We start from the raw sequence: 57,671 nt of genomic DNA, 5'->3' as shown, positions 1-57,671 counted from the left end.
CGCGCCGACAGCGCCTATTTTCTCGGTGCTTCGCTGCTCGGCGAACGCGTAGTTTTAGTGTTAATCGATATGCATGGTCATACGCTGGCAGCCACCGAAATGGCGCTCCATCTCGCGCCCGCCCAGTTAGTGGCGGCGATAGCAGCGGCCATCCCAGCGCTGATTGCGCAGAAATCCATTTCACTGGATCAGGTCATTGGCCTTGGCGTCACGCTTTCCGGCTTTATTGATGAACATCAGGCAGTTTGTGTGCAATCGGCTCTGCTCGGTTGGAAAAATGTCCCGCTGGCTGAAATGCTGAAGCAGCAAACCGGCCTGGACGTCTCACTGGAGAACGATGCCAAAGCGCTGGCGGTGAGCGAGAAGATGTTTGGCGTGGCAAAAAAGGCGCGCAATTTCACCCTGATTTCCCATGGCGACGGCATCGGCTCAGCGCACTTCTTTCAGGGGCAATTGCACCGTGGCGCACACGGTGGCGCCGGAGAGATTGCCCATTGCACCATTGAACCCGGCGGTCGCCCCTGCCGCTGCGGCAAGCGAGGTTGCCTCGATACCCTCGCCTCGCTAACGGCAATCCGCGAAAGCACGCGCGATAAAGCGCTGGAGAGCGAATCGATTGGCGAGCTGGAGGCACTGGCGGTGAAAGGCAACAGCGCTGCGATTGCCATTCTGCACCAGGCCGGACATGCGCTGGGTTTATCGATCGCGAATATCATTCAGATGAACGATCCCGAATTGATTGTCATTGCGCATCAGCCCGATGCCTTTGATGGCCTACTCAAAACCGTGGTCATGCAGGCCATCGATAGCAATGTTTTGCCCGCAATGATGGGCAAAACACCCATTGCCAATATTGCCATCAACGAACAGAGCTGGGCCAGAGCCGCAGCCAGCGTGGCGGCATATCGTTTTATCATTCACTTACCCGACTAGCGGAGGCTGCTATGCGCATTGCTTTTGGTGGAATTCATACTGAGTGCAGTACTTACAATCCGGTGCTGAATTACGCCGATGACTTCCGCATCGTGCGTGGTGATGAACTGACGACCAATCCTTACTTTGCCTTTCTGCAGGATTATCCCGCTGAGTTCCTGCCCACATTCCACGCGCGGGCCATTGCCGGCGGCCCCGTCGCACGTATGACCTACGAGGATTTTAAGCAGGATTTTCTGACACGCCTTGCGGCTTACCTGCCGGTCGACGGTGTCTACCTGGCCATGCACGGCGCGGTCTACGTTGAAGGTATGGAAGACGCTGAAGGCGACTGGATCAGCGCCACCCGCGAGTTGGTGGGGCCTGATTGCCCTATTACGGTAAGTTACGATCTACACGGCAACGTCACGCAGCGCATCATCGATGCAATTGATATGTTCTCAACCTACCGCACCGCGCCGCACATTGATGTGGAAGAGACCATGCGCCGCTCGGTGACGATGCTGGTTAAAAGCCTGCAAACCGGCATAAAACCGGGCGTGGTATGGGCGCCGATCCCTGTCGTTTTGCCCGGTGAACGTACCAGCACTGAAGATGAACCGGCTAAAAGTTTGTATGCCCGCTTGCCTGCCATCAATGAGATAGAGGGAATCTGGGATGCTTCGCTGATGGTCGGCTACGTGTGGGCCGATGAACCGCGCGCGACGGCTGCGGCGATCGTGACGGGCACCGATGCCGATGTGCTGGCTGAGCAGGCTGCAAACCTGGCACTGGCCTACTGGCAGGCGCGCGATGAATTTCGCTTTGGCTGCGTCACCGGCAGCATTACAGAATGTGTCTCCATGGCTATCGCCAGCGAAACCGCACCGGTGATTTTGGCCGATTCTGGGGATAACCCCACCGGCGGCGGCGTAGGGGATCGTGCGGATGTGTTAGCCGAACTGATTCGTCAAAATGCGCAGGATGTCATCGTGGCCGGAATTACGGATAAACCGGCTACCGAAGCCGCATTTGCCGCTGGCGAGGGCGCTACGCTGCATCTCACCGTGGGCGCCTCACTCGATCCGGCGGGAGGTAAAGTGCAGGCCGAATTTGTGGTGAAGCATCTCAGCGACGACGCCCGCTCCCTGGCAAAACAAGCATTGCTGCAAACCGGCGGTATTACGCTGGTCGTGGCCGATCGGCGTCGTCCTTATCACAATCTGGCGGATTTTGCTCTGCTTGGCCTCGATCCGGCAGCAGCCAAAATCGTCGTGGTGAAATCAGGTTATCTGTCGCCGGAACTCGCGCCGCTGGCCAATCCCAATCTGATGGCGCTGTCGGAAGGCGTGGTCGATCAATATGTGGAACGTTTAGCTCGCAAGCGCAAATTGAAGCCTGCTTACCCCTTTGATACCGACTTTTCTTTCCTGCCGGTAAGCCGCCTGTCAGCGCGCTTTTTGGCGGCAAAATGAGCGAGCCAATAACCGTGGTTGAACCGGTTCTGCGTATTGAAAATCTGACGGTGGCTTTTCGTGGCGACGATGGGTGGCGCGAGGTTGTCAAAAACCTGTCGTTAACCGTCCATGCAGGTGAGACGCTCGCGATTGTTGGAGAATCAGGCTCGGGTAAAAGCGTCACCTCAATGGCGATTATGCGTTTGCTCAACCTGCGGCACGCGCGAGTCAGCGGCAAAGTGATGTTAAACGGCATCGATCTGCTGAAATTAAGCGAATCCGCCATGCGCGATATTCGCGGCAATGCGGTGGCAATGATTTTTCAGGAGCCGATGACCAGCCTCAATCCTTCCTTTACCATTGGCGATCAAATTGCAGAGGCGCTGATCAATCATCGCAAAATCAGTAAACGTGCCGCACGTGAGGAGACAATACGGCTATTGGAAAAAGTACGTATACCCAATGCCAGTAAACGCTTCAATGATTATCCCCACCATTTTTCCGGTGGAATGCGTCAACGTGTGATGATCGCCATGGCTCTGGCACTGCGGCCCAAACTGTTGATTGCCGACGAACCCACCACGGCGCTAGATGTGACGATTCAGGGGCAAATTCTTGATCTGATTAAGACATTGCAGGAAGAGGAAGGCACCGCAGTTTTGTTCATCACCCATGATATGGGCGTGGTGGCGGAAGTCGCCGATCGCACGTTAGTCATGTATCAAGGTGACGTTGTAGAAACCGGCACGACCACAGCGATTTTCGCCGCGCCTGCCGCCGATTATACGCGCACGCTCATTGCCACCGTGCCGCAGCTTGGTGCGATGCGCGGCAGTCGTGGGCCGCGCAAGTTCGCCTTAAACTCCGAAAAGGAACCCGATGAATCGGTAACCAGGTCTGCGCCGGTTAAGCCGCTGCTGTCGGTGAAGCAGCTCAGCACGCGCTTTACTATCCATGAAGGCGTGTTTAGCCGCAAAACCGGGGCGGTTCACGCGGTGGAAAATATCTCGTTTGATTTGATGCCGGGTGAAACCTTATCGCTGGTGGGTGAGTCTGGCTGTGGAAAATCAACCACCGGACGTTCGCTGACACGCCTGGTCACGCCCACGGCCGGTGAAATTGCCTTTGATGGGTACGATGTGCTGAATCTTTCTGCCAATGAGTTGCGTAATTTGCGTCGCGTCATGCAGATGATTTTTCAGGATCCGTTCGCCAGCCTCAATCCGCGTATGTCGGTGCAGGGAGCGCTAACCGAACCGTTTTTACAGCATCGGCTCGGGTCTAAAACCGAAGCGCGCGAGAAAGCTGCATCGCTGATGGAGCGAGTCGGCTTATCTGCCAGCATGTTAACGCGCTATCCGCACGAATTTTCCGGCGGCCAGCGTCAGCGCATCTGCATCGCGCGCGCGTTGATGCTCGACCCCAAAATGATTATTGCGGATGAATCCGTGTCCGCGCTGGATGTCACCGTAAAAGCGCAAATCATCAATCTGCTGCTGGATCTGCAGCAAAGTCTGGGCTTGTCGTACCTGTTTATTTCCCATGATATGGCAGTAGTCGAACGTATTAGCCATCGGGTGGCGGTGATGTTATTAGGGGAAATCGTCGAAATAGGCCCGCGGGCAGCCATCTTCGAAAACCCTCAGCATGAGTACACGCGCAAGCTGTTGTCTTCAGTGCCGATCCCCGATCCGACGCGGCGTCATTTGAAGCGGCAGGTGGAGATCGGTGAGTTAAAAAGCCCAGTGCGGGCAGTGGGATTTGTTCCTGAAACGCGTCGCTATCGTGAAGTCAGTGCCGGGCACTGGGTGATGGAATGAAGGTGATTGATATCCCAGCATTAGCATGTATATAGCCGCCCAATTTCAGGTATAGTTCTGTCTCTGTTTTTTTAGGTACAGACGGTGATGAAACAGCAGCGGCAGTGCGCAATTCTGGATATTATCGCTGGCCAGCACTCATTGGCCACCAACGACTTAGCCGCGATGCTAGACGTTAGCATCGAAACGGTACGACGCGATATTCGTGAACTGCACCAGCAGGGCAAAATCATTCGTCAGCATGGCAAGATTAAAGCCTTAGCGGATGATAACAGTGATAACGGACTCTCCTTCGTTGATCGTTTCCGCCGTCACGCCCGAAATAAGAAAGACGTGGTTTCACAAGTGCTATCGCAAATTAAGCCCAACATGTGTATTGCACTGGATGCCAGCAGCACCTGTTGGTATTTATCTAAGCAGCTCCCCAATATTCCGCTTACCGTCATTACAAATAGTTTTAGAATTTGTTGCGAACTCGAAAAGAAAGACCATGTTACCATTATCTCCACGGGCGGAACGTTGATCAGGAAGTATTCGAGCTTTTTTATGAGCAGCGATGCCCTGCCCGCGATTAAATCGAAGAAAATCGATCTGTTTATTTTTTCCTGCGACAGCATTGATAAGATGGGAAACATCTGGGATACCAATAATGGCAACGCTAAGTTTAAAAAATTCGCTTTCAACCTGGCTAGCAATAAGATTTTGCTCATCGATAAGAGCAAAATAGGTTCGCGTGGTGAGTTGAATCTCTTCAACCTCAGCCAGGTCACATCCGTTTTTTACAGTTAACCCCGATATAACGCTAACACCCAACTAATCCCCTCCCCATTATTTCACTTTTTATATGCAGTACTTCTACCTTCATAAATGCCCGTTTGATTAAGAAATTTATCAAAAGGGCAAAGAGAAATGTGAGCGCGCCCAGAAAAATTCGCGCATTGTACGCCGAATATATGATTGCCATCACAAGCTGATTTCAATCCTGTGTTGGTGCTCAATGCTGACATTTATAAAAATGAGGAAATTTACCTAAGGAGAAGAAGATGAGCAGAGCACAGATAAGTCAGGACATTATTAATACCTGTCTAAAGATGAGTGCTATGGGCCTGAATCAGGGAACCTCTGGGAATATCAGCGTGCGTTTTGAAAATGGTATGCTGATTACCCCGACCAGCGTGCCATATGAAGATCTGCGCCTGGACGATATCGTTTATGTCGATATGAACGGCGCGGCAGAACCCGGTAAAAATCCCTCTTCCGAGTGGCGCTTTCACCTGGATATCCTCAAGTCAAAACCGGAAGAAAATGTCGTGCTGCATAACCACGCCATTTCTGCCACGGCGGTTGCCGTGATGAATAAAGAAATCCCCGCCATTCACTACATGGTGGCAGCCGCCGGCGGCAATGTCATTCCCTGTGCGCCTTATGCCACCTATGGTACCCAGCAATTATCGGAATATGCGGTTAACGCCTTACAGGGTTATAAAGCCACGCTATTACAGCATCACGGTATGATCACCACGGCGAAGACGCTGGAAAAAGCGCTGTGGCTGGCACAGGAAGTCGAAGTATTGGCAAAACTGTATTTGACTATTTTACCCATTATGGATCCCGCCCCAATATTGTCCGATGCACAGATTGACGAGGTGTTGATCAAATTCCACGGCTATGGATTAAGCGATACGCATTAACTCTTTTTCAATCCAACTTAATATTAGGATGAATGATGAAATTAGCTGCTAAAATTGTCGCGGATAATTTATTCGTTACACAGCATGTCGCTACTGATTGGCAAGACGCAGTTCAGGTCGGTTGCGCATTACTCGAAGAGCAAGGTTACATCACCGCAGATTATTATCAGGGCATTTTAAATAGCGTGGCAGAGCATGGCCCTTACTTTGTAATTCTACCCGGTATTGCTATGCCACACGCCAGACCTGAGGCAGGTGCGATCAAAACCGGCTGTAGCCTGGTTATTCTCAAAGAACCGGTTGTCTTTGGTCATGAGGATCATGACCCGGTCAGCATTCTTTTCACCATGGCAGCTAAAAATACCGAAGAACTCAATGAAGGCATCCTCATGGAAATTATGATGCTGCTGGATGATGACCACCTTATTGAGCAATTGAAGCATGCTACAGATGGGGAACAGGTACGTGACCTACTTTCCTGATAATAACGTGGCTAAAGGAGAGAGCGATGAAATCAATTGAAATCGTGATCACGAACCCGACAGGACTGCATACCCGACCCGGCGCGAGTTTTGTCAAAGAAGCAAAACGTTTCCAATCAGAAATCCTGGTAAAAAAAGATGATAAAATTGCCAATGGAAAAAGCTTAATGAAACTCCTGCAGGTAGGGATTTCTTATCAGGATAAAATATCTATTAGCGCTGAGGGCCCTGATGAAGAGGCGGCACTTAGCGCACTGAGCACCTTTATTTCTTCATTAGAAGATTGAGTCGTCAACACCAGGGTCTTCGGTCGTCATAATCGGCGGCTTAACAATAAGCCAGGCATATCTTAGGGTGCGTAGTTATGCGCACCTGCACGATTAACCTTCACGCTTTATAATAATAGAGGTTGCAATATGGTTGCTCTTATAATGCGTTACATTGATAACTTTCTCTCTTATGGCGCAACCATCGTTGTGCCGATATTAATCTTGTTTGTGGCATTATTTTTCCGGGTAAAATTACTGGACGCCATCAAAAGCGCCATTGCCATCTCAGTGGGTTTTATTGGTATCAATCTGATGATTGGTTTTATGGTGACCAATCTGGGTGCGGCGACCAAATTGATGACCGAACGTTTTGATATCCATTTAACCGTGTTGGATACCGGATGGTCGGTCGGCGCGGCGATTTCTTATGCCACACCGCTGGTACTTTGGGTATTTGTACTGCACTTTTTGATTAATGGCATCATGCTTTGGCGTAACTGGACCAACGTGCTGAACGTTGATTTGTGGAATTACTGGCACTTCATCTTCACCGGCGCGCTGGTGTATTACTCAACCGGTTCAATCTTCTTAAGCATATTGGCTATAGCCATCAGTATTATCGTGGTGCTGAAATTAGCGGACTGGGGTGCACCGATTGTCGAGAAGTATTTCCAGATGCCTGGCGTCACTTTCGCCCATCTGGAAACCATCAACTGGCTGCCTGTGGGTTACGGTTTGAATAAGCTGTGGAGCATCATTCCGGGCATTAATAAAATTGGCGAACGGAGCAGCGATTCTGCTGACGTGGCTCTGCATCAAACGACAGCTAAATGTTTGGTATGCTGCCCTTCCGGGGTCGCCACATCTTCAATGATCATTAAAAAGGTACAAAAGCATTTCGATGACCTGAATATTCAGCTTGAGATTTCGCAATGCAAGCTGGCGGAAGTCGAACAGTACGCTCAATCAGTTAAGCCCGACTTTGTGATCCACTCAGCCGCTTTACCGCCGGGAACGCATCTGGATTGTCCGTCGTTTTTGGGCGTGAAAATTCTCGCCGGCGCTGCAGGCAACGAAATTTACGACCAGATTATGGAAACCGTCTTTCACGCGCATCAGCCGGATGACACATCCCGGAGCACGAATGATAATAGGATTGGTGTGCTCTATAAAATCATTGGCGACCCCGGAATTCTTGGCTTACTGATCGGATTAGGCATTGGCTTATTAGCCGGCTATGACATCAAAGGCACCTTAATTCTGATGACTCAGCTGGCAGCCGTGATGATTCTTTTGCCGATGATGACGCGAAAACTCATGGAAGGCTTATCGGCTATTTCGATTGGTGCTCAGAGCTATATGTCGAAGAAGTTCCCGGGACGAAAAGTCTATATTGGACTCGACGGCGCAATTGCGCTGGGCCATCCCAAAATACTTTCCGTGGGTATTTTAATGGTGCCGTTAACGCTGTTTATTGCTGCAATACTGCCTGGCAATAAGATTCTGCCCTTCGCTGATTTACCCGTTATCCCGATCTTCCTCACTTGGGTAATTATTCCCTGTGCCGGCAATTTGTTCCGCTCGCTGCTCTCATCCATTGTGGTGGTCTGCTGCATTCTTTGGATTGGTACAGCCATGGCACCGTTAATTACTCAGGTAGCACATAATATCGGCTTTAATATTCCACCCGGCGCCAGCGAGATTTCGTCGCTGGATCAGGGATCGCATGTTCTTTCGTTCTTGCTCTGGAAGTTCTTTAGCCTGTTCCATTAATCGTCATGATGCCAGGTGTGCAAGAGTGCGCACCTGGCTGGTCAGTAAAATCAGGCGCGCTTCTGCCGATGACTGATTCCCATGCGGCACGCGAGGTCAAAGGCATTGGCCATCGCCGTGGTTTTTGCCACGCCTTTGCCGACAATTTCATAGGCTGTGCCGTGTGCTGGCGTGGTCACTGGAATCGGCAACCCGCCCTGTACGGTAACGCCAATATCAAAGCCCATCATCTTGGTGGCGATTTGTCCCTGGTCGTGATACATCGAAACAATTCCATCAAACTGACCGTCTCTGGCGCGCAGGAAAATCGTGTCTGCCGGGAATGGACCTTCGGCGGGATAGCCCTGAGATGCAGCCAGTTCAATGCCTGGCGTGATGATTCTGCCCTCTTCATCACCGTAATTGCCGTTATCACCATTATGGGGATTTAAGCCACAGACCCCGATTTTTGGCTGCGCGACACCAGCGTCTTTTAGCGCCTGCGTCAGCATGCCAATTGCTCTGGCAACTTTTTCTGCAGTTAGCTGGCTCGAAACCGCCGACAACGGGATATGTGAGGTGACGCGCGCGGTCCAGAGCTTATCCAGAACGTTGAATTCACCGCAAACGCCTTGGTAATTGAGCTCATTTGCCAGCCAACGCATTTCATCCTCTTGCTGCATTCCGCCCAGGCGCATGGCGCCTTTGTTCAGAGGACCAAAGCACAGTGCATCGGACTGCCCAGATGCAACCATCTCAACGCCTATTTTCAGCGATTCGAGGATAAATACGCCGTTATCTTCACTCACTTGCGCTGGCGCAATGTGGCGGTGTAAGCCTGGCCACTGCGGAATTGATAGCCAATCAGTGGCGGTGGGTAATGCAACGCCTTTACTGCGAGCCGCCGCTTCAAGCGCGGGCATATTCGCGATCAACGTTACATTCGCTTTGCGTGCCGTTTGCGGATCCGCTAGCAGTGTGACAATAACCTCGGGACCAATGCCCGCGGCATCGCCTACAGCGAGCACAATATGGGGTTTATCGGTTTCGGCGAAGGTTTGACGCAAAGTTTCATTTGTCATGGCAAATTGCTCCTCAATTTTATAACGGGCAGAGGCAAGCCTCTGCCGAAGAATGTGGCATAGGGAATGACGGAATAAGCGCTAAAAGTTAGCCCAGCAGCGATTGTGTCTCTGCGGGTTTATGTTGTGAGATGTCCTCAACCGAGATGTCCGGACGGATCCATTGGGTAAAAATAATGCCAAGGATCAGGAAGCCAATCGCACCCGCAAAAGGCAGCGTCCAGCTTCCGGTCATATCGATCATCAGACCGAAAATAATCGGGGAAATAATGGTCGCCATTGCGGCACCGAAGTTGAGCATGCCACTGGCAGTTCCTGCCGTTTTTGGCGCAACGTCCATCGGAACGGCCCATATCGGCCCAATGGTTAACTCCAGGAAGAAAAATGCAGCACTCAGGCACAGCGCGATGGTGATGACGTTATGACTGATCAGCACCGGGATAAAGAAAATGAGCCCGCCCAGTAAACTGATGGTGATCACGCCCTGACGGGCCAGCGCCAGACGACCGGTGCGCTTCAAGATGAAGTCGCTGATCACGCCGCCGGTTAAATCGCCCAGCACACCGGCAAAGAACACCCCGGATGAATAGAGCGCTGAGCTTTTGATATCGAGATTTAGCGACTGCATAAAGAAGATCGGCATCCAGCTGAAAAACAGCGTATTAGACCAAACCATGCAGAAGTAAACCGCGATCGTCGCGCGCATGCGACGCAGGATGGTCCACCATGAGTGTGGCAGCGAGTCACCTCCCTCCTGAACGTTTTCCCGGCGCGGCAGCAAGGCTAATTCCGCGTCTGAAACACCGGGGTGCTCTTCGGGTGTCTCTTTGAAGTAGACCAGCCACACCACCAGCCACAACGCTGACAGAATGCCCACAGCGATGAAAGCCGCGCGCCATGAATGCCATGCAATCAAAATGGCCACCAGCGGAGGCGCTACAGCGTTACCAAGGCGCGAGAACGAGTGAGTCAGCCCTTGAGCCATACCTCGTTTAGGTTTTGGTACCCAGTTGGTAATCGCTCTTGCCTGCGCCGGAAGCGCAGCACCCTCGCCAATACCCAGCAAAAGGCGTGCTAAGCACAATGAAACCAGCCCACCGATCAGGCCGGTGCATACGGTCGCTACGGCCCAGATGATACCGCAGACGATAATGGTGCGACGTGCGCCGAAGCGATCCGCCACCCAGCCACCGACCAGTTGAAAAATAGCGTAGGTGTAGCCAAATGCTGAAAAAGCGATACCGAGTTCAGTGTTCGTTAGCCCCAGTTCCGCTTTAAGCGGTCCTGCAGCGGCGGCCAGGTTAACGCGATCCAGATAAAGGATAAATGACATGGCACAGAAGATAATCAGCATATTTCTGCTGATGTGGGACTGAGTTTTCAAAATTGCCTCCTGCTTTTATGTAATTGGGGCAGTCGTTGTAGGGTATGTCGCCCTGTCAACTATGCTGCAATCAATTACGCGGAAGCTATTAACAATTTGGATATACAGCGTTAACAATATGTCAATGCGTGGCTTCGCTGACGTGACTCAGTAGCGTAAGAATACTCTCCGTCGCCATTGACAGAGCTTCATGCGCCTGATGGCACAACACAAACTGACGCTCAGCCAGTGGATCGTGCAGCGATAAATGCGCAAATTCAGAAGTGGAGATAATTTGACGAGCCACGCTTTCAGGCATGAGTCCAATGCCAATCCCGCAGGAAATCATCGCTGCCATGCTATCGAAGCTGCCAACGCGAATGCGCATCTTCAGCGGCTTATCCAGCCGGCGCGCCAATTGGGTAAGCATAATCGAGATGGAAGCGCCTTCGGTCAGCCCAATCAGATCATGCTGCAACAGTTCGTTCGCCGTTAACAACTGTTTGCTGGCAACCCACTCGGCCAGCGGATGGTCAATTGGCGTGACGACGCAAAGACGATCGTGGCGATACGGGATCAGCGGCAGCGAAGCATGGCTGACGGACTGCTCATAGATGCCAATATCCGCCACGCCCCGCTGCACTGCCTGAATCACGCTTTCACTATTCATCTCATGCAGATCAATATGAATATTGGGATAGAGCTGATGGCTTCTGCGCAGATCGTCGGTGAGAAATTGCAATACTGCCGAGGTGCAGGCAGCAATGCGCACCACACCGCGATTGCCTTGCAGAAAGGCTTGCATGTCATCCTGCATCCGTTCGGCGGCGTGCAAAATAGAGCGTGCATGCGCTAAAATCGCGCGTCCTGCATCGTTCAACGCCATGCCATGCGGCAAGCGGACAAACAGCGGCATACCGAGTTGCTCTTCCAGCTCGCGAATGCGTCGCGAGGCGGCGGCAGGCACCAGATGCAGCTGTGCGGCGGCGTGTGTGATACCGCCGAGCTCCGCCGTGGCAACAAACACTCTTAACGTCACCAAATCAAAGCGTATGCCTGGGGCTATCCGATAGGCGTTACGCTCTTCGGACGCATGCGAAGCCAGATTTTTGCCCATAGTCTTAGCCCTGATAGTCAATGTCTGAAAGGAAGGTTATGCCGGCGCCGACTTCGTGCGCGGTCGTTGTTCTGGCGGCATGCTCATGTTGCTGACGCCAGCTCGTGACTTTAACACTGACGCGAAAAGTGACGGCCGGCGCATGTTAATAAATGTGATTTGGATGCCATATAATCGGAAAAATGTTAATTTTTAACACAGCGAACGCTGATAAGCGGAAACACTCCCCTGTTAAAGTCAATGAATGTGACAGGTTCACATAATCGCGAGCCACTAAAAAAACTTTTTTATTAATTTCAATGGATTAAAAATATTATGAGCGACAGAAAATTCATTATCCCCGCTGCAATGCAAGCTCTCTCAGCGCGCACAGGCTATGTCCCTGGCGTACTGGTGGGTAACACACTTTATTGTGCCGGACAGGTTGGCCGCACCCCCGAGCTTGAGATTATCACCGATCCGGAACAGCAGTTTATTGCCTGCTGGCGCAATCTGGAATTAGTGTTGAACGAAGCGGGTTGTGATTTTGATGATGTGGTTGAAATGACCACTTATCATATTGATATGGCCAAGCATATGGCGGTTTTTCGCCATGTGAAGGACAAGATCTTTCCGCGCGGTCGGAGCGCGTGGACTTGTATTGGCGTAGCAAGTTTGGCGCATCCCGGGCTGCTGGTTGAAATAAAGTGTATTGCCATACGACGTCCGTAAAAAATAACCGCTGCTTTAATATCAATCTATTCAAGGATGAATAGCGTCATAACTCCCCTTATCCGTTAGTTTCGGCTTTTCCTAAACTCTCTATCTCGGTCGACAATTTCTGCACCTACCGTCAATAACTTTCACTAAAGATTCATTCTCAGTTTGCGCGCTGAAACGTTTCACATCTCATTTCCACATTGAGGAGATTGAACTCAAGTCGGTAGATGAATACAACTTAGCTTGTATACAAGGTACTTGAATACCCTCGCTCTCATGTTCAGGAAAAATCATGCAAACCACAGACTCAGATCTCGAAAAAAGGGTTATACGCAAGCTTTCCTGGCGGTTGATACCGCTGCTGATTGCTTGTTACGTCATTGCCGTCGTTGACCGGGCGAATATAGGGGTTGCTGCATTAACCATGAATGCGGATATCGGCTTAAGCGCTGCAAGTTTTGGGCTGGCGGCAGGGTTGTTTTTTGTCCCTTACGCCCTGCTTGAACTGCCCTCGAACCTGATGCTAGAGAAAGTCGGAGCCCGCTGGTGGATAGCCCGAATAATGGTGACGTGGGGGATCATTTCCGGCGCGCATATATTCGTATGGAACGAAAATAGCCTGTATGTGATGCGTGCGCTACTTGGCGCAGCCGAAGCAGGTTTCTTTCCGGGTATCGTGTTTTATCTTACGCTGTGGTTCCCGGCAGCCTGGCGCGGACGCATTATCGCCTCTTTCATGACGGGTATTCCAATTGCGCTGATTATCGGGACACCGGTTTCCAGCCTGTTACTGGAATTACACGGGTGGATGGGACTAAGCGGTTGGCAGGTGATGTTCCTGATCGAAGCCATTCCGGCCATTTTGTTGGGAATGATCGTCCCTTTTGCACTACCTGATAAACCCAAAGATGCCAGATTCCTGGCACCCGACGAGCAACGTTGGCTAATGACAACGTTAGCGGCAGAACAAAAGAAACTGCCTTCACGCGGACACGGTGGATTGCTCAAGGCGCTTTTCAGCCCGCTGGTGCTGTTATTCAGCCTCACCTACTACGGTCTGGCGAACCTTAACGGCGCAGTAAGTACCTTTCTGCCGTTAATCATTAGCGAAACGGGGTTGAGCCACATACAAACCGGTTTTGTCACCATCATTCCCTATATTTTTGGCCTGATCGGCATGCTGGTTTTAGGGCGCGTTGCCGACCGTCCTGGTTCACGTCTGCTGGCCAATTACATTGCCCTGATCATCTCTTGTCTTGGATTGGTCTGCGTCGCCTGGTTTGATAACTCGCTGATCAGAATGCTATTCCTCTGCTGCTCAGCATTTGGCTTTTTCGGCGCAATGCCCGTCTTCTGGGGACTGCCCGGACAATTTCTTCCGGTTTCCGTTGTAGCGGGCAGCATTGCGTTGATCAACGCACTCGGCAGCCTCGCCAGCGTCGTTAATCCATGGGTTATCGGCATCATTCGCGATCGCAGCGGCAGTTATAACGGCGGATTTTATTGGCTGGCGGCGATGGCCCTGCTCTCCATTATTACCCTGAGCATCATTTTCCGCCGCCAGCAATCATCAGCAATTCCTAATAGCAATGAACAACATGAGGCTCAGTAAGATGAAAATTGTCGATGTCCGATTACTGCAGGTAGAAGGCGTTTTACCTGGCAAGGAGGACTTTTGGGAAGAACGTCTGGCGCGTCCAACGGATGTGTATTCCCAATATCGCGTCGTGGACAATCATGATGGTGGCGTACAGCTTAAAAACGGTTTTGCTATCTCCACCGTGTTTTTAGAGATTATCTCTGACGAAGGCGTTGAAGGATTGGCGGGGCCGATACCCCATGCCGTTGCGTCGATAGTGCATGGCCAATTGCGTCCGCTACTGCTTGGTCAGGATCCGCGTGACAGTGAACGCCTGTGGGACCAGATGCATCGGGCACTGATTCATGGTCGCCAGGGTGACGCCATGCTGGCAATTAGCGCGGTGGACTGCGCACTGTGGGATCTTCGCGGCAAGTGGATGCAGCAGCCGGTTTATCGTCTACTCGGCGGCTCAATTCGCGAGGAGATCCCGGCATATGCTTCAATGCTCGGTTTTGCCGTACAGGACATGGGGCGAGTACGCGAACGCGCTCTGCAATTCAAAGCGTTAGGTTATCGTGGGCAAAAGTGGTTTTTCCGCCACGGCCCAATGAGCGGTAGAGAAGGCCTAAAGAAAAATATTGAGCTGGTTAAGACACTGCGTGAGACGCTGGGCGACGATTACGATCTGATGTTTGACTGCTGGCAGTCAATGGATGTGACTTACGTCATCGAGTTGGCGAAGGCCATTGAGCCATATCGCCCACGTTGGCTGGAAGAGTGTGTTATGCCGGACAGAATCGGCAGTATGCGCCGTCTAAAAGATAAGCTGACGATTCCGCTGGCCGGTGCCGAGCATGAATATACCCGCTGGGGCTTCAAACGCTTTTTTGAGGCTGATGTTCTGGATGTGATTCAGCCAGACATTTACTGGTGCGGCGGCCTGTCTGAAACCTTAAAAATCGCGGCAGCTGCGACCATGTACGATCTACAAGTTATTCCACATGGTCACTCCACCATTGCGACTGCGCATTTCACCACAACGCAATCGCCTATCCACACGCCCTATCAAGAGTACTTGGTGAAGTGGAACGATATTCACCAGTATTTCCTTAGCGATCCGGTTGTACCTGAGGATGGCCTGATCCAGGTCCCTCAAATGCCGGGGATGGGAATGGCCCTGAATCCCGCGCATATACAGCATCAGCAATACTTGTTCACCTCCTGATCATCCTGTCTAACCGCCGCCCCCCTCATCCTTTCTAGGGGGGTGTATCTTGTATACTACATCTTGCATACGGGGTAAGATCATGTAACTATTTACGCAATAAAAGGTTAGTTGCATTAAGGAATTACGCCCACTTATGTCCTCTGAAAAGCTCATTATTGACTGGTCATCTAAAAAGATAATTCGCCCTCAATCATTGGGTAATATTCTGGCCGATCATATTCGTGACTTAATCGTTAATTGCCAAATCGAACCGGGCTCATTAATTTCAGAAAATGACATCGCTGCTCAGCTTAATGTTAGCCGTACGCCGGTGCGGGCTGCCCTGCAAAAACTGGAAATGGAACGGCTGGTGCAAATAATTCCACAGCGTGGAACCTTTGTATTTGAATTTAACGAACAGGAAATGCGTGAAACCTGTGAAATGCGGCAAATTCTTGAAGCTGGCGCTTTACAGCTTGCACTACGCCACGATCGTCAGGCGTTGATCACGCTTCTCAGGATACATCTGCAACATGGCCGCGAAGCCTTACAAAATGCGCCTGAGACTTACCGTGAAATGGATGCGGCGTTCCATATGGCAATGATTGAATCCAGCCGTAATAAAGAGTTAATTAACTCTTACAAAACCAGCATTAACCGCATTCGCACTTTCCTGAACCATCTCACTAAAACCCCGGAAGAGTTTCAAAGTTCGCAGGATGATCATGAAGCTATTGTCGAGTTGCTGGATCAACAGCAAGACGAACAGGCCATGGAAAAACTAGAATGGCACCTTGGCGGCCTACAACGTCGATATCAGGAAAAAAATCCGGGCAGAATTCCTGCCATACCCAGCGAATAAATAAGGTCGCCATGATTTGCTCCTGCAAACTCTGGCGAATCTGGCGTCTGGATTAATACGGGCAACTTTTTATCGACTTAGCCTATTATCAGTCTCCATGAATGCTGATCCTACGTTGATATAGCGGGTTTTTCGTAGAGTGCACATTCATACGCACTGGTATAAAGAGGCATTTTTCTGCTTAAGTGAACGGCATTAAATTAGTTCTGCTTTGGGATTCGACTATGACAACCTTTCATCAGCTTTCCGCCGTTCGTCTGGATGGCGAACATGTCTCCATGGCCGACTACGCCGGTAAGGTGGTTCTGGTGGTGAACACCGCCAGCCATTGTGGCTTCACACCGCAATACACTGGCCTTGAAGCGCTTTACAAGAAGTACGCCGTCGAGGGTCTGGTGGTGCTTGGTTTCCCCTGCAACCAATTTGGTAAGCAGGAGCCCGGAGGCCCCGACGAAATCGCGCAAACGTGTCGCATCAACTACGGTGTGAGCTTCCCGATATTTGAGAAAGTGGAAGTTAACGGAACCGCCACGCATCCGGTATTTCGTTATCTGAAAAACCAACTGCCCGGTGTGCTGGGTGGGCGAATCATGTGGAACTTCACTAAATTCCTGATTGGACGCGACGGCAAGCCGCTTAAACGTTTTGCGCCATTTAATCCCCCCGAGAAAATGGAAGCGACGATCCTTGCTGCACTGGAAATCTAATTTCTACTTTTAGATTTAATCCACCACCAGTAATACAGCCTGGTTACCTGCTCACGTGACCCTGTTCACAGTTTGTGCAATTAAAATCCGCGGCCTTAATCTTCCCGCAAAGGGACGCCTGGCCAGCCTGCATATGTAACAATATTGTTTATTAATTGATGCCACTTGGTTAACAAAAGCATTGTAAATTCGATTATTACATCACTCTCATGCCTTAATAATCGCGTTATTAACATTAAATTAACACATTAAATCATAGAATTTAACACATTCGGGTGCTGATCACATTTTGTTCACATTTGCGCGAAAAGCGGTATCCCCTTCAGTTAATCTCTGATCGCGGATTTAATAACTATCGTCTGTTCCCCCTAACTGAACATCATAAGAAAGGTACCATAATGAAATTTAACCTCGCATTGGTCAGTGCATGTGTGGTTTCAGCATGCATGTTATTTACAACACCGTCATTCGCCGCCAAACCTTACGATATCGCCGTCGTCGCTAAAGTCACCGGTATTCCCTGGTTCACCCGCATGGAAGTTGGCGTCAAAGAAGCCGCGCAGAAACTGGATGTCAACGCTTATCAGGTCGGTGCCGCCACTCCGGACCCGGCCCAGCAGGTCAAGGTAATTGAAGATTTGATTGCCAAAAAAGTTAACGCAATCATCGTGGTGCCAAACGATGCCAAGGTACTGGAACCGGTGCTTAAAAAAGCCCGCGACCAAGGCATCGTCGTATTAACGCATGAATCACCGGATCAGCAAATTGGGCAATGGGATGTCGAAACCATTGATAGCCAGAAATATGCTCAAGCCAACATGGACGAGTTGGCAAAAGATATGGGCGGCAAAGGGGGTTACGCCATTTACGTCGGCTCGCTGACCGTGCCACTGCATAATGCCTGGGCAGATGCCGCAATTAAATATCAGAAAGAAAAATACCCGGATATGCATGAAGTGACTTCACGCCTGCCGGTGGCAGAAAACATTGATAAGTCCTATTCCACCACGCTGGATTTAATGAAAACCTATCCTGATTTGAAAGGAATAATCGGTTTCGGTTCGCTCGGCCCGATAGGTGCCGGTCAGGCTGTCCAGCAGAAGCGTGCGAAAAATAAAATCGCGGTGGTTGGCATCGCCATGCCCGGCCAGGCTGCGCCCTACCTGATGCGCGGTGATATTAAGAAAGCACTGCTATGGGATCCGAAAGATGCCGGTTTCGCCTTAGTCACGATTGCCGATCAGTTGTTGCAGGGTAAAGAAGTCACCAAAGACCTGAGCATCGAGGGACTGGGTAAAGCCGATGTAGATATGGATAAGAAAGTGATCCGCTTTAATAAAATTCTTGAAGTGACACCAGAGAATGCGAAATCGCTTGGGTTCTAACCCGATCTTTTAATTCTTTTATTTTACGGAGCAATATTCGCTCCAGCGCCACACCAGGCAAATAGAAACAAATACGGCGTTGTGCGCTGTGCCGTATTTGAATTCTACTCTGACATCGAAAACGTATACCTTCAATCATTCGAGTTGGGGCAAGGTTGCAAATGAGTAAACCCGGCAGAGCTTACCTATGTTAGCGTTTCGGGTGAACGAGTACAGCCAACGCCTCCGCTGGAACCCGGTCGGGTATGTTTAAGGATCTGTGATGAATACTCTCAACACGTCCCCTGCCCCTGCTGAGGCCTTTATCAGCCTCGAGAAAATCAGTAAAAGGTTTCCCGGCGTATTAGCATTAGACAATCTCAGCCTGACACTCAATAAAGGCGAAGTGCATTGTCTTGCCGGTCAAAATGGCTGCGGCAAAAGTACGATTATTAAAGTGATTTCCGGCGTCTATCAGCCGGAAAAAGGCGCGGCCATTACTCTGGACGGAAAACTATTTCATACTCTCACGCCGCAGCTGTCGTCTTATTATGGCATTCAGGTTATTTATCAGGATCTGTCTTTATTCCCAAATTTGTCGGTGGCCGAAAATATTGCCATTCACCGTTATTTGCCGGGCGGTGATTTTTGGGTGCATCGCGCGGCCATGCGCAAAAAAGCCGTGGCGGCGATGCAACGCGTCGGCGTTGCTTTGGATCCGGATCGTAAAGTCGAAAAGTTGTCGATCGCCGACCGCCAGTTAGTGGCAATATGCCGCGCTATCGCCGCTGACGCCAGTTTGGTGATTATGGATGAACCCACCGCGTCACTGACCCGCACAGAAGTAAACGGCCTGCTGCGCGTGGTGAATGAGCTGAAAGCCGCCGGGATCTGCGTGGTGTTTGTCAGCCATCGTCTGGATGAAGTGATGGAAGTGGCCGACCGCATCAGCGTGATGCGCGACGGCAAACTGGTTGGCACCTATCCGGCCAGCGAACTCGATAGCAATGAACTGGCCTTCCTGATGACCGGCCAGCGTTTTACCTACAGTCACCTGCCCCATCGTGCCTCTGCCGACGTAACGCCGCTGCTGGAAGTGAGCCATCTGAGCCGCAAAGGGCAATATCACAATATCTCGCTATCGCTGCGCCAGGGCGAAATCACCTCGATTGTCGGCCTGCTTGGCTCGGGGCGTACGGAACTCTGTCTGAGCCTGTTCGGCATGAGCCAGCCGGACAGCGGAGAGATCCGCATCAACGGCCAGGCGGTGCAATTCCACTCGAACCGCGACGCCATCCGCCACGGTATAGCCTATGTGTCAGAAGACCGTCTGACGCAGGGGCTCATCATGGAGCAATCCATCTATGACAACACGCTGGTATCAATTTTCGACAAGCTGCACACCGGCACAGGATTGATGGATCACCCTAAAGCTGCGTCGGTAGTGAAAGATCTCATCCGCGATCTGAATATTAAAGTCTCAGACAGCCGCTTACCCGTGAAGACCCTTTCTGGCGGAAATGCGCAACGTATTGCCATTGCCAAATGGGTGGCAACGCGGCCACATATCCTGATCCTCGATTCACCAACCGTGGGCGTGGATATTGCCAATAAAGAAGGGATTTACCGCATTGCGCGCGATTTAGCGGAGTCCGGCATGGCGGTGCTGATGATTTGCGATGAAATCCCGGAGGCTTATTACAACAGTCACCGCGTGCTGGTGATGCGCAAAGGCGAACTGGTGGCGGAATTCGCGCCGCATCAGAGCAGCGAAGCGCAGATTGCGGAGGTAATCAATGGATAACAAGGCGCTCTCGAAGCTGTTTTCTCAGCATGAATTCTGGTTGGGATTACTGGTGCTGCTGCTGGTGATAGGCCTGAGCGTCAGCACCAGCGAGTTTATGACGCTGGGTAACCTGACTGACGTCGCCACCAGCTACGCCATTTTGGGTATTCTGGCCTGCGGCCTGTTTGTGGTGCTGATCGCCGGCGGCATCGACATTTCATTTCCGGCCGTCACCTCCATTGGTCAGTACGTGATGGCAAGTTACATCATTCACCACGGCGGCAGCTTTCCGCTGGCATTTGCCCTGGCGATGGGAAGCGGTTTGCTGCTTGGGCTGGTCAACGGTTTTCTGGTGTACTGGCTGCGCGTTCCGGCCATCATTATCACGATTGCCACGCTCAACCTGTTCTATGGTTTGCTGGTGTATATCACCAACGGCACCTGGTTGTACGGTTTTCCCGACTGGTTTATGAACGGCATCAACTGGTTCTCCTTTACCGCTGCCGACGGTTACGACTATGGCCTGACGCTGCCACTGCTCAGCCTGCTGGGCGTGATTATCGCAACCGGTGTGCTGATGAACCGCACACGCGTGGGTCGCCAGATTTATGCCATGGGCAGTAATCGTGACGCGGCTTCTCGTCTTGGTCTGAATATCCTGCGGCTGCACTTTTACGTCTACGGTTTTATGGGATTGCTGGCGGGCATTGCTGCCGTGGTTCAGGCGCAAATTACGCAGTCGGTCGCGCCTAACTCCCTGCTCGGTTATGAGCTGACGGTGTTGGCAGCGGTGGTGTTAGGCGGCACCAGCATGACCGGCGGACGCGGCTCGCTGACAGGCACCATTCTGGGTGTGATGCTGCTGGCCTTCCTGCAAAACGGCATGACCTTGCTGAGCATTTCATCTTACTGGCATCAGGTTTTCAGCGGCGTGATCATTCTGGTCAGCATTAGCAGCACCGCGTGGAATGAAAAGCGCAAACTCGCAAAGGGGATGTGACATGACAACCTTAAACCGATTCTTACCCGGCGATCACATTATCCGTTTGCAGTTGCTGATCATCGTCGCCGTTGCCGTGCTGTTCTCATTTACGTTGGGCGGCAGTTTTTACAGCATTGGCAATTTCCAGTCGATTGCCTCGCAGTTACCGATTCTGGGTATGCTGGCGCTGGGGATGGGTATCACCATGTTGACCGGCGGTATCAATCTTTCGGTCATTGCCGGTGCCAACGCCTGTTCGCTGGTGATGGCGGCCATTCTGGTGGCGCACCCAAACCAGCCTGGCTATTTCGCGCTGGCGATGTTCGCCGGCCTGCTGGTGGCAGTGGTCATTGGTGTGCTCAATGGCGCGCTGATCGCCTATATCGGTGTGTCGCCGATTCTGGCGACGCTCGGGACCATGACGCTGATTGCTGGGCTGAATATTCTGCTCACTAACGGCGCCGTGATTTCCGGCTTCCCGTCGGCGATTCAGTACCTCAGCAACGGCAGCCTGCTGGGCATTCCTGTTGCCCTGCTGTTATTCATGCTGGTGGCGCTGCTGTTGTGGGTCTTACTTGAACACACCACGCTCGGGCGCAGCCTGTATCTGATGGGTTCAAACGAACAGGCCACGCGATTCAGCGGTGTTAATACACATAAAGTCACCCTCGCAGTGTACGTGCTTTCCGCTCTGCTTGGCTGGGGCGCGGCACTGCTAATGATGTCCAAATTTAACTCGGCTAAAGCAGGCTACGGCGATGCCTATTTGCTGGTGACCATTCTGGCCTCGGTACTCGGCGGAATTAATCCCGACGGCGGTTTCGGACGGGTCATCGGGTTAGTGCTGGCGCTGATCGTTCTGCAAATGCTGGAGAGCGGCCTCAACCTCATGGGCGTCAGCAGTTACCTGACCATGGCCCTGTGGGGCTGCGTCCTGATCCTGTTTATCGCTCTGCAAAACAGAAAATCCTAAGCGAACGTTTTTTACGAAGGGAAAAAACATGGCGAGTTATTTTATTGGGGTAGACGTTGGAACCGGCAGCGCCCGCGCGGGCGTCTTCGACATGACCGGGCGCATGGTTGGCCAGGCCAGCCGTGATATTACGTTGTATCGCCCGAAAGCCGATTTTGTTGAGCAGTCTTCCGATGAGATCTGGCACTCCGTTTGTAACGCCGTTAAAGACGCGGTTAATCAGGCGGATATCAACCCGATTCAGGTGAAAGGCATAGGTTTTGACGCCACCTGTTCGTTGGTGGTGCTGGATAAAGAGGGTAAACCGCTGACCGTAAGCCCGTCCGGGCGCAGCGAGCAGAACATTATTGTGTGGATGGATCACCGCGCGATTACTCAGGCGGAACGCATCAATGCCACCGGTCATCGTGTGCTGGAGTTTGTCGGCGGGATTATTTCCCCAGAAATGCAAACGCCAAAACTGCTCTGGCTGAAACAGCACATGCCAACCACCTGGAAGAATGTTGGCCATCTTTTTGACCTACCTGATTTTCTGACCTGGCGCGCCACGCAGGACCCTACGCGATCTTTATGTTCCACCGTCTGCAAATGGACGTATATCGGTCACGAAGATCGCTGGGACACTAGCTACTTCCGCCAGATAGGTCTGGAAGATTTATTAGAAAACAACGCGTCAAAAATCGGCAGCGAAGTGAAAACCATGGGTGAACCGCTGGGGCATGGTCTGACGCAGCGCGCCGCCGCCGAGATGGGGCTGATCGCGGGTACAGCGGTCAGCGTCTCAATTATTGATGCCCACGCCGGCAGCCTTGGCATTCTTGGTGCCAGCGGCGCATCTGGCGAATCGGCGGATTTCGACAATCGCATCGCGATGATTGGCGGTACGTCCACTGCGCATATGGCGATGTCGCGTAGCGCGCGCTATATCGGTGGTATTTGGGGGCCATACTATTCGGCGATTCTTCCGGATTACTGGCTGAATGAAGGTGGACAATCCACCACCGGCGCGTTAATTGACCATGTGATTCAGTCACACCCGTGTTATCAGGACCTGCTTAAACAGGGTAAAGACAGTGGCAAAACGATTTATGAAATACTGAACGGCATACTGCGCAAAATGGCTGGTGAACCAGAAAATATCGCGTTCCTGACCAAAGACATTCATATGCTGCCCTATTTTCACGGCAACCGTTCACCGCGTGCCAATCCGACGCTGACTGGCACGCTGACAGGTCTGAAATTGTCACGTACGCCGGAAGACATGGCGCTGCAGTATCTCGCCACCATCCAGGCGCTGGCGCTCGGCACCCGGCATATAATTGAGACCATGAACCAGAGTGGTTACCGCATCGATACCATGATGGCGAGCGGCGGCGGCACCAAAAACCCGCTCTTTGTGCAGGAACATTCCAATGCGACAGGCTGCGCGATGCTATTGCCGGAAGAGAGCGAGGCGATGTTACTTGGCAGCGCCATGATGGGTACCGTTGCGGCGGGCGCCTACGACTCTTTGCCGGAAGCGATGGCCGCCATGAGCCGCATTGGCAAAACCATCACGCCGCAGACCAACAAGATTAAAGAGTATTACGATCGTAAATACCGCGTATTCCATGAGATGTACCACGACAGCATGAAATACCGCCAGCTGATGCAGGGGAAAACCGAATAAATGCGGAAGAAGAATTTAACCTGGCGTGTCATGGCTGGCTTGCGTCGAGCAACCGCAGACGTTTCAATCATGAGGGTGAGCGAATCAACGGAACGTTGTGAGTGGTCGAAGAGTTAAGTAGAAAGGTGCAAGCCAGAGAAGCTGCCTATTCTCTTACTTATTGCAGATGGCCCACAATAAACATAGGCCATCTGCTTCAGCCTGGAGCGTCAGGTTAAGATGAATGGTAATTAATCCAATAGCGGTTTGCGGTTTTCTTTCGCTGGCTCTGGCTTAAGTCTTTCTACGGGAATGCTGCACATGCTTTCAGCAATTATCCCGAAAAGAGAGTCTTTCGGGTAAGTTTCCCATTGGCCCACATCCGGTGACGCATGAATAAGATCGCCCTCCGCGAACGGTTTGGAAAAGAGTGTACGACCCATAACGGCACGCTGGTTTTTGTCGCAGTTAATCACATCGATTGCCCGAGAACTTGAAACGTAGACGGGTGGATTTTTTATAATTTGCGTCTGCTCCGCGTAGTTATTGATGAAATAAAACCGGCGTAAGTGGCTATTACCCTGGTATGTTGAAATCACCCTGAAATCGACATATGACGTCACGCGCTCATCTGCAAGAACTTTTATAAAACCTGCCGGTGCTTTAGCGGGCGTTTGCGGCTGGGGTGTCGTGGTCCCGGCACAGCCCGACAGCATAAACAATACCAGCCATGTCAACTTTTTCATTTTGCTGCCCCACCGGATAAATCAGGTCGTAATGTGGTGAGCATGTCAGGCGTTACATTTCCCTGAACTGAACAGAGCAATAATGTTCCTTCTTTGCCTTTGCTGAGCATTAAGAGCTTTTCGGCACTCTCTTTTGCCGGGGCAATACCCGACACCGCCTGTGCATTTTTTTCCCAAACACTGTTTGCGTCTGCTTTAATCATCGCCTGAGAGATATAATCATCCCCTGCCTTACTCCACGTTAAATGATCGAGCCTGGACATGACCTCTTCCGGTGATTCTTTGAAAACCAAGCCCCAGTAATAGTATTTACCGTAACTGATTTCATCGAGATTGCTGGTTTGCAGAAAATATCCCGCTATTTTCAGGTTTAATTCCTGAAGAGATTGGGTAAACCAGATGGTGCCGTTACCGTCAACAGGCGCTTTGAACCAAGCTTGAAAGTGCTTATCCACCGTTAACGGTGCTACGCGGCTGAGTTTGGCTCGCTGATGATAAATCTCACTGAAAAAGGTTGTGTCACAACGCGTCAGGCTTTGCGTCAATGTATTGGCGTGAAGAGGTAACGTTACCCCTGTCATTCCAAGCATGAATCCAATGGAGCAGATAACTTTACGCATGTAATATCCATATAGTAAAAAAACGCTATCTATATCGGCACACTGCGATAAGACTTTACGCTTTTTTCTTTTACTTCATTACCATGCATATTAAAAAATAGAACGAATTGCACGTCGTGCGGTTATTCATTCATTATCGCGCCAACCGAGTGAACTGCTGCTCTGTAACACGGCTTCCCCATTGGTCACCCTGCCACTCTTTGGTTAATTCAAAACCAAATGACTCATAAAGACGCCGTGCCGCTGTCAATTTATTGAACGTCCAGAGCTGAATGGCTGAAAATTCCTTTTCATCGCAAAACTTCATAGCGGCGGAAATGAGTTTTTTGCCCACGCCATTACCACGACAACCATCGTCAAGGATGAACCATCGCAAGTGCGCCTCATTGTTTCCAAGATCTTGCCCATCGATTGCTACCGATCCAACAATGCGATCGTTTTGTATGGCCAACCAGATCTCATTACATGGCCTTTCCAGACGTCCTGAAAATTCCGCCAGGCCTGCTGCAACCTTGCTTTCAAAAACATAGCCAAACTGATGTTCTCTTGCATAATAACTGCCATGCATTTCAGTGATACGGCCAATCATTCCGGCCCGATACCCCTTAACGATTTCGCAACTGGTCGAAGAATCTACCACACTGTTTTCACGACAGGCTTTAAGCGCAGCGGCATAAGCGCTGAGACCTTGTGAAACGGCCTGTTGCCGTATGGGATCCAATTTCTTTAACGCGCCCATAACGCGTTCATTACTGAACTCATTGATTTTTCGCACTGTTTCTTCGCCTTTCGCGGTTAAACCAAGCTGCTTAATTCTGGCATCCTCAGTTGAAGGCTGTTCTTCCAGTTCACCAATATTGACCAGTTTGGACAACATGCGGCTAACACTGGACTTCTCAAGTCCCAGAATCTGAACCAGTTGAGCCGCAGTCATTAATCCCCGGGCTTCAATTTCCAGCAAAGTGTGAACAACGGAAGGAGAGTATTGAGTCGCTGCGAGAGTGTGGTTCATGAACCCCAACTCCCGCACCATTTGACGCGAAGCGACACGAATATTTTCAACCATCAGCGATTCAGAGCGCATAAACATTAACCCTCAACTATTAGTTGTATGATACAACCATATGCATTGAGTCTTTGTCAATACGATTAAATGAAACGCTATGGCTTACTCTTCTTTATTAATCGTCATCGCCTTTCTTATGCTGGCAATAAAATTGTCGCGTATTACATCCTCATGATTTGCATTCCAGGCGATACCAACCTGCCAGCTCAGCGATTCCCCCGTTAACGGAATAATAACCAGTTCTGGCGGCGCTATATGAACCACACTATAAGGCAAAAGCGCAACGCCCGTTCCCGCAATCACCAGCGCGACAATGGTTTGTATATCGTCAGTCTCCTGAATAGAGGAAGTAAAAAGGGCATTGTCATGCAGATAGCGATCAATCTGCGCATTTAAACCCCGCCCGCGCGTGGTGTGAAGTCGCAACAGCGGCACTTTTTTTAACCAATCGGCAACGCTAAATGAAGTTGTTGCCGGCGCAACCAGAACTAATCGATCGGTAAATAATGGCAGGTAATCAAGCGCTACCGGTGGAGGAACCCTGACAAATCCTAACTGAAGCTCGTCATTCAGCAGCATCTCGTATTGCAGGAAGGATGATTGATCCGTTAATGAAACCTCAATACCCGGAAACTCACGGCGATATTCAGCAATACAGCGCGGAGCAAGGTAAAAGCTCGAAAGACCGAACCCCACTGCAATATTCCCTTCAATCCCTTTTGAAACCTGCCCAGCATGATGCATGAATAACTGGGTTTGCCGAACAACCTTTTCTGCCTGTGGCAGTAGGCGTCTTCCTGCAACCGTCAGTATTGCTCCGTGGCGGCCACGTGAGAATAAAGGCACGTTCACTATAGATTCAAGGAGATGAATCTGCTTGGTCAGCGCCGGCTGCGAAATATAGAGCGCGCGGGCCGCCTCCGCATAATTTCCTTTTTCAGCCAGCATCACAAAGGCGTTTAGCAACCGGGTGTTCATATTTACATTCCAGGATGTTATCGAAAAGGGAAATAAATTGATTATACAGTTATCGGTCGCTCCTGTGTAATTCAGTTCCGATTCCGAGGAGAAGCATCATGCCCACATTAACCACCTTAAAGGCTGCAACCGTACAGTTTCAGCATCAAGCCAATAACAAACACTATAATCTGCTGATAATGGAGAAATTTATTGAGAAGGCGGCGCTTCAAGAGGTGAAGATTCTCACCTTTCCAGAAATGTGTATCACCGGCTACTGGCATGTGCCCAAACTCACCGCTGCTGAGGTGGCTGCTCTGGCTGAGCCGGTTGAAACCAGCCCTTCCCTGATGTTAATTCGTTCTCTGGCGATTAAGCATCAAATGCTTATTGGCGCGGGGCTTATTGAGCAAGCCGAGGATGGCCAACTCTATAATGCTTACGTTGCCTGTATGCCAGATGGATCATTGCACACGCACCGTAAACTTCACGCTTTCGAACATCCCGCAATCAGCAGCGGCGACGGGTTTACGGTATTTGAAACACCATGGGGGGTAAAAGTAGGCATCTTAATTTGCTGGGACAATAATCTGGTGGAAAACGTGCGTGCAACGGCATTGATGGGTGCGGATATCCTGCTCGCCCCCCATCAAACCGGCGGTACTGATTCCCGTAGCCCGCATGCGATGAAGCCGATTCCTCTCGATTTGTGGGCGGAACGGGAAACGCGTAAAGATGAAATCACTGCGGCATTCAGAGGCCAAAGCGGCCGGGAATGGTTAATGCGATGGCTGCCCGCACGCGCGCATGACAACGGATTGTTCCTTCTTTTCAGTAACGGTGTAGGCGCCGATGACGACGAAGTACGCACTGGCAATGCGATGATCCTGGATCCCTATGGAAGAGTGATTGAGGAAACCTGGGCCGCTGAAGATGCCATGGTCAGCGCTGAGCTGGATTTGACCCTGCTGGCAATGAGTACTGGACGCCGCTGGATCCACGGTCGTCGGCCAGATTTATACCAGATTTTGACGCAACCGCAGGGGTATGAACGCGATGCGATTAGCGCACGGTTTTCAGATGAAATACCTTAATAAACCACCAGGCCGCTGACACAAAGCTGCATACAGGATGTCTGTGAGCAACGTTGCATGGCTATCCCAATGATGAGATGCAAAACAGCCTGTGGGCGAACAGGCTGTTATTAATGGAAGGTAGCCTCTATTCACCCTTTTCTTGATGTCTCGCGTTAAGAAGCGGATGTCAGAGTCCGGCTCATAGCCTGCCAGCGACGAAAGCATCCTTTATCCCTGAGGGATCAGTGATGCATTAGGTCATCAACAATTTCCTGTTTGGTCAGCTGATAGGGGAAAAATGTTGGCCAATTCTCCAGCTCTTTATAGAGCGCATCCTGTGATACGTTGCCGGTGAAAATATGAAAGTGCGATGATTTTCTCGGACTAATAATATGATCGCTAAATTGCACAAATTTAGGGGCTGCACTTTTATTATCGGTACATTCGAAAAGATAGCGAACGCCTCTTTTTCCTGATACGTAATTGAGGACCTTGTACCCTTTATAAGCATATTTACAGGCGTTAACTTCTCCATTGGCGGTAAATTCCATCATCCCGTTTTCAATGCCAATATCTGTAATATTGCTGGCATAGCCCTTCAAATAGTAATGCTTAATATCCTCAAATGACTTTCGTTGATCGGCTTCCGCCTTCTTGCGGAAAACCGGATCCAAACTGCCATCTTTGGCATATGGATAGATAGACTGCCATACGCCATCCCAGTCAGAGAGCGGTCTGTCTTTGATATCGCCATCATTAAAAATACCCTTTGCCGCACTCACCTCTGTCGCGGTGAGTGGCGCACCGTGTGAATGATGGGCATGTGAAAAGGCGTGTGAACTAAATACTACTCCCAGAACGACTAATGACTTCTTAATTTTCATAACATTAACCTTATATGTCAAAGTAAATGTTATAACATAACAATTAACAAACTGTTACTGCTAATTTCATTTGGCTACCCGCTATAAGCCAAACACGCCTGCTTTACTCCTGCCTGGCTGCATGCAAGGGCGATCCCGCAGCATCGCCCTTGCCCTGCTCGCAAGCTAACGTTAAGACGTCATTATGAATGTCTCCGCTGCCTCAGCGCATAAACCAGCACCACGACAAAACACAGCAGCGGTAAACTGTAAGCCATGGCCGTGCTGACATGGTCAGAAATCAGCCCCATGAAGTAAGGCATAATTGCACCACCCACAATCGCCATGATCATAAACGAGCTGGCCTGTTTAGTGGATTGCCCGAGATTTTTCACGCCCATGGCAAAGATGGTGGGGAACATGGTGGACATAAAGAAGAAGATGGCGATCAGCGCGATAACGGAGACATCGCCTGCGCCCAACATCACAATGGCGCTCAGGACGATGTTGATCAGCGCGTAGGCCGCCAGCATCGCCGCTGGTTTAACTCTGCCCATTAGCCAGGTGGAAAAGAAACGTCCCAGCATAAAGCAGATCATCGCAACCGAAAGCATATAAGCCGCGCTTTGATTGGTCACGCCATGCCAGTGCTCGGTGGCGTAGTTAATAAAGAAGGCACCTACCCCAACCTGAGCAGCGACATAAAAGAATTGCGCAATCACCCCGCCGACAAAATGTTTTTGCTGCCATAGCGTGGCACCGGGCTGCTGCACATGCTCGCTGGCGGCCTCACGAATATCCGGTAACGCGGTACGCTTAAATAACAGCGCGATAGCGATAACCACACACGCAATCACCACATAGGTCATTTTGACGCTGTCCTGCGCGGCTTCCTGGCTGGCGTGGGTGAAGAACAGCGAGCCGCCAATCATGGGCCCGACAAACTGCCCAAGACCATTAAAAGATTGCGCCAGATTGAGACGACGCTCGGCGCCGTTGGCATCGCCCAGTACCGTAGCGTACGGATTAGCCGCGGTTTCCAGGCAGCCAAGCCCGCAGGCAAGCACGAACAGCGCAAACAGAAATACCGAGAAATTATTGACCATCGCCGCCGGCACAAACAGCAGCGCGCCAAGGGCGTACAGCGATAATCCCGCCAGGATGCCAGCCTTATAGCCGTGACGACGCATAAAATAACCGGCCGGCAGCGCGATGATAAAATAGGCACCAAAATAGGCCGCCTGTAATAATCCCGATTGGGCTTTGGTAACGCTTAACGTTTCCTGAAAGTGCTTATTAAGAACATCCAGCAGGCCGTATGACACGCCCCACATAAAAAACAGGGTAGTAATCAGCATGAACGCCCAGCGCAGGCTAATAGTTCCCCCGACGCCAATGTTTTCTGGCGTCTCGACGCGTTGTGTAGACATGGTTATATCCTCGTAGGGTACAGTCGGTAAGTGTTGTTATTGGTCCTGCAAAGAGAATATTCGCGCCATCGCCACCCATTTTTCCCCTTCTGGCGTCCAGGGCGTTGGCTGTTGAAACTGCCACATCAGCGCTTCCCAGCGCTGAATATGCGGATTTTGCTCAGCGGCCTGAGCAACATCCTGCGCGTTAAACCGTTCGTTCACCTCCATCACCATAAAAAGTCGGGTACCAAGGCGGTAAATCTCCATATTGATGACGCCGTGCTGGCGCAGATGCTGCGCCACTTCTGGCCAAATGCGTTGATGCAGGCGCTGGTATTCGGCAATTTTGTCCGCCTCGTCCACCAGATCCAGCGCCAGAGCATAGCGTTCGGTTGCGCCGCTCATAACAGCGCCCGATCGAGATGCAGATAGCCGCCATCAACGCTCAGCCACTCGCCGGTAGTGTGTGAAGCGCGCGACGACAGCAAAAACACCACGGTGTTAGCGATCTCCTCTGGCGTGGTCATGCGCTGGCCGAGTGGAATTCGCTGGGTGATTTTCGCCAGTTCGCCCTGCGGATCGGCAAAGGTGCCGATCCAGCGTTCATACAGCGGCGTCATTACTTCGGCGGGCACCACGGCGTTGACCCGCACACCGCTGCTGCGCAGTGACACCGCCCACTCCCGCGTCAGTGCCAGAATCGCGCCTTTGGCCGCGCAGTAGCCGCTGGTGCCGCCCTGTCCGCTCAGTGCCGTTTTCGAAGCAATATTGACGATCGCACCGCCGCTGTTTTCCAGCGCGCGCTGGCAGAAATGCGTCATCTGGTAATAGTGGATGAGATTCTTTTCCAGCGAGGTGACAAAGGCGCTGCGCCCCGCTTCCAGCCCGACGCCATCGTTGACACCCGCGTTGTTCACCAGCCCATCGATGCGCCCAAACTGCTGCTGCACGGCCTCAACCGCACGCTGGCAGTTCTGCTCATCGCACAGATCGGCAAGCAGCACTTCGGTTTGCGGTTGCAGCGCGCGCAAGCCGGCCAGCCACATCTCATCGGGCTGTGCGTTGCTGACGATCACCGGAATGGCGCCCTCTTCCGCCAGCAGTCGTGAGATGGCGGCACCAATGCCCGATCCGCCGCCGGTGACAATAATCACTTTATCCTGCAAAAACAGATTCATGCTTCTCTCCTGTCAGGCTATATACCTGCGCCGCCGTGTTGCCCCAAATGGCGGCCTGTTCGTCGGTTGCAAGCTCAGCGATTGCGTCTTCAATCAGCTGCGTCACCGCGTGGTACTCCGCTGCCAGCAGGCAGACGGGCCAGTCTGAGCCAAACATCAGGCGCTGCGGACCGAAACGCGCCAGCGCCTCATCGATAAAGGGCCGCAGCTGCGCGCTGCGCCATTGGCCTTGCGACGCCTCAGTCACCAGCCCCGATAATTTGCAGACCACGTGCGGCATTGCGGCCAGTTCCGCCACTTGTTCGCCCCACGCCTGCGCGCCGCGCGCAATATCCGGTTTGCCGAGGTGATCGAGCACCAGCCAGTGACGGTCGTGCTGTGCGGCAAACCGGGTAGCGTCCGCCAGATGCCGCCAGGTCAGCAGCATTTCCCACACGTAATCACGCTGCTGCAGCAGACGGATGCCGCTCGCCACGCGCGGTTGCCGTAGCCATGCGGCGGGATCGCGCTCATCCTGCACCTGATGACGGAAACCCCGCAGCAGCGGATGCTGCAATGCTTCCAGCTGCGCCGTCAGGTCCGCGGCGCTGACGTCAATCCAGCCAACCACCTGCGTTGCCGCGTGCTGCTGCGCCCACTGCAACAGCTGCTGCGTCTCCGCCACGCACTGCCGCGCCTGAACGGCAATTGAGCCCTGCAGCTGCCGTTGCGCCAGCAGCGGCGCGAGATCATCGGGTAAATAATCCTGTTGCAGGCGCGTCATGGATTCCGTGATCCACGGATAGTCCACCGCGTCATAGCGCCAGAAATGCTGATGAGCGTCGATTCGCACCTCAGCCTCCCTGCGCGCGATAGCGGTATTGCTCGCGCGAGGCGGGATACATCTCGATCGAGAAGCCGGGCGCAGTAGGCGGCATATAGGCAGCGCCGCGTACTTCGCAAGGATGTAAGAAATGCTCGTGCAGATGGTCGACATACTCGATGACCCGGCCTTGATGGCTGCCGGCTATGCAAACGAAGTCGATCATCGACAGGTGCTGGACGTATTCGCACAGTCCAACGCCGCCAGCATGTGGGCACACCGGCAACTGGTATTTCGCTGCCATTAACATTACCGCCAGTACTTCATTAACGCCGCCGAGGCGACAGGCATCGATCTGCACCACATCAATTGCTTCACGCATAATCAGCTGCTTGAAGATGATGCGGTTCTGGCACATTTCACCGGTTGCCACCTTCACCGGCGCGACGCCCTGCCGGATTTTGCGATGCCCTTCGATATCATCCGGGCTGGTGGGTTCCTCGATAAACCACGGTCGCGCGAAGGCCAGCTGCTGCACCCATTCAATCGCGTCATTCACTTCCCACACTTGGTTGGCATCGATCATTAACTGGCGATCCGGTCCCAGCACTTCACGCGCGATGCGCACGCGGCGGATATCATCTGCGAGGTCACGTCCAACTTTCAGCTTGATGTGTGAGAACCCGGCATCGACCGCCTGCTGACACAGGCGGCGCAGTTTATCGTCGTCGTAACCGAGCCAGCCTGCCGAGGTGGTGTAACAGGGATAACCGTGCTGCTCCAGCTCACGGATGCGCTGCGCTTTGCCAGCCTGCTGCGCCGTCAACAATGCCAGCGCTTCGTCCGGCGTGATGCAGTCAGTGAGGTAGCGGAAATCGATGCAGCGCACCAACTCCTGCGGTGACATATCAGCCACCAGCCGCCACAGCGGCTTCTCTTCCGATTTGGCCCACAGATCCCATACTGCGTTGACTACTGCGCCGGTCGCCAGATGAATCGCGCCTTTATCCGGGCCGATCCAGCGCAGCTGGCTATCACTGGTGATGTCGTGCCAGAACTGCCCCATATCGGCGGTGATTGACTCCAGCTGGCGACCAACAATCAGGTGCTCCAGCGCGCGTATTGCCGCACAGCAAATTTCATTACCGCGTCCAATGGTAAAAGTCAGACCATGTCCGCTGATCGCCGCGTTATCCGTCTCGATGATGACGTAAGCGGCAGAATAATCCGGGTCTGGATTCATCGCATCCGAACCGTCGAGCTGTTCGGAGGTAGGAAAGCGGATGTCTTCGACGCGCAATGCAGTAAGTCTGGTCATTGTTCGCTGCCCTCGGTGAGTTGACGCTGCTCGCCAAGCCCGGCGATGCCTAACCGGATGACCTGCCCCGGACGCAGATAAACCGGTGGTTTTTGTCCCATCCCCACGCCCGGCGGTGTGCCGGTTGAGATGATGTCGCCCGGCTGCAAACTCATAAACCGACTGAGATAGCTAACGATCTGCGCAACCGTGAAGATCATGGTGCGGGTGTTGCCATTCTGATAGCGCCTGCCATCCACCTCCAGCCACAGATTAAGCTGCTGCGGATCGGCGATTTCATCAGCAGTCACCAGCCACGGGCCGATCGGACCAAAGGTGTCGCAGCCTTTGCCTTTGTCCCATGTGCCGCCGCGTTCAATCTGATATTCACGTTCAGAAACGTCGTTGACTACGCAGTAACCTGCGACATGCGACAGCGCATCCGCTTCGGCGATATAGCTACCGCCTTTACCGATTACTACGCCCAGCTCGACTTCCCAGTCGGTTTTCACCGAACCGCGAGGAATGCGCACCGTATCGTTTGGCCCCACCACGGCGCTGGTCCATTTGCTAAACACCACCGGTTCTTGCGGGATGTCAGCACCGGTTTCGGCGGCGTGATCGGCATAGTTCAGGCCAATACAGATAAATTTGCCAATACGCCCGACGCAGGCGCCAATGCGCGGTTGGCCGCTGATTTTAGGCAGTTCACTGAGCGGCAGCTGACGCAGCCTTTCCAGTTCGGCAGGTAGCAGCGCATCGCCAGCGATGTCATCGACAAAGTGCGACAAATCGCGCAGTTCACCCTGTTGGTCCAGCATTGCCGGACGCTCTTTTCCCGGCTCGCCCACTCGTAATAATTTCATGACTGCACTCCTGTTAGTTGCTCCAGCCGCCATCAATAATCTGTGCGGTGCCGGTGATATAAGCGCTGGCATCGGAGGCCAGATAGGCCGCCAGATAAGCGATCTCCTCTGTGGTGCCGATACGGCCAATCGGCTGACGCGCGACAAAGGCGTCATACACTTCCGCCTCCGTGCGGCCTTCCGCCTGTGCCTGCGCGGCGATGCGCTGGCGTAGCGAAGGCGAATCGACCGTGCCGGGGCAGATGGCGTTGCAGCGAATCCCTTCACCGATGTAATCCGCCGCTACCGAGCGTGTCAGGCCAATCACTGCCGCTTTGGTCGCGCTGTAGGCAAAGCGATTGACTACGCCTTTTACGCTGGATGCCACCGATGACATGTTAATGATCGAGCCCTGCTGCTGTTGCAGCATCCCCGGCAGAAAGGCCTGAATCATGTGAAACATCGCCGTGACGTTGAGGTCGAGCGCGAACTGCCACTCCTTTTCGCTGCACGCCAGCAGGCTGCCGCTGTGTACAACACCTGCACAGTTGAACAGCACATCGAGCGTGCCGAGCTCCTGCGCCGCTGCGCGAATTGCCTGGCGATCGGTCACATCCAGCTGATAAGCGCGGATACCTTGCAGATCCTGCAGCGCGTCAAGGTTGATATCGCTGGCAATAACCTCTGCGCCCTGCTGCGCAAAATAACGCGCGCTGGCCAGGCCGATGCCTTGCCCGGCGGCGGTGATTAACACGCGTTTTCCGGATAAATTCATTGCATTTCCTCTGGTCCAAAGATCTAATGGTCAGGCCATTAAAAGTGAGTTTTGCCCTTCCGGGTTAGCAAAATAACGCTGGCAACTTTTTCGCTGACGCATTACGTTTTATTGACAATTGCGTAACATTGACAAGTGTGCTGATGATTATTTGTGCATCCGATCACTTAATTTATGTAGACAGGTAGCAGTGCGATGCCGATAAAAAAGATGGAAAACCCCAGGCTTTACAGACAAATAGCTGACCAGCTGATCAAACTTATCGATAACAATGAATTTCCTCCCGGCAGCCGTCTGCCAGCAGAGCGCGAGCTGGCAGAGCAGCTACAAGTTAGTCGCGCATCGGTGCGTGAAGCGCTAATCGCTCTGGAAGTGATTGGCTTGGTAGATGTGAAAGTGGGCAATGGCGTGATTGTGAAAGCACGTTCCACTACGCAGGAACCGGTGATGATGCAAGCCGGGCGCGATCAGTGGAAGGAACCCGACGATGAACTGGGGATAAAGCTTGATTTCTCCACCGAACTGCCGCCTTTCTCGCTGCTGCAGGCGCGCCGCCTGATTGAGCCAGAGGCCGCTGCGCTTGCCGCCGTGCATGCCAGCGATCAGGAGCTGGCCCTCATCCGCGAAGCGTATCTGCAAAACTGTGAAGATAACCGTGCGCAGTCGCGCACCCATCCCGGCGACCGTTTATTCCACATTCGCATCGCCCAGGCGAGCGGCAATCCCGCCTACGGCTTTATCATTGGCCATCTGCTCGGTCATCGCTATGGCAGTATGTTCCGCATGTTGCAGGCGCACTACACGCCGAGCGATATGCCGCTCGTCTCAGAAACGGAGCATATGGAGATTCTCTCGGCGCTAGAAAAACGGGATGCTAAAGCAGCCAGAGCCGCGATGAAGAAGCATATTGACCGGGTAATTGCCACATTTGAGCGTGTGCAGGAGTAAAGCTGTTTGCGGTAGAAAGCGTTGGGTCAGGGTTTTATGTAAATGACCTCGCGTTGTGCTTGCGGCCACTTTAAGAGTGGTCCTACTAGCCCGAGAATAAAAGAAGCCGTCATCATATATTTCAGTGAGTTGCGATAGCATCCCCCTTAGAAAACCGTCATTGTGCGCGGTTTTTTTACCTGTCGGGGAAGTCGGATGTTTAAATTCTTCCTAAACTAACGTGCGTTAAACATGTCATTCGCAGATAACCGGAAAGACAACGGTTACTGAATTTTTATGAATTACCTGACAGCTAAAGGTTGTTGGCTGAATATAAGGGAAAAGAATGCCACTAATATTTGGTGAGTTATCTGGTGCTCCAGTATGGGTGCCTGCTGTATTGCTCGTCACGCTCTCGCTCGCTCTGGGTTTTCTGGCGCGGTTTATACTTCTCAGGTTTATCCGCTACTGGCAGAGCCGTGACAGAAAGCTATTCAAATCACTCGAAAAACATCTAAGCGGATCGCTGTTTCTCTTCATTCCTTTGCTGTTAATCAATGTCGGGGTTAATTATATTAACATTCACCCAGACTCCCTTGCCTTTATTACCACCACGACCAATATTTTTATTATATTATCATTTTGCTCCATTTTAATCCGGTTGACTAATGTCGCGCAGGATATGCTCTTTATACGCTATGACATTAACCTTTCAAACAATCTCCGCGCGCGAAAAATTCGCACTCAAATAATCTATGTTAAAAAAGTCGCTATCGTATTACTGGTATCATTCTGTCTTACTCTGATCCTACTTAGTTTTCCGGGGGTGCGTAAATTCGGCACGACTATCCTTGCGGGCGCCGGCGTTGCCGGGATAATCATTGGCTTTGCTCTTCAGAAGTCGCTGGTCAATTTATTTGCCGGAATTCAGATAGCGTTTACGCAACCGATAAAAATTGACGACGCGGTGGTGGTTGAAAATGAATGGGGTTGGATTGAGGAGATCAACCTGACTTATGTTGTGGTGCGTATCTGGGATCTGCGCCGCCTGGTGTTGCCTATTACCTACTTTACAGAAAATGCCTTCCAGAACTGGACGCGTAATAATGCACAAATATTAGGATCTGTTTTTCTTTATGTGGATTATTCCATGCCGTTAGATCCCCTGCGCAAACATTTTGAAAAAGTACTCAGTGAAACAAAACTTTGGGATCAACAGACACAGGTGCTTCAGGTTACCGATACCAATGATAAAACCATGACGATAAGATTACTGATGACGGCACAAAACTCCCCCACGGCCTGGGATTTGCGCTGCCTCGTCCGGGAAAAAATGATTGAGTTTATACAACAAAATTATCCTGAGTGTCTGCCTCATGTTCGTGCAACATTGAGCGATTCCGGTGTTTAACCGCCTGAAAATCCGCTAGATATCGTTTTCGTGAGACTAACGATAAGTGGTATAAGCCGTTAACGCATTCTCAACCGGACAGTCTCTGGCATTACTGCTTAATGCCAGAGGCTGTCCGTTCATTTAATACCTTCGGCACAAACACCTTTATAAAGCAAGCACCGCTTATTTCCCTTCGAAGAAATCACTCGGAAGTTGACCTGGAGGCATATTAATAACAGCATCATTATCAGGCCCTTCATTTTTCATATAGGTGACTTTAGCAAATTCCGGAATAATCACATAAGGGTAAGCCGGACCTTCATCGCGAAAACGATGCATATCTTCAATAAATTCGTTTTGATAACAAATCGTTTTTTCAGGGTGCTGTCCTTCACCGGCAATCCATTGAGGGAAGAAAATAGTACCATGAATAAGTTTTCTTTCGAGATCAAATAATAGGCTTACACAGGTTCCTGTCGGTTCGTGCCAGTCTACTTTATAAATACCTGGGGCGAACTGTACGGCATTCATCTTTTGCTGGGTTACCCATCGGCCACCTACCAATCCCTGGTGGATACGATAATCACACGTTGTGTCGTTGCGCGCATACCACTCATATTTCCATCCATTATCGTAGGTGTAGACAAAATGCGTTCCAACAAAGGCGGATAAATCTTTTGAGATATCGTTTAACGATTCCACGGACATAACTACCTCATATTTCACTGTGTTGTGAGTAAGTTGATGAAACGTCCTCTTGACGAGTTGCCGCATCATTCTTGTATAGAGATATTTATAATATGGAACACTTCAGGTTTTTTCCAATGTTCTGCATTTGAAAATACCTGGATTACCTTTTTTTTACAGTAGTCGATAGCAGAGATATTTGCAACACGGCTATTTAACCGGATAAATCATATGACAATAAAAAGTCAGCATAAGGTAATAAAATGTAAATAAAAACGGAGCGTGAGAAAATTATTTCTCTCAGATTTTTACTGATAGTTAAACGACTTATCGCACGTTAATTCTTTTTTAGGAAGTATTTTAGTTATCAAGTTTGCCAAAGTGAAATCTAAAGCTAACCTATTTAAGGTGTTACATATTGACGTTTCTTTACCACTGATAAACCACTCAGCGGGCGGATAAATATGCCCGAATTTCAAGAACCGAACTGCAGGATATTCTTCTATGAATTTGATTCAAGAAGTTTTTCGTCTGTCACCGGAACTGGCACTTTTCCTTTCTCTCGCGATAGGCACATGGATTGGCAAATTTAAACTGGGTGCATTTCAACTTGGCGGCGTTGCAGGCGCTTTGCTTATCGCCGTGCTGATAAGCCAGGTAGGAATTACCATTGACAGTGGAATCAAAAACGTTCTTTTTGCCGTGTTTATTTACGCTGTGGGCTTTGAAAGTGGACCAAAGTTCTTCTCCTCATTAGGTCGACGAACATTGCGTGAAATTGCTCTGGCGTTAGTTCTGGTCATATCATCCTTAGCCACCCTGGTCGTGATGGCCAAACTCTTTGCGCTGGACAAAGGCATTGCGGCAGGCATTGCGGCAGGTGCGCTGACACAATCAGCCATCATCGGTACGGCCAGTGCCGCCATTGCTAAACTGAATTTAGATCCCGCACAACTTCAGCAGATGCAAGGCAATGTGGCGGTGGGATACGCGGTCACCTACATCTTCGGCTCGCTGGGTGCCATCATCATCTGCGTTAACATTCTGCCGAAAATAATGGGCCGATCCATTCGCGAGGACGCGATTAAAGCCGAACAGGAAATGATGCACGGCGCAACCATTCTGGCGCCTGGTCAGGTCCCTGCACTCCCCGAGCTGGTGGGAAGGGTATTCCGGGTGGGACCGGCCGCAGGCAAGAGCGTGGCGGAGGTTGAAGCGTTGGCCCAATCAAATTTTCCTGTCACGCTCGAACGCATTAAACGTGACGATAAAGTCATTGCTGTCACGCCTGACATGGTGCTCAACGAGAACGATATCCTGTTATTGGTGGGTCGACGCAAAGGGATCGTTGCACTTGCTCCCTCGCTGGGCACAGAGCTGGATGCGGAGGATGGCCCGGAGATGACGATGAAAACCTCCGAAGTCTTACTAACCAACCCCGCGCTGATGGGAAAAAGAGTGGATGAACTGCGCAAACAGATTTCGGGCGACGTCCGGCACGGTATTTATGTCACCGCACTTAAGCGGGGTGATGTGGTGTTGCCCTTCAAAGATGATGCTGTCATTGAGCGTAATGACGTAGTAACGCTGTACGGTAGCGAACAGGACATTCAGCGTGCGGTGACGCTAGCCGGTCCGGTGTTGCTGAAAAGTCCAAAAACAGATCTGATGTTTCACGGTTTTGGCCTGACCTTTGGCCTGCTGCTGGGGTTGCTGGTGTTGCGTGTTGGTTCAGTACCTTTAACGCTGGGCAGCGGCGGCGGAGCGCTACTGTCCGGCCTGCTGTTTGGCTGGTATCAGGCACGAAAACCACTAATGGGAAATATGCCTTTGCCGGCATCGGGTTTGCTGCGTGATTTAGGGCTGGCGGGGTTTGTTGCGGTGGTGGGCTTACAGTCGGGCCTGCAAGCCGTCGAGACCGTGCGAAATAACGGCATCTCTATTTTCCTGATCGGCATTGTCGTGACTGTCCTCCCCCTAATGATCACGTTATTTATTGGTCGCTATTTGTTGCGCTATGACAATACGGCGATTTTTGCCGGGGCTTTGTCTGGCACGCGAAGTGCGAATCCCGCTTTTGGTGAAATTCTCGATAAGGCGGGCAATGCCATTCCTACCGCCCCCTTTGCCGTGACATACGGGTTGGCAAATGTGTTTCTCACCCTGCTTGGCCCGCTTATCGTCGCGCTGGTATGACAATGAAATGCTTCCTGATCTGGAGAGATTTACCATGTCTAACCCTTACGAAAAATATGCTTCACTCAGTCCCTTCGAACTCAAAGACGCCCTGATACAACTCGCCTCCGGTAAACCCGACCGCATGATGCTTAATGCAGGGAGAGGCAATCCTAACTTCATCGCGACCTTGCCCCGCCGGGCTTTCTGGCGTCTTGGATTATTTGCCACAGAAGAGGCGGAGCGATCCTTCTCTTATTTGCCGCATGGCATTGGAGGTATACCGCGTATTGAAGGTATTGAGGCACGTTTCGACGCATTTCTTTCTCGCGGCCATGAGCAACCAGGCGTTGCATTTTTGTCGAGGGCCGTAAGCTATGTCCGTGATCAGCTTGGGCTTTCCGCTTCCGATTTTTTACATGAGATGGTGGAAGGTATTCTGGGCTGCAATTATCCGGTTCCACCACGTATGTTGTCGCTTAGTGAAAAAATCACCCGCGAGTATATCGTCAAAGAAATGGTTGGCGGCCTGATTTCGGCTGAGGACGTTGAACTGTTTGCGGTGGAAGGAGGTACGGCCGCGATGACCTACCTTTTTAATACCCTCCGCACAAATGGTTTGGTTACCGCAGGTGATAAAGTCGCAATGGGCGCGCCCATTTTTACCCCTTATATTGAAATACCGCATTTGGAGGATTACCGGCTTGAAAGCGTGATGATTAATGCGTCGCCGGAAGATAACTGGCAATATCCCGATGAAGAGTTAGAGAAACTGCTCGACCCGGCTATTAAAATCTTCTTCTGCGTCAATCCAAGCAATCCTGCCTCAGTGAAAATGGATCAACGCACTCTGGATAAAATGGCGAGAATTGTTGAGCAGCGTCCCGATTTAATCATTCTCACGGATGATGTGTACGGTACCTTTGCGAATAACTTTAAATCATTGTTTGCTACCTGCCCGCAGAACACCATTTTAGTCTATTCATTCTCAAAATATTTCGGTGCAACGGGTTGGCGTTTGGGGGTGATCGCCACCCACCAGAACAATATTCTGGATGACAAACTGAGAAATATTAGCGATGCAGAACATCATCGTCTGCAGCAGCGCTATGGTTCCCTTACGCCAGACGTTCCCGCTTTACGATTTCTTGACCGGGTTGTGGCGGATAGCCGAAGCGTAGCCCTCAATCACACTGCCGGCTTATCAACTCCGCAACAAGTGCAGATGGTATTGTTCAGTCTATTCGCTCTGATGGATGGGGAGGACGGTTATAAAGCCGCTGTATCGGAAGTGATCCGCCGCCGTCAGGCCGTGCTCTACCGTGAGCTGGGAATAACGCATATTGATACCGAAGAGGCTGTAGATTACTACACGCTGTTGGATTTAGAGGCAATATCTCGTCAGGTTTACGGCGATGACTTTGCCGATTGGGTAAATAAAACCCTCAACCCAACCGACTTGCTTTTCCACATTGCAGAAGAGACCGGCATCGTCATGCTTCCAGGTACCGGATTTGGTAGCCTTAAACCTGCAGGACGTATATCTCTGGCTAATTTGAATGAATATGAGTACGCCGCAATCGGTAAGTCATTAAGAAAGATGATGGAGCAGTATTTTGAAAAGTATCATTCTGCACTGCAAGGGAAAGATAAAAACGCTTAGACCAAGTACAACATAAGATAAGTTGTAAGGCGATAACAATCAGGGCTGTGTTGCAGCCCTGATTAACGTAATCATCGGTTTCTGGCTTAGTGTCCTATCTTTGGAAAAAATAAATACTTACGCCAAATTCGCAAATTTCACTCACTTTGCAGACCATATTGGACAAAAGCAAAATAATAAGACATATAAGTGTAAAACATCTTTTTAAACCTATCGAGTATTTCAACCTCACCGCTTTTCGGATCATAATTTATCATATTATTCTTTTCTGCTTCGATGAAAATATTTCTCAGATGAGAACGTGAGACGCTGCACTCCCGTGAGATGCGCGTTAGCGCGCCCTCCTTGCAATCTTCTCTTTTAGGCTTATTGCCAATATTGAATAAATTCAGCATGATCATATGCCCTGAATCCTTGTCGATAAAAAGATGAGCGTCAGGAACTAAATTTATAATAAAAAAGCCTGCTTTATAGATTTCCGAATACCGTGAAAAATATTGCGCAATATTATCAAGTGAAATGTGATGAGAGCGCTTCTTTCCGCTCAGGATATCAAGAGCACTTGTCATTGTGTTAATTAGACTTATTGAATCATTTGCGCCTTTTTCAGTCAAAAAATAACGCATTTTTCTTTTATCCTTCTTGCTCACTTTCATTTTAATTCTGCCACTAACACTCATCAAAGTAAGGAGACTTGAAATGGTATTGGCGCTGACAAGACCAAACTTCAGACATTCGGCCTTTACATCGGAGAAGCAAGCTTCTTCGTTAATGTAAAACTGTGAAGCCGTTACCGTCGCAACCAGAAAGCGGTTATTCTTAAAGATAAATTTATAGAAATGGCTTTTGCGTTTGAACTCTTCCGTTATCATTTCGCTATGTTTGTGAATTGCTGCATTAAGCAAAGGGTTTGCTGCATTGTCTAAATATAACTTATTAAGTGCCTCAAAAACTCTAATTTTATTTTCCATGGTTACTCGCTGCAGAAGAACTTCTATGGCGTCATGCCTGAATAAAGTCCTGTTAGTAAATATAATATTATGCGAACAGCCGCCTCTTTTTTGACTATAGAGCGACATGTCAACTCTCGCAACCTAATATAAATAAAAAAGTCAATATACACTTAGCTAAACATGGTGTTAAAGATTGGGTAGAAATGTTGTCATTTAGATGCGCTGATTTTTATGTAGAATTATGGACATGCCGTGAATGCGAGCAAACTAATCTAAATGGGTAGTAACATCGCGCTATTATCATGGTCCATGGGAAGGAGCATCTGCTCACTTAGCAGACGTTGAATTCAACGTTGCTTTTTATTCTTGAGATCGAAATATATCAGGGACGCCAGAATAATCATGAATATCAAAACATTCCCAGAACAGGACCATTACTTTAATGTGGGGTTAAGACATTTTATTGCAACCTTTAAGCCAAGCCTGCCCGCGCCTGCCAGATATTGCCATTTTGTAAAGCTGGATGTGCACTCATTAGTGCATGTGGTGAATGGCACCGGCGAGTTTACACTTCCTCAGGGAAATGTGGTTTTAGTGAGTTCATCACGATGTATGCCACTGGCAAAATTTCTTGAAAATTCAAACAGTGGCAGGATACGTATTCTTGATATTACTGCGTTAAGTAAATACCCGTGGCCCAATTTAAAAACGCCGGTTAATGTTTATAAAAACAGCCCGAGCATTACGGCTGGAGAATATAAAGCGCTTCAGTTAAGTCTACAGTGTGATGCTTTACAATACCTGGAGGGTGCAAAGCGGAAAACTTATTACTCTCAACGAGACAATGCGCTGAGAAAACTGAATGTTAAAAAAGCATCGAGCCTTTTACTGTGGCAGGAAAGTTATGGCTGATTGACTCACTCTTTGCAGTGATTAAGGCAGCGAAATTAATTCATGCCAGAAGTCTTCTCATGAACTTTCACACTTTTCGCAGGGAGGATGACGCCAGATTTTTCAAAAAACTCTAGCCGATGATTCTGCCTAATGATATCAGCATCCACTGTATCGTTTATATAAATTAAAATCTGGTGACACGTTAATCAAGATACACTTCTACAACTTTGTAAAAAGGATGACACAATGCATGCGCAAAATAAACTATTAGTCCGGTTACTAAGCGGTTTACTCTTTTCATCATCGGCGATTGCCGCATCGGAGAATACAATTAACTTTCAGGGCGAAGTTTCTGATGAAACCTGTTCGATTGCGGTAAATGGAAATGCGGCCTCGCCTGTCGTTCTAATGCCAACCGTCAGTAAATCAGAACTGGCGAAAAGCGGCGATACAGCAGGCCAGACTTCATTCACCGTAGGTCTATCCGGCTGTACCGGCAGCTCAACGACGTCAACAAAAGTCTCTACGGTATTTGTGGGAAATAACGTCACGGCTAATGGCAACCTTGCCAATACCGGCAGCGCGACCAATGTGGAAGTTCAATTAGTCGACAGCAAAGACGCTGTAATCAATTTAACCGGTGGCTATACCGGTGATGGCGACCTTACGTTGGCAGCCGATGAAACGGAAGCTTCAGCAAATTATATTGCGCAATATTATGCAACCAGTGCCGCAACCGCCGGTACGGTTGAGTCATCAATGCAATATGCCGTCACCTATCAGTAGTTAAAGTATGAGAGTCCATTGAAATGGGCTCTCAGTTAATGCAATGAGAACGTTGGTATGTCTTTACACACGCTTTTTTCATCTTTATTTCTGATAGTGATATTGACGTCTGCGAATGCCACGGCGAGTGTTACGTTATTGGGGAGCCGTATTATCTATCCATCTTCCGCTCACTCAATTGATATTCAGTTTAAAAATGACGATAACATTCCGTATGTCATTCAGTCATGGTTTGATGAAGGTGATATTGACGCTCAGCCACAGCAAATCAATAACGTCCCTTTTATTATTACACCGCCGGTGTTTCGCATTCAGCCCAAGGCTGGGCAAGTATCACGCATTATGTTCAACCAAACAACAGCTCTGCCACAGGATAGAGAAACGCTTTATTGGTTCAACATGCTGCAAATCCCCCCCAGCAATCTAACGTCTGATTCAGCGAAAAATGCAATGACGGTAATGCTGAGAAATAGAGTGAAGATTTTTTATCGTCCAACCGCCATTGGCGAACCAAAAAATATTCTAAAAGGATTAACTGTTCATGATGTCTATGATGCCGTTAAAGGGAATGGCATAACAATAGATAATGCTCAGCCTTGGTATGCCTCGATAGTCGCTGTTTCTGTACGCATATCCACCGAAAAATACTCTTGCACACCTGAAATGATAGCCCCCTTCGCCAGACAAACATGTTGGTTTCACAAAAATAATAAACGCTTACAAGGTGTGGGTGCGGTGAATATCGATGCGATTAACGATCAGGGGGCAAGAATAAGTGAAAGCTATACAATTGACGCGCAGTGAATTGCGGCTGTACTTATTCTTTTTCGGCGTATCGGGCTGCTTGTCTCATCCTGCACATGCTGATGAATACTATTTTGATCCCTCGCTGTTCAAAGGCTCATCCTTTGGTCAAAACATTGATCAATTCAATCGTAGTGACGTGCCAGCGGGGCAATATCTTGTTGATGTCTATTTGAACAATAAATTAATTGTTTCCAGCGAAGAGATCACGTTTATCTCCTCAAAAGCAGATAAACGCGCTGAGCCCTGCTTGTCGAAGTCACTTATTGATACGCTACATATAAAATCTGCCCTGACATCGCCCTTATCCCGCACCTGCTATCCGCTTGCATCATGGACGTCCTTTGGAAACTGGGAGTTTGACGCCGCGGCGTTGCGTCTAAATATTACGCTGCCCATGACTGCACTTAATCGTAAACCCAGAGGCTACGTCCCAGTGTCTGAATGGGATCAAGGTATGACAGCTCTGTTTCTGCGTCATAACACCAACTATACCTGGACGGAAAACAGTGGTGCGGATTATCGCTACCAATATTTATGGAGTGGCATTACTGCGGGTAGTAATATCGCGAACTGGCAACTACGCCACCAAAGTAATTTACGCTATCTGAGCAGCAGCACCGGTGGCAGTAGCTATCGCTATAATAGCGTTAGAACCTGGGTGCAACGTCCGTTAGAAAAATTAAACAGCTTAATTGCTATCGGTGATAGCTACACCGACAGCAATCTGTTTGGCAGCCTGCCCTTTAACGGTATCAAGTTAACCACGGATGAACGTATGTGGCCGCAAGGCAGGCGAGGCTATGCACCCGAAATTCACGGTATTGCTTCATCGAACGCACGCGTAGTGGTGAAGCAGTTAAATAAAGTGGTTTATGAAACTGTGGTGCCGCCAGGCCCCTTTGTCATTGATGATTTGTTTAACACGCGCAGCCAGGGAGATTTTGAGGTAACGGTGATTGAGGCAAACGGTAAGATGGCGACATTCACCGTTCCTTATGCCTCCGTTCCAGATTCTGTCAGACCGGGTAACTGGCATTATTCCTTAGCCATGGGACGCGTGCGCCAATATTACTCGGTGAACAACGGCTTTTTGGAAGGCGTTTTACAACATGGCATGAGCAACAGCATAACAGCGACGGCAGGTTCCAGGCTGGCGCAAGGTTATCAGGCCTGGTTACTGGGTGGGGTGTGGGCGACACAATGGGGTGCTTTAGGCATGAACACCACCTTCTCCCAAGCCATAGTGGAGGAAAATCACCCTACTTCGGGCTGGCGCGCCGAATTAAGCTATAGCAAAACCTTTCACACTGGTACGAATCTGGTGTTAGCTGCCTATCGCTACTCCACCAGTGGCTTTCGCGATCTACAGGATGTACTTGGCGTACGACGCCAGGCCAAAAATGGAATTCATTACGACTCTGATACGCTTAATCAACGAAATCGACTGTCGGCAACCTTAAGCCAATCTTTGGATGCGTATGGCTTGCTCAGTCTCAGTGCCAGTCGTTCAGACTATTACAACAATCAGTCGCGTATCACTCAGCTACAACTCGGCTATACCACCAGCTGGAAAACCATCAGTTTTGGAGTGAATGTGGCGCGCCAACGCACGTACTGGAACAGCGGACGTCACATCATCAGTGTGAATGATAATGCAGACGCTTCACGCCAGCAGAAATATACCGAAAACACCGTTTCGTTAAATATCTCTCTACCGCTGGATTGGGGATCGGGCCTCTCTTCGGTGGCCTACAACTATAACCAGTCAAAAACCAGCCGCTCTTCCACCGTTTCACTTACCGGATCGGCTGGTGAGCAGCGCGACCTATCCTATTCGATGTATGGCGGTACCGATCGTTACCACAACGATTCAACGGGCGAGGCCAGCTCCTTCGGTGGTAATTTGCAGCAAAATACCCGAGTAGGGGCATTCCGCGCCAGTTATGGTCAAGGTAATGATTACCGCCAGCTCGGACTGGGTACTTCCGGTACGCTGCTTTTGCATCACGGTGGACTGACGGCCGGTCCGTATACCAGCGACACCTTTGCTTTGATTCATGCCGACGGTGCGCAAGGTGCAGTTGTGCAGAACGGTCAGGGTGCGGTGATCGATAGCCATGGTTATGCCTTGCTGCCGTCGCTTACCCCATATCGTGAAAATACCGTCACCCTCGATAGCAAAAACATGCGTGCGGATGCCGAGTTAAGCGGGGGAAGTCAGCGCGTAGTACCTTATGCAGGTGCGGTGAGTCAGGTGAAATTTTCCACGCTGCGCGGCAACGCGGTATTGATCTCACTCAATGAGGGCATTACGCCACCTATGGGGGCTGACGTTCGCGACAGCGAAGGCACATTAATTGGCGTCGTTGGCCAGGGAAGCCAGCTCTACGCCCGCGTGCCGCATACCTCAGGCAGCCTGAAAGTTAGTTGGAATGGCAATACGAACCACTGCTTAGTGAATTATCAAATCCCCGGTCATGTGCATCAGGCGCTTATTCATCTCGACGGGACATGTAGGAAATCATAAACGTGAAAATTAAAACCTGGCTGCTGGCGCTTATTATTCTGCTGGCCCACTCTCCCACGGTCTGGGCGAACTGTATTCGGGTGACCAGCACCTCGTCGCTCTCTGCCGCCGCACTGGCAGCCGGTTATACAGCCGGTTCCTGGCCAGGTGCTTGTGATACCTGCTCCGGCAATCTTGGCTTACCGTCTGTAATCAGTATCAACAGCGGGAGTACGTTTCAACCCTCCGGGACGCTGCTTGCCAGCTCTGTGGGTAGCTTTCTCTCATCGGCTAGCAGTGTGAACTATAGCCCGAATCAGATCCTGTATCGCTGCGCTGTGACTGATGCCGGCAGCCTGTACGAAATGTATGCCACGAATGGTGATAGCCCGTATGCCGGTATGTATGCCAGCAGTGAAGTAGAGGGGGCCTATTATGACGTGGCAAAAAATGTGGCAGTACGTATGACCAATCTCGCTACCGGGGAGTTTTACAGTCGCTACTGGAAATCACGTCAGTTTACTTCCGACAACTGGTATTCCGACGGCACCTACATTTATATCCCAGCCAGCGCCTTCAGCAACGTGTTGTATGAAATGTTTAAAATCAGCTCGACCAGTTACTATGCCTCCGCGGCGAATCGCTATACCGATATCTGGACGCAGCCACGCGGTTATATCGCCTTTAAAGGACCCGGGCTCGATACTAATAGCCTGCGGGATGGGCAAGACAGCGCTAGCTATTGGTATGGCTTTTACGCTAACTGGCCTGCCGCCTGGAGTAGTTACAAAAACGTTACTTATGTCCGCGGCGCACTGTGTGAAGTGAAAAATTATCCCTCGGTAGTGTTGTTGCCGACGATTAGCGTAGGGGCGTTATCGGGTGGTGGCAGCAGCCAGGCCCCCTTTTCCGTCACGCTGCAATGTGAATCTGGCGCGAATTCCAGTACTAGCACGTCAACGACAAGTTCAGCCAATGTCGCCATGGGCTTCCTTGTTAATCAGGCAACATCCGTTCTTAAAGCCACTCAAATGGGATTAACCACCAGCGGCGGCGGACTGACATGGCTGCTGGATAATCAATACGGCAGCAGTGGCGTGGCATCCGGAGTGGGCATCAAAATTTATGACGCTAACGGTGCTCCCATTAACCTGTTACCCGATCTCACCAGTACCGGTACAGGTAATACGCGAGGATGGTATGCCTATACCGATCTGACCTCGCTCGCCGCTTCCGGCACCAGCAACATGTATAGCGGTGACTTTACCGCTTCGCTTGAAGCACTGAGTGGACAAACAATTACAGCAGGGACAGTCAATGCGCAGTTGCAAGTGGTGGTTAGCTTTCAGTAACGCGTGGGTTTTAGCCTGTGTGCTTTACGCCCATTCTACTTTTGCCGTCGTAAATATTGATAAAACGCGCATTATCTTTAGTGCTAACGAAAGCAGCCAGACCTTGAATCTCAAAAATAGCCCTGATAATCCGACCATTGTGCAGATCTGGAGTGATGATGGGGACATAATGCAGTCACCTACGCTCACCCGGACACCGGTATTTGCTATGCCGCCGGTGATGAAACTTCTCCCCGATGAACAGCGAGTTATTCGGCTGATGTTACTCTCACAGCATTCTCTGCCCATGGATAAAGAGAGCCTGTACTGGCTTAATCTTTATCAAATACCTGCATTAGCAAAAGAGACAAGTCATGCTGAGCGCAAGGTGGTGCTGCCGCTACGACTGCGCCTTAAAGTCTTCATTCGCCCGGCAGCCCTTACCGCGCCTACACAGCAAGATGTGCAAGGCTTACGTTTTGAGAGCCGCAATCAGCTTTTAACTATCGTCAACCCGACGCCCTGGTTTATGAGCCTTCGTCTGCAAATTGAACCGAATAAGATGATCAATAATATTATGGTCGCCCCTAAAGGTAATTACACCTTACCTTTAAAACAGCCTTTACAGATAAATGAAAAAATATCCTTTGAGGTGTTCGATGATAATGGAAATCCTGTGCGCTATTTTGCACATTTGCATTGATAAATTAACGCACCAGCAAGGCGTATTTTCAGGTCACGCCACAACGTGTTTGGGTATTTATGCTTAATATATAAGCGTTAACCGAGATACCTGGCGCATGAACACCATTTAAAATTAATTATGACGGTTTTTTAAGAATAAACGCCAGGCAAAAATCCCCATCCTGCCTACAGTTGGTAATGAGGTTTTCATCAACGTGAAATGGAGGAGGTAATTTGTCTATTCAACACGACGGGAAAGGCTACGTCATTATTGGCGAAGCGGCATTAAGCATTGCCTTGGGTCAAAGAGTGGTCAGCGTTCATTCGCTAATCGACGAACTTGATCATATGGCAAATGCTGGCGGCAGCGAAGCGCGGTTGTCTGAGATCACCAAAGCCAGTGCCTGGCTGAAGAGTTTCGAAGAACCGGAGCGAGCAGTCCATCAAGTGCCCTACCTGCAAACGCTTGCAGGCTTGAACGACGAGACAAACTGACGCCATAGGACGTAGTCCGGCTCCGGCCGGAAGACGATAACGAAGATGACCTCAGCGGTCACGTTTCTACGTGTACCGGCCGGAGAATATGTCAGGGACGACACTCTCCCCCACACATTGCCCTCTTTATGCCTGCAAAAGATAAATGTCAGAATTAATACATTTACCGAACTTATTTAGAAAATAATTACTTCCTTACTAGTGAATGTAGTTTGTCGATTTTTAATATTCTGTTCCACAATTTGTGGTCAAACCAACTGCTGCATAAGAATTATTGGACATCGGCACAGTAAAATAGAAACGGCTTGAAATCGATTTCATTGACAACAAGGGTTCTTTTTAAGAATTTTCTTTAAGGATGCTTATTTGCCAGCATAATCATTCTTTACTCACTCTTTCAGCGAGTTGGCTAAACGTCACCTACGTTTAATTCTACCTTTTTTCAGCTAAATTCCAGGGACAAGTGGATGTAGCAGGAATAAAAGTGAATCCTTGACTACACTTTTTTGATGATTAACGAGAAATGAACAGGAGGAAACACCGTGTTATTTCATGATGACCAGCAAGGGCACATTATTATTGGCGAAGCAGTGTTTAACCTCGCCGTTAGTCAACAGGAAATCAGCGTTGAATCCCTTATTGCAGAATTAGATGTAATGGCAGAAAACGGTATCAGTGAAGATAAGCTTTCTCAAATTGCTGACGCCAGGCACTGGCTCAAAGGGTTCGTTAACACCGCCCCCCGACATCGCGCAGAACTCCGCTGGCTTGCTACAGCAAAGTCTCCTCAACTCATGAATCTGCCGTCGGAAGACAACAGTAAAACCTAATGTTATCTCGGTCGCGCCTGAGGGCGCGCAACCACATTTTTTTGAGGCTTCGCCGCTTACTTAAGCCAAAAATGCCTCTTTATTCAGGTGCGCATGAATGCGCACCCTACGAAATCCCCGCTCTCTATTTGCCTCTTCCTGGCCATGCCTTGAGTGCAGCGCCATAACGGAAAGCGTATAGCATTTCCCCCGCAACGCTGCATTGCGCATGCTCTCACTTATAGCTTGATGACAATTAGCACTTTTCGCCAAAAATCCAAATCTGTACACAACCAGAATATCTGTACAATTTTAAAATTAGTGTATAACTTTACACCTAGACAGAGTCGGCTATATTTCAATTTTAAGATGGTCGCTACGCGTCGCGTTATCACTACACTTCCGGATGAAGGGGATAAAGTCAATGCATCAAAGCACGCAGCAAAATACAGTTGAAGCAAACATTTTTCACCACTTCCTTAGTGCGGGTGATGCTCTCTCTGCGGAAACCGCGGTTATTGACGCCACGGTTCGTGATTTGACTAATCAAGGAAGAGAGGTCACGACCAGTGCGTTAATTTTGCACCTCATTTCGGACATTGAAACCACTTCTGATGCCGCGCAGGTCGATATCTTACTCAACACGCTTAAAGTCGTTGTAGGATTGACCCCGGGTGAAGAGGAGCGTTGGGCTTACTTCAACTGGTAAACGTTGTTTGCACCCTATTGCCACGATCTTTCGGATAGCTGGCCACAACGCTGAAGTCTCAACGCCATGTTGAGCTCGTAGCGCCAGCTTATCCGCCCTGCTCTTTTGTTTTCGCGCCGCTCCTCCTCTCTTTGCAACTCACTTCACTGTTACGGGCTGCTTCACCCTTGGTTTGCCTAATGCCGATCAGTTAAGCGCCGTATCAAATCACCGCACCTTCCGTAGCGGCGCGATTTATCGCGCAATGAATTGCGCCGTTACATTGTGTGCTCTCGATAATGAGGGTCTTTCATATCTTAACTGACAACCATCAGGCAAAAATTTGCCACAAAAATAGTGCCATTAATTTGCAAAGTGCTGACTTGCGTCTAGTCTGGACTGACCAGTAGGGAAAAGTAAAAAGCATTCCATAATAATTAGAGGTGAAAATATGATTTTGAGTGAGTTTATGTCAAAGGTGAATCGCTGGCCTGACATGCATTTCACAGCAATAGAGTGCGAGCCGCGCGATATGACCCATGAAATTTACGCCATCGATTGTACTCATCAAACGATGAGTCGCCTGCTGCTGTGCCGCACACCTGATCCGCAGCACGCTGAAGAAATAGTAAAACGCTTTAATGACTGGCTGCTCAAGAGTAATCGAGGGAGAAATAAGCGCCGGAAGCAATTAGACACGCACCAGCGGCATGCAGAGAAGACATTACGGGAATTGAAGGCACTTCCTACTGAATTAGCCACCTATCATTCAGCAAACATCTAACTTTCTAAGGTACGTCGCCCTCGCCTCTTTACGCTTTCACGCAGAGGCGAGGCCGAAAAAATCTCATTTATCATCATCCGGTGTGCGGCCCACGACGATTTCGAGGCAATTGCGCAGCACATCAAGCTGCTCAATATCATTCGTGCTTTCAAGTTCTGCGATCAAACTTAAAATAATGGCTTTATTCGTTACTCGTCCTCTTTCTGTCAGTAACGACTTCACTATGGCGCCAATCACCTGTTTTTCTTCGTCAAACTGATCTCCAGTACTATGTAAGAAGGACTGGAGGTCTGATTCGGTCGTATTCTGCTGCATCGGGTGTTCCTTTTAACCTTGGTGATTAATATGAGCTTTCTCTCGCTGACCCTTTTACCAGCATCAATGCCGGGTTGAGCCATCATTACCGAATTTTCCAGTCGTAATTATTACGCCCTTTTCTCGCTCTCCCGCGCCGGGACTATCGCGCCGTACCATTTCAGCCTCAACATCCCGAATGGCGAGCTTTGTAGCGCGCATGCGCACTTCATCATGCTCCGCGTTAAGCATGAGCCTAAGCTTAGTTAGAAGCGCACGTTGCGATATGCGCCCTTTTTCACGCAGTAACCTAACAACAGCCTCACCGATGAGAATGTCACAGAGTTTTTCTTCATCGCTGTTTTTCATATCACTCTCTGGCCAGATAGGCCGATTAACAACGTTTAGTCCCGGCCAAATAGCAGCGCTATCAGCTGGTGGTAGTGATGCTCTTCATCAGACGTGGAGGCGAGTTCGAGACGTGACAAAAGTTTTGTACAAATCGCTTTGCGATTCAGATTACGTCCCGAACGGAGGATCTCAACCACAATGCTACCCAGCGTTTCCTGCTGAGAAGGAAGTGATGCGTTGTTGAAATAAGCAGCAATGTCATTTATCGAACTGGAAGTGCCTACGTTCTGTTGCATGAAAACCCTCGGTTGGTCACGGTTTAATCGTTATGCCAGGAGGTGAAGTTATACAACAACAACGAGCTTGTACAGGTTTATTAAGCCAGAGGTAAGAAAAATATTTTTTATAAAAATGATTTGTGTATGGAGAGAATGGGCCGCCATGGCCCGCCTCTTCACTTTGTCCCCCTCGCATCCACGATTGCGTTATCGCTAACAATCGATAAAGTGAGTTACGAAGATAACCACAAGCTCGCATCCACCTCTTTAAACTGAGCACGAATAAAATGCTCTTTCAGATGATAAGGTACCGTACAATCAAAGATGGTTTTTGTCGTTGTTCCCTTCGCCGTTACGCGCGGGTCATAAAAAGGCTGTTGCGTAGGATCAAGCACATGCCCCGCAACACCGGGCACGAAAAGAGTATCGATGTCGCCGACATAACGCGTCTGCAAAGCCCACATCACATCATCGGTATCAAAGATATCGACATCTTCATCAACCAAAATCACGTTCTTAAGTTCACGATAGACTGAAAGCGCTATCAGCGCAGCCTGACGCGTCATACCGTCGTCACCGGCATTTTTCTTCTGCACCTGTAATATGGCAAGAAACTTACCGCCACCTGCGCTGTGGGCGTACACATTTTTTACCAGTCCTGGCAGAGCGTCCTCACATTCAATATGGATGCTGGCCTCCGTTGGAATACCCGCAAGGCTGACATGCTCCTCACCTGGTCCTACTAAGGTTTGCAGGATGGGATTTTTCCGCGTGGTGATAGCTTTCACTTTGATTACCGGCAGCGAAGGGTTTGCCTCCCCTGTATAACCGGGAAACTCCGGCATCGCCTTGCCGGTATGGCTGTTCTGATCTTCTGCAACGCGTACGCCGGGTAAAATTTCACCTTCAATAACAATTTCTGCGCGAGCAATCGCGCGCTGCTTAACGGTCAAACACTCCACCAGTTCAACCGGTTGACCTCGTAGTCCTCCCGCCACGCATAACTCATTAAAACCAAACGGTGTGGAGGGTGCTTCAAACTCTGCGCCAATATGAATTGCCGGATCAAGCCCCATATTAATGGACACCGCCAACGGCTTGCCCGCGGCTTCCGCCTTTAAGCGAAACGCATCAATGTGGCGTCCTGGCGCAAAAAATATTGAAAGTTCATCTTTGCTTTGAACACAAAGACGATGAATAGTGACATCAACATTATCGCGATCATCAGGATCGCTTCCCAACACCAGACCAAGACAAAAATAGGGTCCTGCATCTTCAGTTGTATTGGTCGGTGCCGGCAGAATTTTTCGTAAATCAAATCCCTCGTCCTCAGCCCGATAGACCACTTCCTGGCAGGGCGCATTCTCAGGCTCAATTACCATCGGCGGGGTCACGTTCCTTCGCGCTTCAGCCATCTGAATACCCAACTCACGTTCCGGCGCGCCCAGTAACGCACTCACGCGCTTACGGCTTGCCATTAAGCCGACCAAAACACGCGCGTCAGGAAAACCTTTGATATTGTTGAACGTCATAGCGGGGCCGATACGCGTGGGGCGCATCACCGTGCCACCTGCACCGATATAGCGATATACACCCGCAAGTTCGGCAATCGGATCCACTTCGCGGTTCGATTCAACATACTGTTCTGGTAATGTTTTAAGCAGTTCAATTGCTGAACGCAGATCGTTAACGGGGGGAACATTCCAGCCTTGAGGATGAGGTTCCCCGGCTTTAACGATGCGGTAAGTAGACGGTTTTTTTTGTGGCATGGTATGGCTCTCTCTCAGGGTTGTTCATGAAAGGTTTTCAGGTGAAATAGCACTTCTCCCCAATAGGTATTACAAAAAGGAAGATGCGGATCATTTTCTGACCAAACGCCGTGCTCCAGCTTAACGAGCGTGCGACCATCGTTTAAATCGCTGAGCGTAAAAACAAGTGTTTTACCGGGATCGCTGTCGCTCTCTTCTCGCGACGTCTGCACAATGCGCTCATCGCTTACAAGTTTTTCGGTTACCCAGCTGAAGTGAGTGTCCGGTTTTGGCCGCAGAGTAAGAACCTTTCCCGCCGCAATTTCTCCTTCGACCTTGCCGCCATGCCAGGCCGCCATTTTCTTCAGATCCGTGAGTGATGTATAAACCTCATGACGGCTGGCTGAGATTTTTATCGCGTGATACAACGTAACCATCTTATTCCTCACTATTTTCATGTATTCATTCAAAAGTGCCGAATAGAGAGTATAGGTTCAGTTTTAAGTAGCGTTCAGACGTAATGCGTTAACGTCTCGTTTATTCCTGATAGCGATTTTTATTAAGCCACGTTAAACACTGAAAATTTATTTAATTTTGTAAAATTCATATTACTCCGCCCGCTTACCATATTCTGATATGAACATGACTATTACATAGGCGAACAATTTCTTTTTTCATCTAAATTGAAAGGGCTATTGCGGGGCTGAAAAAGGTGAACTAAATATAATATGGAAATTTGAATTAGGTCCGGAGAGAAATGATGCCTTTTGCAGCAACGGCGGCGAACAGTGAAGAGAATAAACCCTCTGATAAAGCAGCGACTGTGCGTGTAACGCCGCTCACGGTGGGTAATATCACCATTAAGCAAGGTAAACCTGCCGTTATCGTGTCTTTAAACGGTGATAATGACAAAACCCTATTGAGTCAGGCCAGCCAGGCGGCCGAAAATGACGCTGTACAAATTGCCGAACTGCGCGTTGATAAACATCAAAATGCGCTGGACGCGGATCGAATTGCACATCTTGGCCATGCTGTACGTGAGCGGCTTGAGGGAAAGCCGCTGCTGCTGACGTTCCGCACTAAGGCAGAAGGCGGGAGTGGCGAGGTGGATGACCAAACTTATCTGGCACTGTATAAAAAATGGTTAGCGGCTGGCTTTGCCGATCTTATTGATGTTGAAATGCGCATTGGCGAGAGCATCACCCAAGAAATTATTAACGAAGCCCACCGTCGAAAAGTGGCTGTGATCCTCTCGTTTCACGATTTCGCCTCAACGCCGTCTTCTGCCGACCTACTTGAAAGGTTGCAGTGGCAAGCGGCTCAGGGCGCAGATATTCTAAAGATAGCTGTTATGCCGCATTGGCCTGACGATGTCATTCGACTGCTGGACGTTACCTGGCAAATGAGAAAGCAGTCCGACAAACCGTTACTCACCATGGCCATGGGTGACCCAGGCAAACTGTCGCGTGCCGCTGGCGAGCTTTTCGGAAGCAATTTAACGTTCGCCAGTCAGGGAGCGGCTTCTGCACCGGGCCAAATCAATATTGAGACCTTGTCTGTCATGCTCGATACGCTACATGTGGATCATGAAAATCTGACTTGAGCAGAATTTTGGCGTGTAGTGCGTTTAAAATGGGGCAGCGATGCGTCGCCAGATGACCTCGCGAAGAGCGTTTCCCTCGGCGCGAGGCCTGTTGGCGATATTATTTTTTCTTGTTCAGCATCGACTTTAAATCGGCAAAAGGATTATAGGTGGCTGCGGCAACATCTTTCTGCGCGTCTTCTCCCGCGACAACGCGCGTGCCGTACTGATCTGCTTCTGTGTACTTAGCGTGTTCGTGGTCATGACAATACAGACACAATAACTCCCAATTACTGCCGTCTTCGGGGTTATTGGTATGATCATGATCGATATGGTGAACGGTTAATTCGCGCAGGTTTGAATACACAAACTCACGCGCGCAGCGTCCACATACCCATGGATAAATTTTTAATGCCTTCTCACGGTAGCCGCTTTCCAGCCGCG

General features: G+C 50.1%; 57 protein-coding genes (2 of these 57 cut by a window edge). 34 read left to right on the top strand and 23 right to left on the bottom strand.

Features of this window, described 5'->3' with window-relative positions; translation table 11 throughout:
- From AAGR08_RS20155 to AAGR08_RS20120, 8 genes are all read left to right on the top strand, one after another.
- Window positions 1-933: the 3' portion of an ROK family transcriptional regulator gene (locus AAGR08_RS20155; RefSeq protein WP_097098067.1), read on the top strand. It extends 201 nt beyond the left edge of the window; the window shows 933 of its 1,134 coding nt (coding positions 202-1,134); the start codon falls outside the window, past its left edge; the stop codon is at window positions 931-933.
- A gap of 11 nt (window positions 934-944) precedes the next feature.
- Window positions 945-2,387, top strand: a complete 1,443-nt coding sequence (locus AAGR08_RS20150) for a M81 family metallopeptidase (protein ID WP_345830511.1) — start codon at window positions 945-947, stop codon at window positions 2,385-2,387.
- The gene (locus AAGR08_RS20145) at window positions 2,384-4,189 is read left to right on the top strand and encodes an ABC transporter ATP-binding protein (protein WP_345830509.1); all 1,806 of its coding nucleotides are present in this window, start codon (window positions 2,384-2,386) and stop codon (window positions 4,187-4,189) included. Before AAGR08_RS20150 ends, AAGR08_RS20145 begins: the two co-directional genes overlap by 4 nt.
- An 87-nt stretch (window positions 4,190-4,276) precedes the next feature.
- On the top strand, window positions 4,277-4,978 hold the full coding sequence (locus AAGR08_RS20140) for a DeoR family transcriptional regulator (RefSeq protein WP_345830838.1): 702 nt from the start codon (window positions 4,277-4,279) through the stop codon (window positions 4,976-4,978).
- A gap of 254 nt (window positions 4,979-5,232) precedes the next feature.
- Entirely contained in the window at window positions 5,233-5,880 is a 648-nt protein-coding gene (locus tag AAGR08_RS20135; protein WP_345830508.1) for an L-fuculose-phosphate aldolase, read from the top strand.
- A gap of 35 nt (window positions 5,881-5,915) precedes the next feature.
- Window positions 5,916-6,362: a PTS sugar transporter subunit IIA gene (locus AAGR08_RS20130; protein WP_345830507.1), complete on the top strand. Its 447-nt coding sequence runs from the start codon at window positions 5,916-5,918 to the stop codon at window positions 6,360-6,362.
- 26 nt (window positions 6,363-6,388) lie between these two features.
- Window positions 6,389-6,649 carry an HPr family phosphocarrier protein gene (locus AAGR08_RS20125; RefSeq protein ID WP_345830506.1) on the top strand — a complete coding sequence of 87 codons (261 nt, stop codon included), beginning with the start codon at window positions 6,389-6,391 and terminating at the stop codon, window positions 6,647-6,649.
- A 144-nt stretch (window positions 6,650-6,793) separates the two neighbouring features.
- Window positions 6,794-8,404 (top strand): PTS transporter subunit IIC, encoded by a 1,611-nt coding sequence (locus AAGR08_RS20120; protein ID WP_345830504.1) that lies wholly within the window; start codon window positions 6,794-6,796, stop codon window positions 8,402-8,404.
- 50 nt (window positions 8,405-8,454) lie between these two features.
- Here AAGR08_RS20120 and AAGR08_RS20115 read toward each other — a convergent pair whose 3' ends face one another.
- The 3 genes from AAGR08_RS20115 to AAGR08_RS20105 all read right to left on the bottom strand — a co-directional run bounded on the left by AAGR08_RS20115 (window position 8,455) and on the right by AAGR08_RS20105 (window position 11,945).
- A complete protein-coding gene (locus tag AAGR08_RS20115) occupies window positions 8,455-9,465 on the bottom strand; it encodes a 4-hydroxythreonine-4-phosphate dehydrogenase PdxA (RefSeq protein WP_345830502.1) in 1,011 nt (336 codons plus the stop codon).
- A gap of 88 nt (window positions 9,466-9,553) precedes the next feature.
- Window positions 9,554-10,849: an MFS transporter gene (locus tag AAGR08_RS20110; protein WP_320204524.1), complete on the bottom strand. Its 1,296-nt coding sequence runs from the start codon at window positions 10,847-10,849 to the stop codon at window positions 9,554-9,556.
- A gap of 121 nt (window positions 10,850-10,970) precedes the next feature.
- Window positions 10,971-11,945 (bottom strand): LysR family transcriptional regulator, encoded by a 975-nt coding sequence (locus AAGR08_RS20105; RefSeq protein WP_345830499.1) that lies wholly within the window; start codon window positions 11,943-11,945, stop codon window positions 10,971-10,973.
- A 315-nt stretch (window positions 11,946-12,260) separates the two neighbouring features.
- On the opposite strand from AAGR08_RS20105, the gene AAGR08_RS20100 reads away from it, so the two are divergent.
- From AAGR08_RS20100 to AAGR08_RS20055, 10 genes are all read left to right on the top strand, one after another.
- Complete coding sequence (locus tag AAGR08_RS20100; protein ID WP_345830498.1) at window positions 12,261-12,656, top strand: RidA family protein; 396 nt, start codon at window positions 12,261-12,263, stop codon at window positions 12,654-12,656.
- 280 nt (window positions 12,657-12,936) lie between these two features.
- Window positions 12,937-14,256 carry an MFS transporter gene (locus tag AAGR08_RS20095; protein ID WP_345830497.1) on the top strand — a complete coding sequence of 440 codons (1,320 nt, stop codon included), beginning with the start codon at window positions 12,937-12,939 and terminating at the stop codon, window positions 14,254-14,256.
- Window position 14,257: 1 nt separating this feature from the next.
- Window positions 14,258-15,451, top strand: coding sequence for an enolase C-terminal domain-like protein (locus AAGR08_RS20090; protein ID WP_345830496.1), 1,194 nt, complete (start codon window positions 14,258-14,260; stop codon window positions 15,449-15,451).
- Between the two features lie 136 nt (window positions 15,452-15,587).
- The gene (locus AAGR08_RS20085; protein ID WP_345830495.1) at window positions 15,588-16,295 is read left to right on the top strand and encodes a GntR family transcriptional regulator; all 708 of its coding nucleotides are present in this window, start codon (window positions 15,588-15,590) and stop codon (window positions 16,293-16,295) included.
- A gap of 224 nt (window positions 16,296-16,519) precedes the next feature.
- A complete protein-coding gene (locus tag AAGR08_RS20080; protein WP_345830494.1) occupies window positions 16,520-17,002 on the top strand; it encodes a glutathione peroxidase in 483 nt (160 codons plus the stop codon).
- Between the two features lie 398 nt (window positions 17,003-17,400).
- Entirely contained in the window at window positions 17,401-18,387 is a 987-nt protein-coding gene (locus AAGR08_RS20075) for an autoinducer 2 ABC transporter substrate-binding protein (RefSeq protein ID WP_345830492.1), read from the top strand.
- A 262-nt stretch (window positions 18,388-18,649) separates the two neighbouring features.
- Window positions 18,650-20,170, top strand: a complete 1,521-nt coding sequence (locus AAGR08_RS20070) for a sugar ABC transporter ATP-binding protein (RefSeq protein ID WP_345830490.1) — start codon at window positions 18,650-18,652, stop codon at window positions 20,168-20,170.
- The gene (locus AAGR08_RS20065) at window positions 20,163-21,152 is read left to right on the top strand and encodes an ABC transporter permease (RefSeq protein ID WP_345830488.1); all 990 of its coding nucleotides are present in this window, start codon (window positions 20,163-20,165) and stop codon (window positions 21,150-21,152) included. Before AAGR08_RS20070 ends, AAGR08_RS20065 begins: the two co-directional genes overlap by 8 nt.
- Before the next feature lies 1 nt (window position 21,153).
- Window positions 21,154-22,107, top strand: coding sequence for an ABC transporter permease (locus AAGR08_RS20060; RefSeq protein ID WP_345830487.1), 954 nt, complete (start codon window positions 21,154-21,156; stop codon window positions 22,105-22,107).
- A gap of 28 nt (window positions 22,108-22,135) precedes the next feature.
- On the top strand, window positions 22,136-23,776 hold the full coding sequence (locus AAGR08_RS20055) for an FGGY-family carbohydrate kinase (RefSeq protein WP_345830485.1): 1,641 nt from the start codon (window positions 22,136-22,138) through the stop codon (window positions 23,774-23,776).
- Window positions 23,777-24,006: 230 nt separating this feature from the next.
- Here AAGR08_RS20055 and AAGR08_RS20050 read toward each other — a convergent pair whose 3' ends face one another.
- From AAGR08_RS20050 to AAGR08_RS20035, 4 genes are all read right to left on the bottom strand, one after another.
- Entirely contained in the window at window positions 24,007-24,501 is a 495-nt protein-coding gene (locus AAGR08_RS20050) for a surface-adhesin E family protein (RefSeq protein WP_345830483.1), read from the bottom strand.
- Entirely contained in the window at window positions 24,498-25,121 is a 624-nt protein-coding gene (locus AAGR08_RS20045) for a hypothetical protein (RefSeq protein ID WP_097098083.1), read from the bottom strand. The genes AAGR08_RS20050 and AAGR08_RS20045 overlap by 4 nt, the downstream gene beginning before the upstream one ends.
- 133 nt (window positions 25,122-25,254) lie before the next feature.
- Window positions 25,255-26,205, bottom strand: a complete 951-nt coding sequence (locus tag AAGR08_RS20040; RefSeq protein WP_345830482.1) for a helix-turn-helix domain-containing GNAT family N-acetyltransferase — start codon at window positions 26,203-26,205, stop codon at window positions 25,255-25,257.
- Window positions 26,206-26,289: 84 nt separating this feature from the next.
- A complete protein-coding gene (locus tag AAGR08_RS20035) occupies window positions 26,290-27,165 on the bottom strand; it encodes a LysR family transcriptional regulator (protein WP_345830480.1) in 876 nt (291 codons plus the stop codon).
- A 98-nt stretch (window positions 27,166-27,263) separates the two neighbouring features.
- Between AAGR08_RS20035 and AAGR08_RS20030 the strand changes: the two genes are divergently transcribed.
- Window positions 27,264-28,238: a nitrilase family protein gene (locus AAGR08_RS20030; RefSeq protein ID WP_097098085.1), complete on the top strand. Its 975-nt coding sequence runs from the start codon at window positions 27,264-27,266 to the stop codon at window positions 28,236-28,238.
- Between the two features lie 224 nt (window positions 28,239-28,462).
- On the opposite strand, the gene zinT is transcribed toward AAGR08_RS20030, so the two are convergent.
- The 8 genes from zinT to AAGR08_RS19990 all read right to left on the bottom strand — a co-directional run bounded on the left by zinT (window position 28,463) and on the right by AAGR08_RS19990 (window position 35,392).
- The gene (gene zinT, locus AAGR08_RS20025; protein WP_345830477.1) at window positions 28,463-29,104 is read right to left on the bottom strand and encodes a metal-binding protein ZinT; all 642 of its coding nucleotides are present in this window, start codon (window positions 29,102-29,104) and stop codon (window positions 28,463-28,465) included.
- Between the two features lie 182 nt (window positions 29,105-29,286).
- The gene (fucP, locus tag AAGR08_RS20020) at window positions 29,287-30,513 is read right to left on the bottom strand and encodes an L-fucose:H+ symporter permease (protein WP_345830476.1); all 1,227 of its coding nucleotides are present in this window, start codon (window positions 30,511-30,513) and stop codon (window positions 29,287-29,289) included.
- A 36-nt stretch (window positions 30,514-30,549) separates the two neighbouring features.
- Window positions 30,550-30,900: an L-rhamnose mutarotase gene (locus tag AAGR08_RS20015; RefSeq protein WP_097098088.1), complete on the bottom strand. Its 351-nt coding sequence runs from the start codon at window positions 30,898-30,900 to the stop codon at window positions 30,550-30,552.
- Window positions 30,897-31,673: an SDR family oxidoreductase gene (locus tag AAGR08_RS20010; protein ID WP_097098089.1), complete on the bottom strand. Its 777-nt coding sequence runs from the start codon at window positions 31,671-31,673 to the stop codon at window positions 30,897-30,899. Before AAGR08_RS20010 ends, AAGR08_RS20015 begins: the two co-directional genes overlap by 4 nt.
- Window positions 31,651-32,505 carry an amidohydrolase family protein gene (locus tag AAGR08_RS20005; protein WP_345830474.1) on the bottom strand — a complete coding sequence of 285 codons (855 nt, stop codon included), beginning with the start codon at window positions 32,503-32,505 and terminating at the stop codon, window positions 31,651-31,653. The genes AAGR08_RS20010 and AAGR08_RS20005 overlap by 23 nt, the downstream gene beginning before the upstream one ends.
- A gap of 1 nt (window position 32,506) precedes the next feature.
- Window positions 32,507-33,793 carry an L-fuconate dehydratase gene (locus AAGR08_RS20000; RefSeq protein WP_345830472.1) on the bottom strand — a complete coding sequence of 429 codons (1,287 nt, stop codon included), beginning with the start codon at window positions 33,791-33,793 and terminating at the stop codon, window positions 32,507-32,509.
- Window positions 33,790-34,638: a fumarylacetoacetate hydrolase family protein gene (locus AAGR08_RS19995; RefSeq protein WP_097098092.1), complete on the bottom strand. Its 849-nt coding sequence runs from the start codon at window positions 34,636-34,638 to the stop codon at window positions 33,790-33,792. The genes AAGR08_RS20000 and AAGR08_RS19995 overlap by 4 nt, the downstream gene beginning before the upstream one ends.
- A 13-nt stretch (window positions 34,639-34,651) precedes the next feature.
- Window positions 34,652-35,392 (bottom strand): SDR family oxidoreductase, encoded by a 741-nt coding sequence (locus AAGR08_RS19990; RefSeq protein ID WP_345830470.1) that lies wholly within the window; start codon window positions 35,390-35,392, stop codon window positions 34,652-34,654.
- Between the two features lie 195 nt (window positions 35,393-35,587).
- Between AAGR08_RS19990 and AAGR08_RS19985 the strand changes: the two genes are divergently transcribed.
- Both AAGR08_RS19985 and AAGR08_RS19980 read left to right on the top strand, forming a co-directional pair.
- Window positions 35,588-36,340, top strand: coding sequence for a FadR/GntR family transcriptional regulator (locus tag AAGR08_RS19985; protein ID WP_345830468.1), 753 nt, complete (start codon window positions 35,588-35,590; stop codon window positions 36,338-36,340).
- Between the two features lie 325 nt (window positions 36,341-36,665).
- Window positions 36,666-37,730 (top strand): mechanosensitive ion channel domain-containing protein, encoded by a 1,065-nt coding sequence (locus tag AAGR08_RS19980; RefSeq protein ID WP_097098095.1) that lies wholly within the window; start codon window positions 36,666-36,668, stop codon window positions 37,728-37,730.
- Window positions 37,731-37,895: 165 nt separating this feature from the next.
- Here AAGR08_RS19980 and AAGR08_RS19975 read toward each other — a convergent pair whose 3' ends face one another.
- A complete protein-coding gene (locus tag AAGR08_RS19975) occupies window positions 37,896-38,420 on the bottom strand; it encodes a phenolic acid decarboxylase (RefSeq protein ID WP_345830465.1) in 525 nt (174 codons plus the stop codon).
- Window positions 38,421-38,903: 483 nt separating this feature from the next.
- On the opposite strand from AAGR08_RS19975, the gene aspT reads away from it, so the two are divergent.
- Both aspT and AAGR08_RS19965 read left to right on the top strand, forming a co-directional pair.
- A complete protein-coding gene (gene aspT, locus AAGR08_RS19970; protein ID WP_097098097.1) occupies window positions 38,904-40,595 on the top strand; it encodes an aspartate-alanine antiporter in 1,692 nt (563 codons plus the stop codon).
- A gap of 34 nt (window positions 40,596-40,629) precedes the next feature.
- Window positions 40,630-42,237 (top strand): bifunctional aspartate transaminase/aspartate 4-decarboxylase, encoded by a 1,608-nt coding sequence (locus tag AAGR08_RS19965; RefSeq protein WP_097098098.1) that lies wholly within the window; start codon window positions 40,630-40,632, stop codon window positions 42,235-42,237.
- 137 nt (window positions 42,238-42,374) lie between these two features.
- Here the strand turns inward: AAGR08_RS19965 and AAGR08_RS19960 are convergent, their stop codons facing one another.
- The gene (locus tag AAGR08_RS19960; protein WP_345830463.1) at window positions 42,375-43,208 is read right to left on the bottom strand and encodes a hypothetical protein; all 834 of its coding nucleotides are present in this window, start codon (window positions 43,206-43,208) and stop codon (window positions 42,375-42,377) included.
- 384 nt (window positions 43,209-43,592) lie between these two features.
- Between AAGR08_RS19960 and AAGR08_RS19955 the strand changes: the two genes are divergently transcribed.
- From AAGR08_RS19955 to AAGR08_RS19910, 10 genes are all read left to right on the top strand, one after another.
- The gene (locus tag AAGR08_RS19955; protein WP_345830461.1) at window positions 43,593-44,102 is read left to right on the top strand and encodes a hypothetical protein; all 510 of its coding nucleotides are present in this window, start codon (window positions 43,593-43,595) and stop codon (window positions 44,100-44,102) included.
- A 228-nt stretch (window positions 44,103-44,330) separates the two neighbouring features.
- Window positions 44,331-44,870: a fimbrial protein gene (locus tag AAGR08_RS19950; RefSeq protein ID WP_345830460.1), complete on the top strand. Its 540-nt coding sequence runs from the start codon at window positions 44,331-44,333 to the stop codon at window positions 44,868-44,870.
- A 57-nt stretch (window positions 44,871-44,927) separates the two neighbouring features.
- Entirely contained in the window at window positions 44,928-45,674 is a 747-nt protein-coding gene (locus AAGR08_RS19945) for a fimbria/pilus periplasmic chaperone (RefSeq protein WP_097098101.1), read from the top strand.
- A 1-nt stretch (window position 45,675) separates the two neighbouring features.
- On the top strand, window positions 45,676-48,204 hold the full coding sequence (locus AAGR08_RS19940) for a fimbrial outer membrane usher protein (protein WP_345830837.1): 2,529 nt from the start codon (window positions 45,676-45,678) through the stop codon (window positions 48,202-48,204).
- Window positions 48,205-48,206: 2 nt separating this feature from the next.
- The gene (gene stbD, locus AAGR08_RS19935) at window positions 48,207-49,535 is read left to right on the top strand and encodes a fimbrial usher protein StbD (RefSeq protein WP_097098103.1); all 1,329 of its coding nucleotides are present in this window, start codon (window positions 48,207-48,209) and stop codon (window positions 49,533-49,535) included.
- Window positions 49,471-50,217 (top strand): fimbrial assembly chaperone, encoded by a 747-nt coding sequence (locus AAGR08_RS19930; protein WP_345830458.1) that lies wholly within the window; start codon window positions 49,471-49,473, stop codon window positions 50,215-50,217. The genes stbD and AAGR08_RS19930 overlap by 65 nt, the downstream gene beginning before the upstream one ends.
- 215 nt (window positions 50,218-50,432) lie before the next feature.
- Complete coding sequence (locus tag AAGR08_RS19925) at window positions 50,433-50,693, top strand: hypothetical protein (RefSeq protein WP_345830456.1); 261 nt, start codon at window positions 50,433-50,435, stop codon at window positions 50,691-50,693.
- 542 nt (window positions 50,694-51,235) lie between these two features.
- Entirely contained in the window at window positions 51,236-51,523 is a 288-nt protein-coding gene (locus AAGR08_RS19920) for a hypothetical protein (protein ID WP_345830454.1), read from the top strand.
- 403 nt (window positions 51,524-51,926) lie between these two features.
- Entirely contained in the window at window positions 51,927-52,211 is a 285-nt protein-coding gene (locus AAGR08_RS19915; RefSeq protein WP_097098107.1) for a biofilm development regulator YmgB/AriR family protein, read from the top strand.
- Window positions 52,212-52,641: 430 nt separating this feature from the next.
- Window positions 52,642-52,974, top strand: coding sequence for a hypothetical protein (locus tag AAGR08_RS19910; protein WP_345830451.1), 333 nt, complete (start codon window positions 52,642-52,644; stop codon window positions 52,972-52,974).
- 63 nt (window positions 52,975-53,037) lie between these two features.
- On the opposite strand, the gene AAGR08_RS19905 is transcribed toward AAGR08_RS19910, so the two are convergent.
- The 5 genes from AAGR08_RS19905 to AAGR08_RS19885 all read right to left on the bottom strand — a co-directional run bounded on the left by AAGR08_RS19905 (window position 53,038) and on the right by AAGR08_RS19885 (window position 56,082).
- Window positions 53,038-53,289, bottom strand: a complete 252-nt coding sequence (locus tag AAGR08_RS19905) for a biofilm/acid-resistance regulator YmgB/AriR (RefSeq protein WP_097098109.1) — start codon at window positions 53,287-53,289, stop codon at window positions 53,038-53,040.
- Between the two features lie 63 nt (window positions 53,290-53,352).
- Window positions 53,353-53,637, bottom strand: a complete 285-nt coding sequence (locus AAGR08_RS19900; protein WP_345830449.1) for a hypothetical protein — start codon at window positions 53,635-53,637, stop codon at window positions 53,353-53,355.
- A gap of 35 nt (window positions 53,638-53,672) precedes the next feature.
- Window positions 53,673-53,915, bottom strand: coding sequence for a regulatory protein YcgZ (gene ycgZ, locus AAGR08_RS19895; protein ID WP_097098111.1), 243 nt, complete (start codon window positions 53,913-53,915; stop codon window positions 53,673-53,675).
- 215 nt (window positions 53,916-54,130) lie between these two features.
- Complete coding sequence (locus tag AAGR08_RS19890; RefSeq protein WP_345830448.1) at window positions 54,131-55,666, bottom strand: UbiD family decarboxylase; 1,536 nt, start codon at window positions 55,664-55,666, stop codon at window positions 54,131-54,133.
- Window positions 55,667-55,680: 14 nt separating this feature from the next.
- A complete protein-coding gene (locus AAGR08_RS19885) occupies window positions 55,681-56,082 on the bottom strand; it encodes an SRPBCC domain-containing protein (protein ID WP_097098113.1) in 402 nt (133 codons plus the stop codon).
- A 320-nt stretch (window positions 56,083-56,402) separates the two neighbouring features.
- On the opposite strand from AAGR08_RS19885, the gene aroD reads away from it, so the two are divergent.
- The gene (gene aroD, locus AAGR08_RS19880; protein WP_345830445.1) at window positions 56,403-57,248 is read left to right on the top strand and encodes a type I 3-dehydroquinate dehydratase; all 846 of its coding nucleotides are present in this window, start codon (window positions 56,403-56,405) and stop codon (window positions 57,246-57,248) included.
- Window positions 57,249-57,348: 100 nt separating this feature from the next.
- Here the strand turns inward: aroD and yajD are convergent, their stop codons facing one another.
- On the bottom strand, window positions 57,349-57,671 hold the 3' portion of the coding sequence (yajD, locus tag AAGR08_RS19875; RefSeq protein WP_097098115.1) for an HNH nuclease YajD. 25 nt of this gene lie beyond the right edge of the window; the window shows 323 of its 348 coding nt (coding positions 26-348); its start codon lies beyond the right edge, outside the window; the stop codon is at window positions 57,349-57,351.

Origin of the sequence: Pantoea sp. BRR-3P, from assembly GCF_039621635.1 — a bacterium.
GTDB lineage: Bacteria > Pseudomonadota > Gammaproteobacteria > Enterobacterales > Enterobacteriaceae > Pantoea > Pantoea floridensis.
The sequence above is the reverse complement of the archived record's forward strand: the minus strand, read 5'-3'. Positions and strand labels throughout refer to the sequence as shown.

Coding starts and splice junctions, on each gene's coding strand:
- AAGR08_RS20035 (WP_345830480.1), bottom strand. CDS start 27,165: ATGAACACCCGGTTGCTAAACGCCTTTGTGATGCTGGCTGAAAAAGGA.
- AAGR08_RS19965 (WP_097098098.1), top strand. CDS start 40,630: ATGTCTAACCCTTACGAAAAATATGCTTCACTCAGTCCCTTCGAACTC.
- AAGR08_RS20000 (WP_345830472.1), bottom strand. CDS start 33,793: ATGACCAGACTTACTGCATTGCGCGTCGAAGACATCCGCTTTCCTACC.
- AAGR08_RS20065 (WP_345830488.1), top strand. CDS start 20,163: ATGGATAACAAGGCGCTCTCGAAGCTGTTTTCTCAGCATGAATTCTGG.
- AAGR08_RS19905 (WP_097098109.1), bottom strand. CDS start 53,289: ATGCAGCAGAATACGACCGAATCAGACCTCCAGTCCTTCTTACATAGT.
- AAGR08_RS20015 (WP_097098088.1), bottom strand. CDS start 30,900: ATGAGCGGCGCAACCGAACGCTATGCTCTGGCGCTGGATCTGGTGGAC.
- AAGR08_RS20010 (WP_097098089.1), bottom strand. CDS start 31,673: ATGAATCTGTTTTTGCAGGATAAAGTGATTATTGTCACCGGCGGCGGA.
- AAGR08_RS19950 (WP_345830460.1), top strand. CDS start 44,331: ATGCATGCGCAAAATAAACTATTAGTCCGGTTACTAAGCGGTTTACTC.
- AAGR08_RS20150 (WP_345830511.1), top strand. CDS start 945: ATGCGCATTGCTTTTGGTGGAATTCATACTGAGTGCAGTACTTACAAT.
- AAGR08_RS20090 (WP_345830496.1), top strand. CDS start 14,258: ATGAAAATTGTCGATGTCCGATTACTGCAGGTAGAAGGCGTTTTACCT.
- AAGR08_RS19995 (WP_097098092.1), bottom strand. CDS start 34,638: ATGAAATTATTACGAGTGGGCGAGCCGGGAAAAGAGCGTCCGGCAATG.
- AAGR08_RS20040 (WP_345830482.1), bottom strand. CDS start 26,205: ATGCGCTCTGAATCGCTGATGGTTGAAAATATTCGTGTCGCTTCGCGT.
- AAGR08_RS19915 (WP_097098107.1), top strand. CDS start 51,927: ATGCATCAAAGCACGCAGCAAAATACAGTTGAAGCAAACATTTTTCAC.
- AAGR08_RS20060 (WP_345830487.1), top strand. CDS start 21,154: ATGACAACCTTAAACCGATTCTTACCCGGCGATCACATTATCCGTTTG.
- AAGR08_RS19900 (WP_345830449.1), bottom strand. CDS start 53,637: ATGAAAAACAGCGATGAAGAAAAACTCTGTGACATTCTCATCGGTGAG.
- AAGR08_RS20055 (WP_345830485.1), top strand. CDS start 22,136: ATGGCGAGTTATTTTATTGGGGTAGACGTTGGAACCGGCAGCGCCCGC.
- AAGR08_RS20045 (WP_097098083.1), bottom strand. CDS start 25,121: ATGCGTAAAGTTATCTGCTCCATTGGATTCATGCTTGGAATGACAGGG.
- AAGR08_RS19960 (WP_345830463.1), bottom strand. CDS start 43,208: ATGGAAAATAAAATTAGAGTTTTTGAGGCACTTAATAAGTTATATTTA.
- AAGR08_RS19885 (WP_097098113.1), bottom strand. CDS start 56,082: ATGGTTACGTTGTATCACGCGATAAAAATCTCAGCCAGCCGTCATGAG.
- zinT (WP_345830477.1), bottom strand. CDS start 29,104: ATGAAAATTAAGAAGTCATTAGTCGTTCTGGGAGTAGTATTTAGTTCA.
- AAGR08_RS20100 (WP_345830498.1), top strand. CDS start 12,261: ATGAGCGACAGAAAATTCATTATCCCCGCTGCAATGCAAGCTCTCTCA.
- AAGR08_RS20130 (WP_345830507.1), top strand. CDS start 5,916: ATGAAATTAGCTGCTAAAATTGTCGCGGATAATTTATTCGTTACACAG.
- AAGR08_RS20030 (WP_097098085.1), top strand. CDS start 27,264: ATGCCCACATTAACCACCTTAAAGGCTGCAACCGTACAGTTTCAGCAT.
- AAGR08_RS20105 (WP_345830499.1), bottom strand. CDS start 11,945: ATGGGCAAAAATCTGGCTTCGCATGCGTCCGAAGAGCGTAACGCCTAT.
- AAGR08_RS19910 (WP_345830451.1), top strand. CDS start 52,642: ATGATTTTGAGTGAGTTTATGTCAAAGGTGAATCGCTGGCCTGACATG.
- AAGR08_RS20070 (WP_345830490.1), top strand. CDS start 18,650: ATGAATACTCTCAACACGTCCCCTGCCCCTGCTGAGGCCTTTATCAGC.
- AAGR08_RS20140 (WP_345830838.1), top strand. CDS start 4,277: ATGAAACAGCAGCGGCAGTGCGCAATTCTGGATATTATCGCTGGCCAG.
- ycgZ (WP_097098111.1), bottom strand. CDS start 53,915: ATGCAACAGAACGTAGGCACTTCCAGTTCGATAAATGACATTGCTGCT.
- aroD (WP_345830445.1), top strand. CDS start 56,403: ATGATGCCTTTTGCAGCAACGGCGGCGAACAGTGAAGAGAATAAACCC.
- AAGR08_RS20095 (WP_345830497.1), top strand. CDS start 12,937: ATGCAAACCACAGACTCAGATCTCGAAAAAAGGGTTATACGCAAGCTT.
- AAGR08_RS19985 (WP_345830468.1), top strand. CDS start 35,588: ATGCCGATAAAAAAGATGGAAAACCCCAGGCTTTACAGACAAATAGCT.
- AAGR08_RS20115 (WP_345830502.1), bottom strand. CDS start 9,465: ATGACAAATGAAACTTTGCGTCAAACCTTCGCCGAAACCGATAAACCC.
- AAGR08_RS19945 (WP_097098101.1), top strand. CDS start 44,928: ATGTCTTTACACACGCTTTTTTCATCTTTATTTCTGATAGTGATATTG.
- AAGR08_RS19955 (WP_345830461.1), top strand. CDS start 43,593: ATGAATATCAAAACATTCCCAGAACAGGACCATTACTTTAATGTGGGG.
- AAGR08_RS20120 (WP_345830504.1), top strand. CDS start 6,794: ATGCGTTACATTGATAACTTTCTCTCTTATGGCGCAACCATCGTTGTG.
- AAGR08_RS20135 (WP_345830508.1), top strand. CDS start 5,233: ATGAGCAGAGCACAGATAAGTCAGGACATTATTAATACCTGTCTAAAG.
- AAGR08_RS19890 (WP_345830448.1), bottom strand. CDS start 55,666: ATGCCACAAAAAAAACCGTCTACTTACCGCATCGTTAAAGCCGGGGAA.
- AAGR08_RS20145 (WP_345830509.1), top strand. CDS start 2,384: ATGAGCGAGCCAATAACCGTGGTTGAACCGGTTCTGCGTATTGAAAAT.
- AAGR08_RS19980 (WP_097098095.1), top strand. CDS start 36,666: ATGCCACTAATATTTGGTGAGTTATCTGGTGCTCCAGTATGGGTGCCT.
- AAGR08_RS20050 (WP_345830483.1), bottom strand. CDS start 24,501: ATGAAAAAGTTGACATGGCTGGTATTGTTTATGCTGTCGGGCTGTGCC.
- AAGR08_RS19990 (WP_345830470.1), bottom strand. CDS start 35,392: ATGAATTTATCCGGAAAACGCGTGTTAATCACCGCCGCCGGGCAAGGC.
- AAGR08_RS20075 (WP_345830492.1), top strand. CDS start 17,401: ATGAAATTTAACCTCGCATTGGTCAGTGCATGTGTGGTTTCAGCATGC.
- AAGR08_RS20080 (WP_345830494.1), top strand. CDS start 16,520: ATGACAACCTTTCATCAGCTTTCCGCCGTTCGTCTGGATGGCGAACAT.
- AAGR08_RS19975 (WP_345830465.1), bottom strand. CDS start 38,420: ATGTCCGTGGAATCGTTAAACGATATCTCAAAAGATTTATCCGCCTTT.
- fucP (WP_345830476.1), bottom strand. CDS start 30,513: ATGTCTACACAACGCGTCGAGACGCCAGAAAACATTGGCGTCGGGGGA.
- aspT (WP_097098097.1), top strand. CDS start 38,904: ATGAATTTGATTCAAGAAGTTTTTCGTCTGTCACCGGAACTGGCACTT.
- AAGR08_RS20125 (WP_345830506.1), top strand. CDS start 6,389: ATGAAATCAATTGAAATCGTGATCACGAACCCGACAGGACTGCATACC.
- AAGR08_RS20085 (WP_345830495.1), top strand. CDS start 15,588: ATGTCCTCTGAAAAGCTCATTATTGACTGGTCATCTAAAAAGATAATT.